The sequence below is a fragment of the Verrucomicrobiia bacterium genome (genome assembly GCA_026414565.1).
In the GTDB taxonomy this organism is placed as follows: domain Bacteria; phylum Verrucomicrobiota; class Verrucomicrobiia; order Limisphaerales; family Fontisphaeraceae; genus Fontisphaera.
Genome location: JAOAIT010000057.1, coordinates 1 through 47,522 on the forward strand (window position 1 = coordinate 1; position 47,522 = coordinate 47,522).

The window sequence follows — 47,522 nt, forward strand, 5'->3', positions numbered from 1 at the left end:
AGATGTGTATAAGAGACAGGCCTTTACCAACTGGGCGGGGGCGCAGGTGCTGTGGCAGTGGCTGGGCCTGCGGCCGGGCAGTCCGGCCCGGGGCAAGGGGGCGACGGGCCGCTGGGGGGTGACGGTGGCGGGGGCGCCGGCGGGGGGGACGCCCGAGCGCGGGGCCACCTTGCGGGGGGGCTTCAATGTGACGGGCAACGGGATGCCCGCCGGGGCCTATCCGGCGGGGGCGGGTTACACGCATTACCGCTGGCGGCTGGACGGCGGCCCCTGGAGCGCCGAGACGCCCATTGGCACGCCCATTGTCCTGAGCGGCCTGCCGGACGGCCAGCATGTGGTGGAGGTGGCGGGCAAAAACGATGTCGGCTGGTACCAGGACGACCCGGTGTTCGGCGAAGACGCCGTCGTCACCCGCGTCACTTGGGTGGTGGATGGACGCTCCTCACCGGTGCGCCTCAGTGAGGTGCTCGCCGCCAATCGCAACGTGACCAACCACTTCGGCACCACGCCGGATGCCGTGGAGCTGTATAATGCCAGTGATGCGGAGATCCGCCTGGACGGCCTGCGGTTGACCGATGATCCCACCGTGCCCGACAAGTTCACCTTCCCGGCCAACACGATCCTCGGTCCGCGCCAGTATCTCGTGCTGTGGGCCAACGAACCGGATGGCACGCCGGGGTATCACCTGGGCTTCAACCTGAGCCAGACGGGCGAGGGCGTCTATCTCTACCATGCGGTGGCCTACGGCGGCGAGTTGTTGGACAAGGTGGAATTCGGCCTGCAATTAACCGATTATTCCATCGCCCGTTTCGAAGACGGCCAATGGCGGCTGGCCCAGCCCACCCTCGGCGGGCCCAATGTGGGCGCCCCCACGGGCGACATCTTTGCCCTGCGCCTCAATGAATGGCTGGCCCTCGCGCGCACGCCCTATGAGTGTGATTTCGTGGAAATCTTCAATCCCCAGCCGCTGCCGGTGCCCCTGGGCGGCCTCTACCTGAGCGATGAAATGGTGAGCTGGCGCAACCGGCACGCCTTGCCGCCATTGTCCTTCATTGCCGGCGGCGGTTATCAACTGCTGCTGGCCGATGGCAATGAACAGGCCGGCGCAGACCACCTGAGTTTCCGGCTGGAAGATACGCACGGCGGCCTGGGTCTGTATGCGCCCGATTTGACCCCCATTGACATCGTGGTGTACGACCGCCAAAACCCCAACGCCTCCATGGGCCGCTCGCCCAATGGCAGCACCAACGTGGTGATCTTTGCCACCCCCACCCCCGGCGCCCCCAACCCCACCGTGGGCACGGCCGCCCCCTTCGGCGGCGCGCTGGTCATCAACGAAGTCCTCGCCCAAAACACCTTGACCGTGGTGGACGGCCGCACCCCGGACTGGCTGGAACTCTACAATGGCTCCACCAACACGGCGGATTTGAGTGATTGCAGCCTCACCGATAATGCCGCCAATCCGCGAAAATATGTCTTTGCCCCCGGCACCACCCTGCCCCCGGGCGGGTATCTGCGCCTCTACTGCGACAGTGTCCTGCCCGTCTCCACCAACAACACCGGCTTCGGCCTCAGCGTGAACGGCGGCGGCGTGTATCTGTATGACAAGCCCGCCAATGGCGGCGGCCTGATCAGCGCGGTGAATTATGGCTGGCAGGTGGCCAACCTCTCCATCGGCCGCGTCCCCAACGGCAGCACCAACTGGGGGCTTTGCCTCCCCACCCCCGCCGCCGGCAACATGGCCGTCGCCTCCCTCGGCGATCCCGCCCTGGTCCGCATCAACGAATGGATGGCCAACCCCAAGAACGGTGATGACTGGTTCGAGTTGTACAACCCCAGCTTCCAGCCCGTGGCCCTCGGCGGGTACTTCCTCACCGATACCCTCGGCAACCCCCTCAAGCATCCCATCCCGCCGCTCTCCTTCATCGGCAGCGGCACCAACGGCTTCGTCCGTTTGATCGCCGACAGCAACCCCGGCGCAGGCCCAGACCACGTCAACTTCTCCCTGCGCGCCGCCGGCGAGGCCCTCGGCCTGTTCACCCCGGCCGGCAGCCCGGTGGACACCGTGGAATTTGGCGCGCAGGACGAGGGCGTTTCCGAGGGACGCCTGCCCGACGGCGCGGCGGCCATCCGCCGTTTCCCCAACACCGCCACCCCGGGCGAGGCAAACTACGCCCTCATGAGCCATATCGTGATCAACGAGGCCCTCACCCACACCGATCCGCCTCTCGAAGACGCCATCGAAATCCTCAACCTCGGCACCCAGGCGGTGGACCTCGCCGGCTGGTGGCTGAGCGATGATCCGTCCTTCCCGCAGAAATATCAGATCACCGGCCCCGCCGTCCTGCCCCCCGGCGGCTTCCTGGTGGTTTATGAGCAGCAGTTCACCAATCGCGACCTGGCCGCCGTGCCCTTCGCCCTCAGCTCACGCGGCGATGAAATCGTCCTGGCCGAGGCGGTCAACAACCAGCTCACCGGCTACCGCGCCCAGGTCAGGTTTGGCGCGGCCGCCACCGGCGTTTCCTTTGGCCGTTACGTCAACAGCGTGGGCGAAGCCCACTTTGTTGCCCTGAGCGCCCGCACCTTTGGCGTGGATGACCCCGCCACCGTCGAGCAATTCCGCCAGGGCCGCGGCGCGCCCAACGCCCCGCCGCTGGTGGGGCCGGTGGTGATCAGTGAAATCATGTATCACCCGCCGGACCTGGGCACCAATGACAACGTGCTCCATGAATACCTCGAATTGCAGAACATCACCACCGCCCCCGTGGCGCTGTTTGATCCGGCCTATCCCACCAACACCTGGCGCCTGCGCGACGCCGTGGACTTCGAATTCCCGCCCAACACCACCCTCATGCCGGGCGAGGTCATCCTCGTGGTGAGCTTCGATCCCCAGGCCGACACCAACGCCCTGGCCGCCTTCCGCGCCCAATATCATCTGCCCTCCGCCGCCACAATTCTGGGACCCTACCGCGGCAAACTGGCCAACAACAACGATGCCATTGAGCTGGAACGCCCCGATACCCCCGACACCAACGGCGTGCCCTACATCCTGGTGGAGCGCGTCCGCTACACCGACCAGGCCCCCTGGCCGGTGGAAGCCGACGGCGCCGGCTACGCCTTGCAGCGGGTTGACCTCCGCGCCTACGGCAACGATCCCATCAACTGGCGCGCCGACATCCCCAGCCCCGGCCCGGCCGCCGCCCCGCTGGACATTGACAACGACGGCATCCCCAACGCCTGGGAGCTGGCCCACGGCCTGGACCCCTTCAACCCCCTGGACGCCCAGGTGGATTCCGATGGCGACGGTTTGAGCAATTATCAGGAGTACCTGGCCGGCACCAACCCCTTTGATGCCCGCAGCTCCCTCAAGCTCCTCCTCGCCCCGGCCTCGGGCGCCCCCGGCCAGTTGCGCCTGAACTTTGAAGCGGCTCCCGACCGCAGTTACCGGCTGGAGCAGGCCACCCGCCTGCTCCCGGCCGATTGGCAGGTGCTCACCAATATCAGCGCCGCCCCCACCAACCGGCAGTTCAGCCTGCCGGTGGCCCCGGCGGCCGGCCAGCGTTATTTCCGCCTGCGCGCACCGTGAGCAGGCCCGAAGGCGGCGGCCGCCGGCCTGGTATTGAAAGCCCCTCCGGCACGGCAGGGAGGCGGCCCGGCTGCCATCTCGTGCGGCTCGGGGCGGGATTTAACCGGCCTCCCCGGCCACCAAATCCCAGCGGGGGGAAATGTCCGCATCCCAATCCGTGGCGATCGGCGCCCGGCGCCATTTCTGCTCGGCCAGCACGCCAATCATGGCGGCGTTGTCCGCGCAGTACTCCGGCGCGGCCAGCCGCAACCCCAGCCCCGCCGCCGCGCAGGCGCGCGCCAGCTCCCGGCGCAGGCTGCGGTTGCAGGTCACCCCGCCCGAGGCCGTGACCCACTTCACCCGGCACCGGCGCGCCGCCCGCACCGTCTTGCCCACCAGCGTCTCGACGATGGCCGCCTGCACGCTCGCGCAGAGGTTGCGCAACTGCTGCGGGTCATCCGCCAGCCCCGGTTGTTTGTCCAGGAAATACCGCACCGAGGTTTTCAATCCACTGAAACTGAAATCGTCATGATCCTCGTTCAACATGGGGCGCGGAAAATCAAACGCCCGCGGATCCCCCTGCGCGGCCAGCCGGTCCATGAGCGGCCCGCCGGGATAGGGCAGGCCCAGCATCTTGGCCGTTTTATCAAAGCACTCCCCGGCGGCGTCGTCCACCGTGCTCCCCAGCACCTGATGCTGCAGGGGCCCCTGCACCCACACCAGCAGCGTGTGTCCCCCGCTCACAATGAGCGAGACATTGGGTTGCAGCTCCCCCCACTGCGCCACCGGCGGCTGGCCGCCAATCCAGGGGGAGTAGAGATGCGCCTCGTGATGATGCACCCCCACCAGCGGCTTGTTCAACGCAAAGGCCATGCCCTGCGCCAGCTTCAGGCCGGCCATCAAGGCGGTGGGCAGTCCCGGTCCGCGCGTGGCGGCGATCAGCTCCAACTCCCCGGGCGTCACCCCCGCCCGCTGGAGCGCCTCCCGCACCACCACCGGCAGGTTGCGCAGATGCTCCCGCACCGCCAGCTCCGGCACCACCCCGCCGTGCTCGGCGTGGATGTGCATCTGGGAGGAAACCACATTGGAACACACCCGCCCCTCGCACACCACCGCGGCGCTCGTCTCGTCGCAGGACGTTTCAATGGCCAAAACCGTTGGCATGGGAAATGCCCGCCGCCGGGGCGGCCGGAACCGCGCCTTATTTCATCGCGGTCTTGCCCGTGGTGGCCTCCTTGCGGGTGAACAACGTAATGCCGCGCAGCAGGTCCATGGCCCGCTCCAACTGCACATCGCGCGTCTGCCGCACGCGCTGGGCCTCCTCCTCGCTCAGATTCGCCAGCCCGCCCGGCGCGCGCAAAAGCTGCAAATCCCGCCACGCCTGATCGCCCATCGGCACCACAATGTCGGGCTTGATGCCGCGCTCGTGAATGACCTTGTGGCTGGGGGTGTAATACTTCGCGGTGGTCAGCCGCAGCGCGGAGCCGTCATTGAGTTGCACAATGCTCTGCACGGAGCCTTTGCCGAAAGTCTGCTCGCCCACGATGATGGCCCGCTGATAATCCTGCAGGCAGCCCGCCACAATCTCGGAGGCGCTGGCGCTGGCATCATTCACCAGCACCACCATGGGCAGCCGCGGATGCGTGTTCCGGCTGCCGGCGCGATACTCGCTCCGATGCGCCGGATTGCGCCCCTCGGTGGAAACCACCAGCGCGCGCGGCGGCAGGAACTTTTCCGCCACCTTCACCGCCTGATCCAGCAGCCCCCCGGGGTTGTCGCGCAAATCCAGCACCAGCGCCTGCATGCCCTGGCTCTCCAGTTTCCGCAACGCCTGCTCCAGATCCGCCGCCGTCTGCTCGCCAAACTGCAGCAGCCGGATGTAACCAATCTTGTCCGGCCCCAGCACAAACTCGCGCCGGTTGAGGAGATCTTTGACCGTGTGAATCTTGATTTCCGCCCGCTGCAGTTTGAAATCGCTCACCTGCCCGCTGGACGGCCGGTGAATGGTGAGCACCACTTCGCTGCCGGGCTTGCCCCGCAGCCGCTGCACCGCCTCCTGGAATCCCATCCGCTCGGTGCTTTGCCCGTCAATCTTCAGAATCTCATCCCCGGGCAGAATCCCGGCCCGCGCGCCGGGGGTGTCCTCCATCGGCTCCACCACCGTCAACCCCCCCTGGTTGGTGGTCACCACCAGCCCCACCCCGCCAAACGCCCCTTCGGTGTCCTTCTTCAAATCCTCAAACTTGGCCGGCTCCAAATATTCACTGTGCGGATCCAGGGTGTTCAACATGCCCTTGAGCGCCCCGCGGATGAGGGTCTGATAGCTCACCTTGTCCGCGTCCACATAGTCCATGCGCACCCGCTCCAGCACCGTGGTGAACAGCTTCAGGTTGGGATACGCCTCATCCTGCGGCGCCGCCGCCACCGAATAGAAATAAATCCGGGCGCCAATGATCAAATTAAGCACCACCAGCGTGGTGAGCACCCCAAAGTAAATGCGTCTCTTCATAAACGACACCAAGCCCCCTAACCTACCGCTCGGCGCCCGCCTTGGCAAGGGCGCCCCTCGCCAGGCCGGGCGCCAAAAGCCATGCTCAGGGAAATCCCTTAAATCTTGTCTCCCCGCTCAATATCCACGGAGGGGGGCGCGTTGGCCGGGGGCACCGCCCCCATGCTTTTCGCCGCCGCCTCAAACCGGCTCAGCCAGGAGTAATAACTCCACAGCGGCCCCACCGCCCCCCGCCGCCGCAGCCGCTCCACCAGGGCCAGAAACTCGGGGGGCGCCTCCCGCGTAATCCATCGCGGCGAGCGCCGGGCAAACTCCGCCAGCCGCCCGCTGATTCGCTCGGGGCTTAGCCCCGGCGCCACATAATACCGCGGCGCCAGCAGCGGCGTATCCCGCTCCACCAGCCCCTCCCGCACGGCCCGCTCATGCAGCGGCGTGCGCGGATAAATCCGCATCCCAATCACCGGCAGCACCACCCCCGCCGGCAGATGCTGCGAATTCGCAAAGCCTTCCTCCAGCGTCTCCTCCGTCTCCCCCGGCCCGCCGCAAATCAAAAAATGGCACGCATCCACGCCCGCCTCGTGCACCCGCCGGCTGGCCTCCAGCACCTCGCCAAAATCAAAGTGCTTGCCATATTCCGCCAGCACGGTGTCGCTGAAGCTGTCCGTGCCAAACTCCACATGGCGCAGCCCCGCCCGCGCCATCAGCCGGGTCAATTCCGCCGTCAGCCCCGCCGGCCGCAAAAAACAACCCCATGGCACCTGCAGCCGCCGGCGCACCAGCGCCTCGCACACGGCGGCGGCATGCTCCGGCGCTCCATTGAACACGCTGTCCACCACAAAAAAATAACGGGCGCCGGCCGCCTGCAGGGCGGCCACCTCCTCCGCCACCTCCTCGGCCGGCCGCCGCCGCAGCGCCCGGCCCTCAATCAGCGGATACGTGCAGTAACAGCAGCGAAAGGCGCAACCCCGCTGCGTCTGCACATTCAGCATCGAGCTGTGCTCCAAATACCACCGCACCTCCTCCGCCGGACGCACCGGCTGCGGCAGGCGCTCCAGCGCCGCCCCGTGCGCCGGGGGATTGCAAACCACTTCCGCGCCGCGCCGGTACACCAGCCCGGACAGATGCGCCACGTCCTGCCCCTCCAGCAGCAGCTCCAGCAGCCGCGGCAACGTTTCCTCCGCCTCGCCCTGCAACCCGTATTCCGCCCCGCTGAGGGACAGCAGCTCGACGGGAAAAATGGAAAAACCGCTGCCCCCCAGCACAATGCGGGCCGTCGAGTGCCGGCGGATCACCTGACAAATCCCGGCCAGCCCATCAAAAAAAGTTTCCTGCCGCTGGATGAGCACATCGTCTATGTTGCGCAACGAAATGCCCACAAAGTCAGGATTCCAGCCCGCCAGCCGCGACGCCAGCGCCTCGCCCTCAAATTGCCAGTCCAGCCATTGCGTGGCAAAACCGGCCTGCCGCAGCGCGGCATCCACATGCGCCAGCCCCAGCGGAAACACGGCGTAGGGATCCCGGCACGTATTGAGACTCATCAGCAGGCAGCGGGCGCGCTCCCCGGCAGCCCGCAGTCGGGCGGGCGTGGCGGCGGCTTCGCTCATGTTTCCGGCCTTGTCTGGGCGCCTTGCATCAGTGAACCGTCGCCTTCATAGCAAAAACCGCCGCCTTTGGCGAAGGGTTTTCGCCCCGCGGACAGGCCCCGGCCGCGGCTCCGCAATTTGACGATTTACGCGCGTCCCCATTTCTCGTACACTCAGCCCAAGGAATGTTAAACGCCCGGCAAAACCATCCCTTGTGAACGAACGCGTGTTACTCGCAGGCCCCGCCTTCGCCGGTGGCTTGGCGCTGGAAAGCGAAGACCTTGGCCCTTCAGAAGCCTGGCAGGTGCAGGTGGCCCCCTCCGGCACGGCCGCCCTGGCCGCCTTGGAGCAGGCGGCCTTTGATGCGGTGGTGGTGGATGGCGCCATCGCCGAGGTGGATCCCCGCCAGCTCCTGCGCATCGCGGCGGAGCGCCACCCGGGCAGCGAGATTTTCCTCTGCGCGGATGTCAGCCCCGACACTGCCGAAGCCCCCCCCGTGGGCGAACGCTGGCAGCTCCTGGCCAAGCCCATTTCCGCCCCCGTCCTGAGCCGGGCTTTGAAACGGGCCTTCTCCTTCCGGACCTGGCTGCCCAGCCGGGCCGCGCGGGAGCTGTTGCACAGTGTCAACATTCTCCCCAGCCCGCCGGCCACCTACCTGAAGGTGCTGCGCGCCCTGGAGTCACCGGACAGCTCGCTCGATACCATCGGCCAGATCATCGCCCAGGACCCCGCCATGACGGCCAAGCTTCTGCAACTGGCCAACAGCGCCGCCTTTGGCCTCCAGCAGCAGGTGGCCGATCCCACCACCGCCGTCATGTATCTGGGCCTCGAAACCACCAAGGCCCTCATCCTCCTGGCCCATACCTTCTCCTATTTCGAAAAATTGCGCCCCGCCGATTTCTCGCTCGAAGTGCTCTGGAATCACAGCCTCATGACCGCCCATGCCGCCCGCCAACTGGCCCGCGCCGAAAACCTCCGCGGCGAAGCCGCCGCCCCTTATTACACCAGCGGCCTGCTGCATGACCTGGGCAAATTGATTTACGCCGCCAATGTCCCCCTCAAGTTCAGCATGGCCATCCGCATGGCCCGCGATTACCAGCAACCCCTCTGGCAGATCGAAAAAAACCTCCTCGGCGCCTCCCATGCCGAAATGGGCGCGGCCCTGCTGGCCATTTGGGGGCTGCCCACCGAAATTGTCGAAAGCGTCGCTTTTCATCATGAACCCTCCCGCAGCGAGCGCCCCGGCTTCACCCCCGTCGCCGCCGTCCATGTGGCCAATGCCCTGGTGCACGAAGGCGGGGCCGACTCCCAAGGCCTCCCCCCGGCCGAATTAGACCTCGATTTCCTGAAGGCGCGCGGATGGGAAGCGCGGGTGGATCTCTGGCGGCGCGCCGTCACCTGACCCCCCGGGCCGCGGCTGACATCCGCATGAAGTGGTCCAGCTTCACCCCCGCCAATCTCAAGGAGAAAGCCCGCCAGGGCTGGCGCCGCTGGCTGGCCTGGCGTTACGCCCTGCCAGCCATTGAGCTGGCTGAGCTGGTGCCCCCCGACACCCCCGTTGCACCCCCCATCCTGGACCACATCTGCATGCCGCCCCATTATTACCGGCATGACCATGACGATTTCACTCCCCTGATGCAACTGGCCCGCGCCCGGCAGCCGGCCGTCATCGTCGAGCTGGGCACCGCCCACGGCAACACCACCGCCAACCTGTGCCGCAACTGTCCCCGGGCGCGCGTGCTCACCGTCAACGCGCCCGTCGAGGAAATGACCGGCACCGTCACCACCTTCGGCCTGCGCCGCGAGGAAATCGGCTGCGTTTATCGCCAGCACGGTTTTGCGCCGCAGGTGACGCAAATTTACGCCAACACCCTCCACCTGGACCTGGCGCCCCACCTGGGCGGCCAGCAGGTGGATTTGGCCATCGTGGATGCCTGCCATGACACCGAATACGTGCTCAACGACTTTCACAAACTGCGCCCGCATCTGGCGCCACACGGCCTGATTTTGCTGCACGACACCCACCCCAGCATGGAAGACCATCTGCTGGGCAGTTACGTCGCCTGCCTCAAACTGCGGCAGCAGGGCTTTGATGTGCGCTGGCTGCGGCACACCTGGTGGGCCCTCTGGCAACCTCACTGGCCCGTGCCCCCTCTCCGCTCATGAGCGACCCCGCCCCCGCCCCTGAGAATCCGGCCCCCGCGGAGTCATGGGTGGCCGTGACCGCCTATTTCCCGCCCATCGTCGGCGGCTCGTCCACCGTGGCCGCCAATTTGATCTCCACCTTCCGCCCCGAAACCGTGCGGGTCATCAGCGAACGGCCTGCCACGCTGGGCGGACGCCACAGCGCCGAGCCGCCCCCGGGGGTGGCCATCCGCCGTTTTGGCCTCCCCGCCGCCCTGCATCGCCTGCCGTTTGCCCGCTACTGGATTCGCTGGGGCCGCTACGGCCTGGTGCCCGCCGTGCGGCGCGCCGTGCTGGAGGCCGTCGCGGCGGGGGCCCAACGCATCGTGGCTTGGTATCCAAGCTGGCCTTTTCTCCTGGCCGCCGCCCAGGCAGCGCGCCTGACCCGTCGGCCCTGGTACACCTATCACATGGATGCTCCCGTGCCGTGGGAACAGGCCGTCTGGCCGGACCGCCATTTCCTGCGCCGCCGCCAACTGCCCCTCCTGCAGTCCGCCACCGGGCGCCTGGTAATCTCGGAGGCCCTCGCCGAGGATTTCACCCAACGCTTCGGCCTGTCCTCCACGGTCATCCGCCATGGTCTGGACCTGCGGCTTTATCCCCCCGCCGACCCGCCCCCCACGGCGGCCGACGGCCCGTTGCGCCTGGTCCACACCGGCGTGGTGGAGCATTTGCAATACGAAAGCCTGCGCCGCATCATTGACGCTGTGGCCCGCTGCCCCGAGCTGCGCGCCCAGGTCATCCTCAGCACGCCCAACCGCCGCGAAGATTTGGCCGCCTGCGGCCTGGCCCAGCCCCATGTGCAGATCGTGGCGCTGCCCACACCCGAGGTCCGCGCCTTGCAGCGCAGCGCCTCCGTGCTGCTCGCCGTGCTCCCCTTCTTCGGCACAGTGAAAGCGCTGGATTTAACGGCCTTCCCCACCAAATTGGTGGAATACATGGCCGCCGGCGTCCCCATCCTCGTGCACGCGCCGCCCGACAGCTTCCTGGCCCAACACGTGCGCCGCCATCATTATGCCTGGCTGGTGGACAAACCCGATGAAGCCGCCCTGCTGACGGCCTTGAAGGCCCTCCAGGCCGATGTGCCCCTCCGCCGCCGGCTGGCGCAGCGTGCCCGGCAGACGGCGGAGGAGCTTTACGCCCTCCCCCGCGTGGCGCAAGCCTTTGCACAGGCGTGCGGCCTGGCGCAAACCGCCCTGAAGCCCGACTTCCGTTGACGCCGCCCCCGCCCCGCGGCGGCCGCTTCCATCTTTCTCTTTATGGGCGCGGGCGGGCGGCGCATAATTCACTCCATGCGCGGCGAAGATGCGGCGGATCAATTCTGGCAACACGCAGCGCGCTGTCTGCGCGCAGGCACCCTGGTGCGCCTCCGGCTCTCCTCCCCCCGCCCCTCGCCGCCCCAGCCCGACACCTTGAAAGCCGTCCTCGCCCGCCCCGTGCAGCTCAAGGCAGGCCTGCGCCTTTCCGTAACCCGCCAGTATCCCACCCGCGACGAGGTGAAAAACTACGAGCCGGAGGAGGGGCTGCGCCAACTGCAGGCTTTGCTGCCCCAGTTTCAATCGGGTTATTTATCCTCCGCGCAGGGCGACTGGCAATGGCAGCACGGGGAACAGGGCGGCCGCCTCATCGCCCACCCTCCCCGCCTCACCGGCAACCTCTCCCTCCGGCATGACCACGAGAAATCCCACTGGCTCGACGCCACGGCGCAGGACTGGCTGCACGGGCTGGGCATCACGACCGCCGAGGGCCACGTGGCCGCCCGGCAGGCCGATAAACACCGCCAGGTGGCCCGGTACGTCGAAATCATGGCCCACCTGGCCCGCGCCGCCGGCTGGGGGCCGCCCGCAGCACCCATGCCGCTCACGTTGGCCGACATGGGCTGCGGCAAGGGCTATCTCACCTTCGGCATCTGGCACCTCTTCCGGCGCCGCTGGCAATGGCCCGTCACCGTCCTCGGCCTGGAGCAACGCCCGGAACTGGTGGAACACAACCGCCGCCTGGCCCGGCAAATCGGCGCCGAAGGGCTGGATTTTCGCGCCGGTACCATCGCGGCGACCCCCCTGCCCCGGCTGGATGTGCTGCTGGCCCTGCACGCCTGCGACACCGCCACCGATGACGCCCTGCTCCAGGGCATCCGGGCGGGCGCGCGCCTGGTGGTGGTGGCCCCCTGTTGCCATAAACAACTGCGGCCCCAGCTCGGCAAACCTGCGCCCCTGGCCCCCCTGCTGCGGCATGGGCTGCTGGCCGGGCGTTTTGCCGAATGGCTGACCGACGGCCTCCGCACCCTTTACCTCGAATGGGCCGGCTATCAAACCCGCGTGGTGGAGTTTGTGCCCTCCGAACACACTCCCCGCAACCTCATGCTCGCCGGCGTGCGGCGGCATCCCCCCTTCAGCCGACCGGCCCTCCGCGAGCAAATCGTGGCCTTGAAAACCTTTTGCGGCATCCAGCATCACGCCCTGGACGCCCTCCTGGATGGCCCGGCCGATTCCTCTCCCGCCTCGTGAGCCTCCAGCCGCCGCCGGGCCGGCCCCACTGCCCCTCGGCGAAGGCTTTGGATTACTATAAGAAAAAGTTGTGGGTAACTATAAGAAATAGCGTGACAAATAACCCCATTACATTAGATTTGTTGAACTCGCTAACATGATGACGCCGTTGGCGCGACAAATCCAGGCCGACTTCAAACGTAACGAAGCGACCTGCCAGAAGGCGCTGACCTTGTTGCACCTGCTCTCCAACAAGGCCCGTTTTCGCATCGTTTGTGTGCTGGCCCGCGGCGAGTTTTGCGTGCACGAAATCTGCGAGATCGTCGGCGGCTGCAACCTCTCCAACATCTCCCAGCAGCTCAAAATGCTCACCCTGGCCGGCATCATCAAAAAACGCCGGGACCAGCGCCGCATCCTTTATTCCCTGAAAGACCCGCGGATCGCGCAGCTCGTCGAATTCCTGCGCCAGATGCTCGAGGCCAAATAACGCCCCCGCCCCGCCGCGCCTCAGGCGCCGACGCCGCCCACCGGCCCCAGAAACTCCTCCACCACCTGCCGGAATTGATTGTCGCCGGGCTTGACAATGCCCATTTCCCGCCGGGCGTTCTCCGGGGAATCGCTGGCATGGGCCGCATTGACCATGATGGTGGAGCCAAACTCGCGCCGGATCGAACCGGGCGGCGCCTTGGAGGGATCCGTGGGGCCGAGCACGTCGCGAATCTTCGCCACCGCATTGATCCCCTCATACACCAGCGCAATGCACTTCTCCGTGCCCGGCTGATGCCGCAGGGTCACATCACACTCGCCCGGCGCGCGCCCCGCCATGAAACGAACAATCGCGTCAAACTGGCTGTCCCCGTACACCGGCCCCAGCAGCTCGCCCAACTGGGTGGTGACCTCGGGGGAAAGGTGGAATTCAAACTCCTTTTCCAGCACGGCCTTCGCCCGGCCGGCCACCATCCCCTTGAGCTTTTGGCGCAGCACCTCGCGCACCGGCCCGTAAAACTCGCACGCCTCGGCCACGCTCATCCGGTGCACCTTGATGGCCACAATGTAAAGGCCCGTGCGGCTGAAATAATCTATCATGTTCCCCGGCCGCCCCGTGGGGAAACGGAAGTTCTCCGGCTTGATGAGCACCAGCGTCTTCTCCGGCGTCTGCCCCGCCGGATATTCAATCACGTTCTCCAGCAACCCCCCGTCGCGATCCGAGTACTGGCCCCACAGGCGCAAATCCCGCACCGCAATCTCCGGCGTGGGCGCCGCCAGCACCGCCGGCTCAAAATATCGCAGCGTGCCGTCTTCGTTCAGCAGCACATCCCCATAGGTATCCCGGATGGTCTCGCCCATCGTCCGATTCGGATTGAGCGTCCCCACCACCTGATACACCTTGCGCACCGCGTCCTCGCCCCGGAACAGCAACATCATCACCCGGCGCCGCCGCCCGCGCGGATCCGGCCCCACATGCGTCAACAGGTAATCCCGAATCCACTCCTCCACCCGGCGATCCGCCGGATTGGAGGCGCAAACCACCGTCTGCGCATAAGCCTCCACCAGCTCGCGGCTGGGGGCAAACATCCGCGCCGCCGCCAGCTCCAGCCCGGTGCGGGCCAGCAGCCGGGCTAAAATGCCGCCCGTGCGCGATTTATACAGAGAATAAGGTGTTATGATAACATGAGCCAGTTGTTCAGCCATAAAATTGCCAGGTTAAATGTTCCAATAAAAAAATCAGGCCCCGCATCTTTGCCAGCCCGCTGAAATGTGCGAAATCTCTCAGGCAGAGGGGCTTGCCGGGGGCGACTCCGCGGCGGCGGCATCGGAAGCGATGGCGGACTTGCCGCCTAAAATCTTGAACATGACCACGCCGCACGTAGGGCATTTGCCTTTGATTGCCTTGCGCCCGTTCTTCATCGTCTCTTCCACCGCATTGGCAATCTCTTTCTTGGCCTTGCACTTTACGCAATATCCCTCGGGCATAGAAATCCTTTCCCGGCGCCGCCAGACGCCGTTCTCATCACACCCAATTATCCAAAATCAAAGCTGGGATTAGTCTAAAAGGGGGGATTTGGGCCGTCAACGGCGAAAAAACCGCCCCGCCGCTCCCGCCTTCGCCCTCAAAAGCGCTCCCGTCCCCCCGTCCCGGCAAAAAAACTTCCCCCCCCGGAAACCCGCCCTCTCATTCCCGCGACAAGGTGGACAGGACGGCGCACAGCAACAGAAACAAGAATAAAACAGAATGCACCTGCAACGGGAAATCATAAAAGGCATGCAGCAAACACCCCCCCACCGCGCAATACAACAGCCAGACAAAATACCGGTCCACCCGGATGCCGCCGGGCGCCTGCCAGCGCACCAGGCAAACCCCCAGCGCCCCCAGAATCAAGAAAAAGCCCGCCCACCCAAAGGTGATGCGCGTCTCCAGCCAGTCATTATGAAGCTGCGCCGGGTAGTATTCCTCATAGGACTTGCGGTAAAGTTGAAACAAATTCTTGAAGCTGCCCGGCCCGCTCCCAAACACCGGATGATCCGCCGCCATCCGCCGGGCCGTGTCAAACGTGGCCTCGCGCGTGTAATACCCCTCGCTGATGATCTCCATCCGCGGCCCCAGCTCCTCCCATCCCAGCAACAGCCCCCCGCCCAGCACCAGCGCAAACAGGCCAAAAATCCCCAGTTTCAATCCCCAACCGCGCTGCCACTGGGCCAGCCACAGGATCACCACCGCCAGCACGCTCAACGCCAGCATGACCAGCGCCCCGCCCCGGCTGGTGGAAACCACCGGGCAGATGCCCATCAACAGCACACAGGATAGCAGCAAATTGTGCCGCCGGGTTCGCGCCCCCAGCGGCGCCTGCAAATTCACCCGATGATAGCTCCACCACAAGGCCAGCGCCGCCGGCCACGCCAGATTGAAGTATTGCGCGGCGTTGCTCCGATACGCATACGGGCCAAAAAAGGTTTCAATGTCCTTGTTCACCGTCGGCTCCACCAGCCAGAGCAGCTTGGGCGTGCCATCCACCCGCTGCACAATGCTGACCAGCGCCAGCACCGCGCCGTTGAGGCTCACCACCCACAACAACCGCCGCAACCGGGGCGGCAGCAACCCCGCCGACGGCGCGCCGGCGCTTAGAAAACGCTCGGACGCAAAGCCCTCCTCCTGCCCGTTGAGCAGCCAGCGCCGCGCCGCCCAAAAGGCCAGCGCCAGCCCCAGATACATGCGAAAATAGGCCCAACTGGCCTCAGCATCATAACTATGCGGCAGCCACGGGATGATGCGATGGTAATCAAACGTCCAGTCCGCCGGCCGGTAGGTGGCCCGGGCATTCCAGGCGCTGACCCAGCAATACAGCAGGATCAAGACGGTCAATATCCCCAACGCCCAATCCAGAATCTTGCCGGCATCCCAGCCCGGCCGCGGCATGTACTCCCCCAAAGCCCGGCTCAACAACCACCGCAGCCCCGTCAGCCCGCCCAGCGTATAGCCGGTCACGGTCATGACTTGAATGGACCATTCCTGGGTGGTGCCAAAAGCCCACGGCCCGAAAACAATCATGAAATAAAGCCCCACCTCGATCAGGGCATCGAGCCAGTAGAGGACACTCATCCGTTGGTCGCCCGGCATGGACGCGGCGCACTCTAGCCGGAAATGCGGCAGATGAAAATAAAAAACCCCTGCACCCCCGCCTTCCCCCCGCTACGCCGGGGTCTCCACCGGTTGCAGCACCAGCTCCAACCCTTCCTGCGCCGCGTTGACCTCCACGTTTTCCCCCAGCAGTTGCACAAAGTTGCGCCCCCATTCCACCATGCGATCCACATGCTCATCCGTATGCCGTGGATCATGGTGAAAGAGAAACACCCGCTTGACCTTGGCGCTGACGGCCAGGGCCACCACGTCATCCACGCAGCCATGCCCCCAGCCAATCCGGCTCTGGTACTCGGTGGCATCGTACTGCGAGTCAATGATCAGCACGGCCGCCCCCTGCACAAAGTCAATGATCCGCTGATCCTGCCGCCGCGCATAATCTATGGCCTCCTGCGTCACCGGCGGGCCGCTTTCCTTCACCGTGGCGTGGTACTTGAACCGCTGATACGGCTCGTTGTCCGGCAGATACGCCACCGCCCCCGCCGGCGTGTGAAGCCGGTATCCCATGCACAAACCAGGATGATTGAGGTAGGTGGCCTCGACACGCACACTGCCCACTTGAAACGTCAGGTCCCGCATCTCTTCGATGCTGATGTTGCCCGGCAGCTCCGCCAGCGAAATGGGGAAATAGGGGCTTTCCATCTGGCTGCTCAGGGTGGACTCCAGCCCCTCGCGGGCGCCCTTGTAGCCAATGATGCGCACCTGATTGCGGGAATGGTAGGCCGGCTCGAAAAAGGGAAAACCCTGAATGTGATCCCAGTGCGTGTGCGAAATTAAAATCGTCACCGCAAACGGTTTCTCCCCAAATTCCTGCATCAGGCTTGCCCCCAGCGGCGCAATGCCCGTCCCGGCATCGAGGATGATGATCTGCCCCCCGGTGCGCACCTCCACGCAGGCCGTGTTGCCGCCGTAACGCAAGGTGGACCGCCCCGGCGTGGGGATGGAGCCGCGCACCCCCCAGAACCGCACCCGCGGCGGCGCGTCCTCCGGCAGGGCGGGCGGCGGCGGCCGGGCGCTGGGCGCGCGGGGCCGGCGGGTGGCTTCGCGGCGCAAAAAGGTGGTGTCGCCTTCGCCCATCAGCTCCTTGAGGAGATTGAGGAATTCGTGGCGCTGGAGCGGTTTGACCAGGCAGGCGTCGGCCCCGGCCTGGAGCGCATTGACGCGGTCGGTGGGATAGCCCCCGCCGGTGGTGAGCACCACCCGCGTGTAATTCCGCAGCACCGCCTCCTGCCGCACCATGCGGCAAAGTTGAAAACCGTTGCAGCGGGGCATGAGCAGATCGCACACCACCAGCTCCGCGCGATTCTTGAGGGCCAGCTCCAGCCCCGTCTCGCCATCCTCGGCCACCAGCACCCGCCAACCGTTCTCCGCCAGCCAGCCGGAAAGGGCCGCTCGCTGGCTCTGGTCTTCGTCCACTAGAACAACGGTTTTCATGCCACGGGTTGCGCGTGGGGAAATATAGCCTCCCCGGGCGCTCTGCCAACCCTTCAACCGGCACGGGCCAGGGCCCGGCGGCGCGCCGCCGGGCGCAGCACCACTTCCACCCGCTCGCGGGCGCCGGCCACTTCCAGGCCGCCGCCGGCGGCCATGGCCAGCTTGCGGGCATGCCGCACCATGGCATCCACCTTGCGGTCATCGTGGCTGGGATCATGATGGAAAAGAAAAAGCTTCTTCACCCCGGCGCGCACCGCCAGGTTCACCGAGTCATCCACGCAGCTATGGCCCCACCCCACGTGCCGCTCGTACTCCTCCGCGTCATATTGCGAATCCACAATCAACACGTCCGAGCCGCGAATGAATTCCACCAGTTTCTGGTCCTGTTGCTCGGCAAAGGCCTGCGCCTCGGCGCTGACCGGCTGCGCCCCCGCGGAGTGCGACTTCAGCCGCACGTAGTTCTCGTTGTCCGGGATGAACGTGATCGAGCCTTCCGGCGTGTACAACCGGTATCCCACGCAAACGCCGGGATGGTTGACATAAGTGGCCCGCACCTGAATGGGGCCGACGGAAAATTGCAGATCGCGCAGCTCGGTGAATTGCAGATTGCCCGGCATCTCCTTCAGGCCGATGGGAAAATAGGGGCTTTCCATCTGGCCGGACAGCGTGTCCTGCAAACCGCGCGTCGCCCCCTCATACCCCAGCACCCGCACGGTGTTGCGCGGATTGTAGGCCGGCACAAAAAAGGGAAAGCCCTGGATGTGATCCCAGTGGGTGTGCGTGATGAGCAACGTCAGCTCCAGCGGGCGGTCCTTGAACTCCCGCGCCAGCGCCACGCCCAGCGGGCGAATCCCCGAGCCGGCATCCAGAATGATGATCTGGCCGGCCGCGCGAATCTCCACGCAACTGGTGTTCCCCCCATATCGCACCGTCTCCGGCCCCGGCGAGGGGATGCTGCCCCGCACCCCCCAAAACCGCAGCCGCGTGGGGGCGTCCTCCGGGATCATATTGGCGCAGGGCTTCATCAGCATCACCGTGTCCCCCTGGGCGATGTTCTCCAGCAGCCGCTTCAGGGCCACCGGATCATACGGTTTCACCAAAAAATGCCGCGCCCCCGCCTCGCTGGCATTCTGACGGTCGGCCGGAAAATCCCGCGCACTGGTGGCCACCAACACCGTCCCATCAAAGGCCGGCGTCTGCCGCAACCGCCGGCAAAGCTGGATGCCCGCCCCTTCCGGCAACAAATAATCAAACACCACCACCCGCGGATGATGCTGCTGCGCCAGCGCCCACGCCTGCTCGGGATCCTGCGCCTCCCAAACCGTCCAACCCTCCGACGCCAGAAAATTTTTCAAGCCACGACGTGCGCTGGCGTCTTCGTCAATGAGCAGGACGGTCTTCATGAAGTTGAATTAGCCTAGGCCAATCGCCATACTTTTTCAAGCCTTTCACATCAGGGCCTGGCGGCCCGGCGCCGGGGGCATCCCCAGGCCACCCTTGGCCACAGCCGGCACCGCCGCCGGTGATGCGGGCCGCGAGCTTTACCCAGCCCGCCGACAATTTACATTATGAGAAGCCTCCTGTGTAGGATTTTTTCTGACAAGCCTTTCAGGCGCGCATGGACTTGGTGCTGTTTCCCCTCTGCCGTTATAGTCACGGGTGACTGTTCACCCAGAGCAAAACGTAAGCAGTACCAGCCATGGGTCCTATGGGCACTGGATTGAAAGAAGCTGCACCCGCGCGGGCCGCAGCCAATGAAGAATCCCAGACGCTGCGCGATTTGTACCTGCAACAAGCCGGCAGCTCCCCCCAGAACTTTGAGCGGGATCTCCTGTTTGCCTGTGCTTATGCGCCGGCCCTGGTGCGCCTGGCGTGGCGGTTGGACCCGGATTTCTTTCTGCACGACCTGCAGCTCATCCGCGCCGTGAGCCTGTGCCGCAACTTCGGGGACTGCCGCCATGAAGTCGAGGCCTTCCGCCGCGCCAACCCCCCGCGCGGATTCCTCCGCAAAACGCTGCGCGTCCGCCTTTCCGGGCAAAAGCTATTACGAATGGCCTCCCGGCTGTATCTGACCAAGACCCTGCCCTCCCGCAACGCCAATGCGGGACGATAAATCGGACCAGCGATTCTTCCTGCGTCCTCCCTGCGCGCCAGCAAACGATGAATACCGCGCCTTGAGCCGGCCTGGCTGCGGCGCCTTGTTCGCTCCTTAACGCGCCCCCGTCCCCTGCAGGACGGCGGGGATCGTGCGCAGCAGAATCTTCAAGTCCAGCCACAAGGACCAATGATCTATATACTCCAGGTCCAGCCGCACCCATTCCCGGAAATCGCTGACGTTGTTGCGCCCGCTGATCTGCCACAGGCACGTCAGGCCGGGTTTCACGCTGAGACGCCGGCGGTGGGACACATCATCAAACCGCGCCACTTCATTGACCGGCAGGGGGCGCGGCCCCACCAGACTCATCTCGCCGCGCAGCACATTGATAAGCTGCGGCAGCTCATCGAGGCTGTACTTGCGGAGGAACCGCCCCACGGGCGTCACCCGCGGATCGTGGCTGAGCTTGAACACCGGCCCCTGCATTTCATTGAGTGTCTCCAGCTCGTGCCGCAACTGCTCGGCATTGGTGACCATCGTGCGGAACTTCAGCATCACAAACGGCTTGCCATGCAAACCGCAACGCTCCTGGCGGAACAACACCGGCCCCGGGCTGGTGAGGCGGATGAGCAGGGCAATCAACAGCAGCAGCGGCGCCAGCACCAGCAGCCCCACCAGCGCGCCCGTATAATCCATGACCTGCTTGGCCAGCGCCTGCCAACTGGCCTCCGGCGCGCTCCGAAACACCAGCACCGGCAAATCCAGAAATTCATCCAGCGACGTGCGGTAGGTGTGCGTCTTGAAGAAACTGGCCACCAGCCATGCCTCCACCCCCTCCAGCTCACAGGTGCGCAGGATGTGCTCCGCTTCCCGGAAGTTGGAATGCCCGCAGTGCACCAGCACCGCCCCGGCGGAATGTTCATGCAGCAGACCGGCCAGCTCGGTGACCTGATTGCGCTCCAGATTCAATTCCGCCACCACCGTGGCCGAGCCGGGGCCCAGCGCGCGCAACTTCTCGCGCAGCATTTGCAAATCCCCTTCATTGCCGCCCACCAGAATGACGCGCTTCTCAAGCTGGTCCCGCCCGTGCCCGGTGTGGTACAGCCCGCTGAGCAGCAGCTCCTTGGCCATCAGCAGCACAAAACTGATGCCCCCATAAAGCACGAGCACGCCACGCGCCAGTTGCTCGCGAAACAGGAACATCATCAAAATCGCGGCCACCGTCGTCACCGCGCTGGCCTTCAACAGCATCACCGCCGTGCGGCGCCGCGAGAAAAAGAGCGGCCGCTGATAAAAGCCCAGCCAGCTCAGGCTGATCCACGCCGTCGGCGCAATCACCAGCCACAGCCACATGAATTCGTCAAAGGAGGCGATCGGCTCGCGGCCCAGCAGGTTTTTGGCGCGGATCTCATGCGCCAGCCACAACGCCAGCAAATGCAGCCCCGTGTCCATCACCTGATGAACCCGCGTGCGCAGGATGCTGGAGCGTCGCAGCATGATTGATTTTTACAATATCTGTTGTCCGGCCTTCATTTAAGCCCTCAAGCGGGCGCCGGCGTCAAGTCCCCCCCAGGCCTACGGAACGGCCTGGGCGTGACGGGTGTCCACCCCGGCGGGCGGCACCTGGAATTGCGGCGCCGCCTCCTGAATCCACTGGGTCATCCAGTGCACCGTGGCGTCTTCCTGGCCGGGGGCGCAGGTGGTGAAAAGGGAAATGTAGGCCCACCGCTGCAGCTCGCCCGTCCGCAACATGTGCCAGGTTTGCGACCACACCCGCCGGGTGTGTAGGGCGGACATTTCACGATCCGTGACAAACCAGTACAGGTACATCCCCCGCAACGTCACCGAGCCGCGCGGCGTTTCCATCACCTTGGTGGACTGCACTTTCATCACCGGCAGCCGGTATTCCACCGGCCGGCGCATGGGCACCTCGATCACCGCGGTGTCGCTGGCCTTGTATTCCCAGCCCTGCCCGTTCAGGCAATATTCCGGCTTGTGGATGCTGGTCCGGTCACTGCCCATCAACACCACGCTGACCAGCAGCCGCCGCCCGTCCGGCCAGGCATACAACCGCCGCCCGTAGGTGGTATCGGCCGGCAGCCATTCCAGCTCCAGCTTGCTGACCGGCACCGAGGTGGAGGTTGCCCCCATGACCTCCGGCGGCAAAAAGATGCTCTGCGGCATCACCACCCGCCCATCCTCCGCATACGTCGGTTCCGGAATCAGCTTCACCCCCGGCGCGCCCAAATGCTGGCGCGTCTGCGCCCGCTGCAACAACATGCCCGTCCCCGCCATCAGGACGAGGGCCGCCACAAACACCTGCCATGCGCGCTGTTTCATGCCGTCTCGGGAACTCCGGCCGCCGGCGCCCGCCGCCGCGGCGTCAACAACCGCCCGGTCACATACACCATCGCAAAACCCACCACGTACGGCAGCAGGCTCAACCAAGCGCTGTCATGCACGTAATTCCCCCCCGCCTGCCCAAACAATTCCGCCGCCACGACGATCATCACCAGCCGCAGGACGTTGCTGACAATGGCCGCGGGAATGGCCACCAGCAAAATGACCGCCCGCTGCCAGAACGATTGGAAAAACATGAACCCATAAATCATCGTCAGCACGGTCAGCGCCGTCAGGCTCTTGATGCCGCTGCAGGCGGCGGCAATCTCATATTGAAACCGCCCGGCCGGATCAAATATCTGCACCCCGTTCTGAATCACCGGCACCCCCAAAACATGGTGCGAAATCCAAACCGTGATCTGCGTGGCCACCAGCCGCAGCGGAAAGGTCAGGCTTTCCGCTTGCGAGGCCACCGGCACGCAAAAAATGAACAAACAAAACGGAAAGGCCGTGGCCTTCAACCAGCGCCAGCCCCACAACATACCGGTGATGGCATAGATGCCCAGATAGAAGCCCACAATGGAAATCCGCGCCTGCTGCGCCAGATATCCCAGCAGGTGCAGCCCCGCTGCCAGCCCCAGCAGCCCCAGCCCCGGCCACCACGGCGCCTTGGGCAGCGGCAGCAATTCCTCGCGCTTCCACCACAGCAGCACCAGCACCAGCAGGGGAATGAAAAAACCATGCTGATCCTCCGGATTCCACTCATACGCATGCACCATCCACCCCAGCAGGCTGCCCGTCTTGATGTAACCCAGCGTGCTGTTGCCCCACAGGTGAAACAGCAGAATCCACACCCCCAACAACCCCCAGAACAATTCCCGATGCGGAAATTGCGCCCACGCCGCCAGAATTTCCGCCCCCAACTGGCGCAATTCGGCGCCCAGGCTTTTCCGTTCCTGGACGGGATTGGTTGTCGTTGCTTCCACGCTCATGCGCGTTCTTTCGAGACCCCATCTTATGACACCTGCCGGGCGAAATTCACTCAAAAACACACGGCAATGGCCCGGCCACACGCAGGCCCGCCCATGGCACGGAAACGGGAGGCGGTGAGGACCGGCCTAGGGCGCGGCCGGCGCCTTCCACCGCTCGCGATCGGTCAGAAACAACTGCTCCGGGAATAAATCCGCGTAGGCATGTTTCAACGGAAAACCCGTGGGCACTTCCTGCCGAAGCAGACATTGGGCGATGAACATGCCCCAACCCTGGTTCTCACCCTGCACCCATTGCGTCAAAAACCGGTTGTCCAGCGTTTGCGGCGTCAAATACAGCGCCTTCACCGGATGCTGCCGGTGGATGGCCTGAAAGTCCGCCTCCGAGTTCAACGGCAGCCAGCAGCACGTCCGCTGGCCGTACCAGGCCACCGCCCACGGTATGTCGCTCATCATCAATTCCTCCGGCTGCATCCAGGCGGACACCGCCTGGATCACCCGCGGCGCATAAGGCGGATACGCCATCATCGGCGAGCGGGGCGGCAGCAATTTGACCACCAGCGGCGCCACCGCGATGAGAATGAAGCCCCCCACAAACAGCGGCCGCGCCTCCCACACCGCCGCTCGCGCCTGATCCAGCACCGTGTAAAACAGCGCCACCCCAAACATCACCACCAGCGGCGTCAGCCACACCAGCACGTTCTCCGGCGACACCTCGCGGCCGGTGGTCCGCGGCGAGGCAATCAGGGCCTGCACCGCCGCCAGAAAGAGCAGCGACAGCAGCGTAAAAAGCCGCAGACGGGACAACACCGGGCGCCGGAACGGCACCAACAGCCCCACCAGAAAGAACGCGCTCACCCACGTGCCGCCCATCTGCGGCATATCCTGAGGCACCACCTGCCGCAGCCCCTGCACCAGCTTGAGCGGCAAATCCAGCGCCTCCACATGCGTGAAGTCCGGCTGCAGGGAACGCGGCAGCGTGGTGGCCGGAAAACTGGGCGTGCCCTCATAAACCACATAACTGGCGGCGCCAAAAAAGGCCCCCGTCAGTTGGTAGTTGCGCCACAGCCACGGCGCCACCACCGCGGCGGCCACCAGCAGCGTGACCCCCAGCGCCAGCCAGCGGCGCACGCCCAGATGCGCCACCAAAAAAACCACCACCGGTGCCGCCAGCCACGCAAACGCATACCGCGTCAACACCCCGGCCCCCAACACCAGGCCGGTCAGCGCCGCCAGCCCCGCCATGCGCCAGCCCCCGCAAAACTCCTCCGCGCCGCGCTCCATCCAGACCAGGCACCACACCAGCGCCAGCACCCACACCATCACCAGCAGGGTGGAGCCGCCGCTCATGCTGAATCGCCACAGCAACTCCGTCCCCATCAACACCACCGCCGTCAGCCAGGCCACGTTTTCATCCAACAACCGCCGCGCCAGTGTGTACGCCAGCCACACCAGCACGAAAAACAGCGCCTGATTCAGCAGCACAATCGCCAGCTCCGGCAGATGCCGCGTGGGCCGCCCCTCGCCGCTGATCACCTCGTCCAGCGGCCACAGCTTCATCAGCCCCGCCAGCAACGCGGGATAAACCGGCGGATGCCGCACCTCCGGCATCGGCCCGCCCAGTCGCGCCGGCGCCAGCACGGCCTCGAATGCCTGCCGTTGCTCGGCGGTCCATTGCGATTCATCCGCCGGCAGCTTGCGCCGCGCCGCCTCGGCCTGCACCACGGCCTGTTTCTGCAGCAAATACACGCACAACGGATGTATCGAGCGGGTGACGTAACCCTCCCCCCGGGCCAGATTTCGCCCCAACTGGGCCAGCTCCATCGTGTCCGGCTGTTCAAAGTTGCGCCACACCCGCACATCATAAACCGCCGCCAGCCCCACCACGCTGAGCAGCAACAACACAAACTTGAGCGACCGGTTCCCGGCGCCTTCCGTCCAATGATAAATCCATTCCTGGATGCCCGACATAACGCACTGCCTTCCGCGGCCCGCGCCTCCACTCGCGCAAGCTTGCCAGCCAACATGGAGGCTGGCCCGGCCCGGCGCAAGATAATTATCCACACCGCCCGCCCCCGCTTCGCGATTGGTCCCGCCGCCCCGCCCTTCCTGCATTACCCCTTGCCCCCGCGCCGTCCCATCTTCATCATTTCAGCTATGCGCACCACCTGCTTTGCCTGCCTGACCGGCCTGCTCCTGCTGGCCGCCAACCTTCCAGCCGCCGCCCCGCTGCCCGCCGCCCCATCCCTGCCGCCGCATCCGCGCCTGCTGTTCACCGCCCGGGATTTGCCGGTGATTCAGGAGCGCATCGCGCAGCAACCATGGGCCCAATCTTTTTTCCACCAGTTGCAGGCGCGGGCCGACGGCTGGCTCCCGCGCGCCATCGAGCTCCCACCGCGCGGCGGCCAGTGGTATCATTATTACTCCTGCCCCAAACACGGCGCCCGCCTGCGCCAGGAAGGCCCCTCCCGCCATGTCTGCCCGGTGGATGGCGAGGTGCTCACCGGTTATCCCTATGACGATGTAGTCTTGATGACCGAGCACAACCGCCTGGCCACGGCCGCCCGCGAGCTGGGCATCGTTTATCAAATCACCCGCAAACCCGCCTATGCCGCCAAGGCCCGGGAAATCCTGCTCGCCTACGCCGCCAAATATGAAAGCTATCCGCTGCACGACATCCGCGGCGAAGCCAAAATTGGCGGCGGCAAGGTGGGCCCCCAAACGCTGGATGAATCCACCTGGCTGATCACGCTCCTGGGCGGCGCCGATACCGTCTGGAGCACCCTCACCGACGCCGAGCGCCAGCAGCTCACCACCGGACTGCTCCTCCCCGCCACCCGCCTCATCCGTGAACACAAGATGGGCATCCACAACATTCAATGCTGGAAAAACTCCGCCGTGGGCATGACCGGCCTCTTGTTGGGCGACATGGCGCTGGTGGACGAGGCCCTCCACGGCCCCAGCGGCTTTCACGCGCAAATGGCCCGGGGCGTCAGCGCCGACGGCCCCTGGTATGAAAATGCCTGGGGCTACCATTTCTACACCATGGCCGCCCTGGCGCCGCTGGCCGAGGCGGCCTTTCATTGCGGCATCCCTCTCTACGGCCCCGAGTTCAAACGCATGTTTGACGCGCCGTTGCGCCTCTGCATGCCGGACTTCCAACTGCCCGCCTTCAATGACTCGCACACCGTCTCCGTCCTCCAGGCCGCCCACCTCTACGAGCTGGCCTGGGCGCGCTACCAGGACCCGGCCTACGCCGTGATCTTGAGCCGCTACCCCCGCCAATCCGAGCACGCCCTGCTGGCCGGACGCACTGAACTCGGTCCCCCCCGCGACTTCGCGCCCCGCAGCGGCAACCACCCCGCCACCGGCAACGCCGTGCTCTGCGCCGGCACCGGCACCAACGCCCTCTGGCTCTGCCTCGACTACGGCCCCCACGGCGGCGGACACGGGCACCCGGACAAACTGGCCTTTGTGAGCTGGACCCTGGGCCGCATTCAAGCCCCCGACCCCGGCACCGCCAACTACGGCGTGCCCATCCAGGCCGGCTGGTACCGCACCACCATCGCCCACAACACCCTCACCGTGGATGAAACCTCCCAGCGCCCCGCCGAAGGCAAATGCGAGGCGTTCTTCGCCACCAACGACCTCGCCGCCGTGACGGCCGTCGCGGGCGACATCTACGACGGCGTGACCTTTCGCCGCACCATCGCCCTCCTCGGCCGCCAACATCTGCTGTTTCTGGATCAGGTCTCCGCGGCCCGCGAGCACACCCTCGACTTCGCCTATTACAACCACGGCCAACTGGAGCCGCCGCCCGGGGCGCAACCGTTCTCGCCCCCGCAGAAACCGGGCTACAGCTATTGGCGGGACACCCGCAGCCTCACCCGCGACCAGGGCCTCCGCCTCCGTTGGACGGTGGGCCCCGGCCAGACCCTGCACTGGGTCTCCGCCCCGGCCGGCCGTCCCCTCACCTACCTCACCGGCACCGGCGTGGGGGCGCACACCGAAGACCGCGTGCCCATGGTGGTCACCCGGCTCCAAGCCCGCGAGGCCGCGCTCGCCTGGGCGGTGGCCGTCAACACCCCGGAGCCGCCCCAGGTGGAACTGCTGCCCGTCTCCAACGCCGCCGGCCAGGCCGTGCCAGGAAACCTGGCCCTCGCCGCGCGGCTGCGGGACGGCCCGCGCACCTGGCTCGTGGTGGTCAATGCCACAGGGACGCCGCTCCGCGTCCTCGGACAGGAGCTCCCCGCCCGCCTGACCCTCCTGACGGAAGCCCCCGGACAACCGCTGCGCCGACAGGCTGAAGCCAACGGCCCGTAAGCCGGCGCCCTGGCCCCAAACCGGCCCCACGCCCAGGGCACGCCCCCTTGCGCCTGTTCTTTGTGCGTGATTTGCCCCCCTTTTCTGGCTTAAGCTGCGGCCATGAGCAGTTGGCGTAGATGTTTGACCTTGTGGCTGGGCGTGCTGCTGGCGGCCAGCCTTCTGGCCAGCCCGGAGGAGCAGTACGTCCGGGTTTATGATCTCATTCAACAGGGCGATCAACTCATGGAAAGCGGCCGGGGCGCCGAAGCCCTGCCCAAGTACCGCCTGGCCCTGCAGGAATTGCAGCGCCTGCAGGCCAATTTCCCCGGCTGGAATGACAAGGTGGTCACCTACCGCCTGAATTACTTGAACGGCAAAATCAAGGCCCTCGCCGAGCAAACCCCGGCCGCGCCCGCGCCGCCCGCTGCGCCGCCGTCTCCCACCCCCGCCCCGGCACCCGCCGCTCCCGCCCCTTCTCCTGCGCCCATCCCGCCGGCCACCGCTGAAGAATTGGAAACCCTGCGCGCCCAGGTCAAACAACTGCAGAGTGACCGGCTGCTGCTGGAGGCCAAATTGCGCGAAGCCCTCTCCGCCCAGCCGGCCGGCGCGGACCCCCGCGAACTGGCCCGCGCCGAGGAGCGCATCCGCAACCTGGAAAAAGAACGGGATCTCCTGCAGGTCACCTTGCAACAGGAAAAAGACCGTGCCGCCCGGGCCGTGCCGCCCGAAAAACTCAACGAGCTGCAGCGCGCCCTCAAAGAAACCCAGCAACGCCTCGACAAACAACAGGAGCAGACCGCCGCCCTCCAAAAGGAGCGCGAACAACTGCGCGCCCAATTGCAGGAACAACAATCCCGCGGCAAAGGCCAGGCCGAAGCCTCCCGCACCGCCCTGGCCGAGGCCGAGCAGAAACTGGCCCGCGCCCAGGAGGCCATGGACAACCTCCGCCGCGAAAAAACCGCCGTCGAACAACAACTGGTGGAGGCCCGGGCGCAACTGGCCGCCGCCCCCACCGCCGAAGACCTCCGCAAATCCCAGGACGCCCTGGCCGAAGTCCGCCGCCTGCTGCAAACCGCCGAAGCCGACGCCGCCACCGCCCGGGCCGAGCGCCAGGCCGAGGCGGAAAACGCCCGGCAACTGGCCCGGCAGCTCGAGACGTTCAAAGAACAGCTTGCCCGCCAAAGCGCCGCCGCCGAACAACTGGCGCGGGAAAAGGAGGCCCTGCAAAAACAAGTGGCCGAAGAACAGGCCAAAGCCGGCAACAAGGTGGATCCCGCCGAGTTGAAAAAGGCCCAGGAGGCCCTCGCCGCCACCCAGAAGAAACTGGAGGAAACCACCACGCAAATGGCGGCGCTGCAGAAGGAAAAAGAGGCCCTGCAGGAAAGTTTGAAAAAGCAAACCCCGGAGAACGCGCTGGCCCGCTCCTACGAAGCCGAAAACCTCAGCCTGAAAAAACAGTTGTTTGAGCTTCAGCAGCGGCTCCAGGCCCTCCTCCCGCAGGTGGAACAGGGCGGCGCCGAACTGGAACGCGCCCGCCAGCAGCAGGCCGCCCTGCAGTCCGCCCTCGAAGCATTGAAGCAGGAAAAGGAGCTGCTCGCCCGCCAGCTTCAGCAGGCCACCAACGCCCCGCCGCCCCAGGACCCGCGGCTGGCGGAGGCCGAAAAACAACTGGCCGCCCTCCAACAAAAGGCCGCCGCGCTGCAGGAGCAGACCGCCACCCTCCAGCGCGAGCGCGAGGTCCTGCAATCCGCCCGGCAGGATTTGGAAAAGCGGCTCAAAGCCACCCAGACCGAATACGAGCGCCTGCGCGCTCAGGATATGGAACGCCTCCGCCGCCTCGAACAGGAACTGCTGGCCGCCCAACAAACCCAGCAGGAGCGCGAGCAGCAACTGGCCGCCCTGAAAAAGGAACAGCAAATCCTGGAAACCCGCCTCGCCGCCCTCCTCTCCGAAAAAGAGCGCGCCTCCAGCAGCAAAAGCCGTGACAACCGCCGGCTCAAGGAGCTGGAAAATGAGCGCGAGCAGCTCCAGAAAAAACTCAATGAAACCCAGCGCGATTTGTACGCCCTCCGCCAGCGCGCCACCGCCGCCGACGATTTGAACCGGCAGATGCTCTCCCTGCGCGCCCGCCTGGAGGCCTATGAAATCAAACGTGTCCCCCTCAGCCCCGAAGAGCTGGCCCTGTTAAAAGCCCCGCCCACCCGCCCCCAGCCGCCCGCCAAGCCCACCAAGGCCGACGCCGCCCTGACCCAGGTCTTCCTCGAAGCCCGCCGGCACGCCGAGGCGGGCCGCCTCCCCGAAGCGGAGCAGAAACTGGCCGGCGCCGCCCGCCAGCCCAACCCCAGCCTGCAGGCCCTGCATCAACTGGCGGCCGTCCAGCTTGACCAGAAAAAGCTGGCGGAAGCCGAGCAGACCATTCAACAAGGCCTCGCCGCCGACGCCCAGCACGCCGGCCTGCTTTATCAGTTGGGCATTCTGCGTTTTGAGCAGGGGCGCCTCGACGACGCCATCGCCGCCCTCGGCCAGTCGCTCAAGAGCGATCCCCAGCGCGCCGACGTGTACAATTACCTCGGCTTCGTGCTGGGCAAAAAGGGCCTGGTGCGCGAATCCGAAAGCGCCTTTCGCAAGGCCCTGCAACTCGACGCCTCCCTCGCCTCCGCCCACCTGAATCTCGCGTGGGTCTATGCCCATCAACAACCCCCCTCCCCCGCCCTGGCCCAGTGGCATTACCAAAAAGCCCTCGCCGGCGGCGCGGCCCCGCACCCGGAACTGGAGGCCAAACTCAAAGCCTTGACCGCGCAACCTTGATCCCCCCATGCTGCGCCAGGAATTGCATGAACTGACCGTGCCCACCCGCGGCCGCGGCTTTTATGAGTTCACCGACGAAGTGGCCGCGCTGGTGCGGCGCAGCGGCCTCACCACCGGCCTGGCCACCCTGCATCTGCAGCACACCTCCGCCTCGCTGCTCATCCAGGAAAATGCCGACCCCGAAGTGCGCCGCGACCTGGAGCGCTTCATGGCCCGGCTCGCCCCCGATGGCGATCCCCTTTTCCGCCACACCTGCGAAGGGGATGACGACATGCCCGCCCACGTCCGCACCGCGCTCACGGCGGTCAACCTGAGCATTCCCATCGTGGCGGGGCGGCTCGCCCTGGGCACCTGGCAGGGCATTTACCTCTGGGAGCACCGTTACGCCTCGCACCGCCGCCGCGTAGTGGTGCATCTGCTCGGCGAGTAACGCGGCCCACGCCCATAATTCCAGCAGGCCCATCTGCCCCGCCCCAACCGCCCATCCCGCACCGGCTGCATTCCCCCATTGCCTAAAGCCCCGCTTCGACCTATGCTGCCCGCATGAAACCTGCATTGTCCCTCCCTGCCCTGGGTCTGGTCCTCCTGACGGCCCTGGCCCTGAATGCCGCCGAAAGCAAAATCATCGCCCCCGGCGCCAAGCTGGAGCTGCTGGCAGATGGTTTCAAATTCACCGAAGGCCCCGCCGCCGATGCCGAAGGCAACGTGTATTTCACCGATCAACCCAACGACCGCATCATGAAATGGAGCGTGGACGGCCGGCTTTCCACCTTCCTGCAGCCCTGCGGCCGCGCCAATGGCCTTTATTTTGACCTGAACGGCCATTTGCTGGCCTGCGCTGATGAAAAAAACGAGCTGTGGTCCATTGACAAAAACGGCCAGCACACCGTGCTGGTCAAGGATTACCAGGGCAAGCTCCTCAACGGCCCCAATGACCTCTGGGTTCATCCCAAGGGCTGGATTTATTTCACCGACCCCCTCTACAAGCGCCCCTACTGGAAGCGGGGCGACATGGAGCAGGACGGCCAGCACGTTTATCGGGTCAGCGCCGACCGCAAAACCGTCACGCGCGTGATTAATGATCTCCGCCAGCCCAATGGCATCATCGGCACCCCCGACGGCCGGACGCTCTACGTCGCCGACATCGGCGCCCGCCGCACCTATGTCTATGACCTGGATGCCAACGGCCAGCCCACCAACAAACGCCTCTTTTGCGAGCTGGGCTCCGATGGCATGACCCTCGACAACGAAGGCAATGTCTATCTCACCGGCCGCGGCGTCAGTGTCTTCGACAAAAACGGCCAGAAAATTGAACAGATTGACGTGCCCAAAGGCTGGACCGCCAATGTCACCTTCGGCGGCCGGGAGCGCAACCTCCTCTTCATCACCGCCAGCGATGCCGTTTATGGCCTGAAAATGCGCGTCAAGGGCGCCCAGTAACCGCTCGCAGGCCCCGCCAAAGCCGCGAGCGCCCCCCAGGCGCCTTTTATTCCACCGGCAGCACCCGGTAAAACCGCCGGGGCTGGCCCACGCCGGAAGCATCCATCAACACCTGCGGCGTGGTGCTCAGCGTCAGGTTGGTCAACACCTGCCAGCGCGCGTTGGACTGCAAATCCGTCGTGAACTCGACCTGATACCTTCGCCCCACCACGCCCTGGATGGCCAAACTGGGCACCATGGCCACGGAGACCCCGACCGGCGACGGCGGCGGCTCCTGAAACAGCCGGAGGTTGTCCAGCCGGTAAGTCACCCTGGCCGCGCCCAACCCCCAGCCGTCGGTGCCGGCCAGGTGGGCCCGGCTGATGCCCAACCGCTTCATCCCGGGGGGGAAAGCCTCCACCTGCATATCCAAAAAGCCCACCAACGTGCCCGTGTCACGTTCCAGCACGTGCAGCGCCAGCCGGTCATGCGGGGCATCGTAAAACAGGCGGCAGCGATACCACAATCCCTCCTGCCATGACGGCGCACATTGATTGCGGCCCACCCCGCCCCCGTACAACAAAAAACCGCGCCCGCAATCCATGTGGCCCATCTCCATCGCCGCCGAGCCGGGCATCACGATGTTCATCGCCTCATCCCAAAAACCAAACGTCAGTCCCGCGCCGTACTCGCACGATTCCACCATCAGCTCCCATTCCAAATGCCAGGAACGATTCGGATTGAATTCCGGCAGAGGCACAAAGGCCGTCGTCCCCTGCTGGTTGGTCAAGGTGCCCCGCAGGACGCCCACGGCCCCATCCCAGACGACACTGCCCGGATGCGATGTCGTCCAGCCCGGGGCCGCCGCGAAGTCCTGGGCGTGTTGCACCGTCCCCCCGGTTTCCGGCAGGATGATGTCCATGGCAATGAGGTAGCGCCAGCAGAGGTACAACCGGCGGCCGTCGGCGCTGATTTCCAGATCGCCGGTCTCTTCCCCGTGGCGCTCGGAGCGCCCCACCTCCCGCAGAGTCTCGGCATCCAGCACAATCACGCTCTGCGCCGAGGGCGAATGCACAAACAAATATCGGCCGTTGGGATGCAGGACCATGTCCGCCGCCACAAAATCCACGTCATGCTCGGTCAGCGTCCAGGTCTCGCGGTTGACCTCCCAGATTTTACGGTTGAAATTATCGCCAAAAATCACCCGGTTTCCGTGGCACACCACCCCGGAAAAATTGCACGCGATATTGACCGGCAGGGACATCTGCCGCACCACCCCGCATGGCGGCTCCACCCGCACCTCATATAACTGCATGGCGGACGACTGGCGCGGGCGGGCCAGCAAATAGAGAAAGCGCCCATCGGGCGAGCAGCCATGCTCCAGCGAATGGGGCTCGTCGTTCAGCGGAACCCACCCCACCAGATCAAAGGCCCCATCCCGAATGTCATAGACCGCCAGCCCGTCATTGCCCATGTCATAATTCCGGCCATCCACGCCTACCGACAAAATGACCCGGGACCGATCCGGCGTGATGGTAATGCGGCCTGGCCAACTGCCGGGCGGCGGGTTGATCTGGGAAAGCACCCGGTTGGTGTTCCGCAAATCCACCATGCTGATGTTGTCATAATAATAATCTGGTGTGAACAGCCGCTGGCCATCGCTGGCGACCACCACATCGCCGTGGCACGTGCCAAACCGCGCCACCACCCGGGAATCCAGGGTCACCGGATCAAATTCCAAAATGCGCGCCCCTTCCATCGGCATTTCCCACTTCGCGCCAAACACGCGGGAATCCACCGGCGAAACGCCCAGGAAACAGGCCGGCCCCACATACGTCCGGGCGGTGATGGCCAGTTGCACCTCGGAAACCGCGGGCGGGATGGTATTGGTCAAGTTGCCGGAGAACCGGAGGGTCCACTGCTGCCCGGCCACCAAATCCGGCTCGCCCTCCCGCCAGAGCTGCACCAGCGCCATGTTGTCCACCACCTCCACCGGGCGCCCGGCATTGTCCTCCACCGTGGGTTGATAGATGCGCCTCGGCAGCAGGGCGATCACCGGCCGCGCCACATTGACCGCCCGGTTGAGCCGGATGTTCAGCGTATATTCCATCCGCCCCCCATTGGTGAAACCGGTTAAGGTTTGTTGGTAGTCCGGCAGGGTGACCGCCCGCACCCGCGCCACGTAGGCCGGATCGCCGTACAGCACAAACACATCCCGATCATACGCCAGCCCCGCCGGATCCAAGCCGGGGGTTTGCTGCGCCGCATCAAACAGCAACGCCTGGTTGATCAGGTAGCAGCTCTCGGCAAAGGTGAAGCGGCCTTGCGCTTTGATGAAATACTCCGCCACCCCCCATCCCATATAACCAAACCAAGTGTCCGCCACATACGCCGCCATCTGCGCCGCGCCTCCGCTCCCCAGCCACGCCAGGGCCATGGAATAATCGCGGTTGCTGCCCTCGGGGATCAACCCGATCAAACAATTGCCCGGCGCGTAATAGATCTTGGCATTGGTGCTCACAATGGGGTGCAGGCCCCCCTGCGCGTCCTGCGCCATCAACTGCCCCTGATAAGCCGTAAAATAGCCTTCCGGATACGCCTCCGGATAATGCAACTGCCAATGGTATTCGTTGGCATGGCCGGAGGAGACCAGCAAATCCACCCCCTGGGCATTGAGCTTTTGCGCAAACCACGGCGTGTCATCCGTCCGCGCGTCCAGCCCTCGGACAATCGGGCCGCCGGCAGTGCGGGTCCACAAGGCATGCGGCTCCATTTCGGCGTGGTACTCGCCGGCATACAGGTACTCCAGCCAGTCGCCTGCGGTTTTCAGCAGCGCATTTTGCACCTCCAACGGCCCCCGGTGCGAGGCCAGCCGCAGGGCGTAGGCGGCATCGTACCCCGTCACAATGCCCCAGATCGCATCCGTGTACCGGTCCCCGTCCAGATCCCGCAACATCCGGTGACTGTTTTCCACCAGGCTGCGCGTCACCTCCGCCGGCTGCGCCACCACACAGACATAATCCGGCGCCATCGCGCTGAGGGCGCGGCGGGTGGCCTCGGGATACGGCGCGCCGCCATAACGCAACACACTGGCCGAGTGCTTGGTTTGCAACTGCGCCACCACCGCCTGCCAGGCCGGATCACTCCACGTCGTCTCGGAGACCAGGACCACGTAACCGGCCGCGCCGGCAGAAAGAGTCAGGCCCGGCAACAGCACACCCAAAACCAGGGCAAGCCATGATGTTGGCACCGGCCGCAAGTAACTCCTCGGCCGATTTGCCTGATTCCCTGGAAGCAATTGAAACGTTGAGACTCCCCAAACAACAAACGAGGCGAGGCGCTTCATACGAAAAAAATTTATAAAGTTTTGGGTTCACAATTTGTGTAATCAAAATTGGGGAGGGCCGCAAAGCAAAAAAGCGAAAAAACCTCCAAGAAAAGGCTGTTCGCCGGGAAAAGCCCAAAAAGCACTATCTCCCTCCGGCGGCACCCCGCCAACTCCATCCGCCCCCGGCTGTGGCAGGTCAGTTCCGGGACGGGGCCGCCGCTCCCTCTCTTGCCGCGGCTCCATCTCTTACCGTGCGCACCTGGATGCCCAGCCGCCCGTCTTTTTCCACCGTCAACAACATCCAGCCACGCGGCGGATTCTTCTTGGGATCCCCCACGCCAATGGTGGTGGTGGTCAGGAGCGTGATGCCCTCGTGGTGATTGGTCAGGTTGCGATGCAGATGCCCGCTCAAAATGGTTTTCACCCCCCCCTGCCGGGCCAGCCCCAGCAAACGGGCGCGCGGGTAGGGCTCCAAATTCCAGTAACCCCCCCCGGGCTCGCTGTTGGAGCTTTGAAAAGGCGGAAAATGCACCAGCACCAGCGTGGGCACCGCGGAGGTCCGGGCCAGGGCCTGCTCCAAATCCGCCCACATCCGGGGCTCCTCGGGCAGGCCGCTGCCCAGCAGGGGGCCGTTCACGCCCACCACGCGCACCCCGGCATGTTCCCGCACCCACCAGGAGGGACCGAGCAGGGACTCATACCGCTGCAACCGCGTCGAGGTCACCGATTCTTTTTTGCCCTCGAGGCGTTTGTTGCCAATGTCATGGTTGCCGGGCACATACCACACCGGCGCCTGAAACCCCCGCGCCAGCCGTTGAAAATCCCGCAGCTCGGCCGCCGTGCCGTCCTCGGTCAAATCCCCGCCCAGCAACACCAAATCCACCTTCTCCGCGTTGACGGCGGCGATGGCCTCCTGCAACCGCCGCTCGCGCACCGGCTGATCCTCCTTCAGCCGGTGGGTGATGTGGACATCGGACAGCAGGGCGATCCGCACCGGATAACGCGCCTCCGCCACCGGCGAAGCCGCTTGCTGCGGCGTGCGGCACCCCAGCCAGCCCAGCGCCAGGCCGGCGGCCAGCCCCCGCAGCAGGAAGGAGCGCAGTTTCATGCGCCGAATACTTTTTTGGCCCAGGCCAGGCTGAGCCGGTGATTCTCCACCGCCGAGCGGGTGACCTCCGTTTTGCCCTCCAGCGCCAGCTCGACGGTGAAACGCCGGGCCAGTTGATGCTCCCGGGCGTAGCGGGCCACCGCCTCGTAATCAATGTCGCCCTTATCCAGCACCTCATGCCACACCCCGTTGCGGCTCTGCCGCAGATGCCACGTCACGATGCGCCGCCCATATTCGGGCAGCACCTCCATGGGTTGGAGGCCCCCCTTCCACACCCAATGCACATCGTAACACAGCCCCACCGTCTCGGGCGGCGTCTGGCGCAGGACATAATGAAACTCGCGCCCCTGATTCTGCATCTCCGGCAGATGATGATGGATGCCCAGCTTCAGCCCCAGCTCCTTCAAGCCCTGGCCCAAATCCTTCAGGGCGGAAACGGTGTTCTTCAATTCCTCCTCGGTTTTCTCGCGGCCAAGGGGATCCGGGTTGCAGCTTAACGCCTCAAAACCCGCCTCCTTGCATACCGCCGCGCATTTGAGCAGCCGCGCCACCACCTCCCGCGCGCGGGCGGCCTCATGCAGCGCCGCGCCGGTGTACAGACTCACCGGTCGCATGCCCCGGGCGCGCAGTTTTTCCGCAAAACGCGCGGCGGACTCCGGATTATTGGCGTCGAGAAAATTCTCCAGGTAGTCGTAGCCGCAATCGGCCAGCGCCGCGATCACCTCATCCAGATTGAAAGGCTTTTTCTCCCGCTGGTAATACTGGGTCCAGCCGTACACATTGGAGCCAAACAAGGTCTTGGGCGCCGCCCCGGCGGCCCCCAACTGGCCCGCCACCGCGCCCGCGGCCAGCCAGCCGGTGGCCCGCAGAAATTCACGGCGATTCATCTGCCACGCCAGGCTATGCGCCGAATAGGGGTCTTGCATGGCGTGAATGTAGCGGGGAAAAGGCCGGATTGGCCACAAGAAAAAAGATTGCCGGCCGCGCCCGCCCCCACCCCGGGAAGGGGGACAACCCCGGCCCGGCCGGCGCCGCCGGCCGAATAAAAAACCCGGCCGGGAATCCCGGCCGGGCTGGGCGCGGAGGAACACCCTGGGAATCAAGCCAGTTGCGACGGCACAAAACTGCGCAGCGTGCGCATGTATTGGGCGCGCTCGAAGGCGCTGGGATCGGCGCAGTTCTTCTGGCTCACACTGCCAATCATCTGCTGCACCGACTCATACTCGTTCTCCTCCATCCACCGGGCCATGTCGGCCTCGACGATTTTGAGGTGCGGGATGCCGTGCTTCATCAGGGCGGAGCAGAGCATGGTCACCCGGGCGCCGGCCATCAGGGTCTTGAGCACATCCTGCGCGGTGTGGATGCCGCTGGTGGCCGCCAGGTCCGCCTTGACCTTGCCGTACAGAATGGCGATCCACCGCAACGGCAGCCGCCGCGCCTGCGGCGTGCTCAGCAGCACGGTGTTCTCCACCTCCAGCGTGGCCAGGTTGATGTCCGGCTGGTAAAACCGGTTGAACAACACCAGCCCGTTGACCCCCAGTTTGTCAATCCGCGCCGCCATGTTGGCCAGGCTGCTGAAATACGGGCTGAGCTTGACCGCCAGCGGAATGCTCACCACCGCGCGCACCGCCTTGATGATGTCCAGATACCGCTGCTCCACCTCCGCCCCCGTCTGGTGGGGATCGGTGGGAATGTAGTAGATGTTCAACTCCAGCGCGTCGGCGCCGGCCTGCTGAATCTGCCGGGCATACTCAATCCAGCCGCCCACCGAGGAGCCGTTGAGGCTGGCAATGACGGGAATTTTCACCGCCGCCTTGGCCTTGGCGATGTGCTCCAGATACTCCTCCGGCCCCAGTTTGAAGTCCTTGGGCTCGGGGAAATAACTCAGCGCCTCGGCAAAGCTCTCCGTGCCCTGGGTCAGGGCCTCCTCCAAATCGCCGGCCTCCTGCCGCAACTGCTCCTCAAACAGCGAGTGCAGCACCACCGCGCTGGCGCCGGAGTCCTCCATCAGCTTCAGGTTGTCAATCTTCTCGCTCAACACCGAGGCCGAGGGCACCAGCGGCGTGCGCAGTTTCAATCCGAGATATGTGGTTGAGAGATCCATACAGGTTTCGGTTCTGGGTTGTCGCTTAAGGTTGCCCCCGGCGGGACCCCCCGGCCACGCAGGCCGGGGAATCCGACGCCGGGTTAATTGCTCAGGAAGCCGCCGGCGCAGCCGGTTGGGCCGGCCCATATTTCCGCGCCGCCAGGTAGGCATACAACTGCCACCGCGCCTCGGCATCTTTTTGCGCCTGCTCGAAGTACCGCCGCGCGTCCTCCGGCTTGCTCTTCATCAGCATCTTGAAGCGGTTTTCGCTCATCAGATAATCCTGCACCTTGAGCTTCGCCGCAGGCGAGTCCAACTGCAGCGGATTCTCGCCCTTCTCGGCGCGGCGCGGATCATACCGGTACAACAGCCACTGCCCGGATTCCACCGCCAGCTTCTGCTGCCGGGCGCCAATCCCGCGGTCCAGATCAATGCCGTGCGCAATGCAATGGCTGTAGGCAATGATGATGGACGGCCCGGGGTACGACTCGGCCTCAATCATGGCGCGCAGCGTGTGCTCGTCCTTGGCGCCCATCGCCACCGACGCCACATACACCGACCCGTAGCTCATGGCAATCAGGCCCAGGTCCTTCTTGCTCACCGGCTTGCCGCCCGCGGCAAACTTCGCCACCGCGCCCCGCGGCGTGGATTTGGACGCCTGGCCGCCGGTGTTGGAGTACACCTCGGTGTCGAGCACGATCAGATTCACATCGCGGCCGCTGGCCAGCACGTGATCCAGGCCACCGTAACCAATGTCATACGCCCAGCCGTCCCCGCCCACCGCCCACACGCTGCGGCGCACCAGGCTGTCGGCCACGCCCAGCAGCATGCGCGCCTCGCTGGTGTTCTGCCCGCGCAGCTTCTCCTTCAGCGCCGCCACCCGCTGGCGCTGCTCGTAAATGCCGGCTTCGTCGGATTGATCGGCCGTGATCAGCCCGCGCACCAGCTCGTCGCCCAGCAACGGCGCCAGCTTCTGCGCCAGCTCCCGCGCCAGCTCCGCCTGCTTGTCCAGCGACACCCGGAAGCCCAGCGCAAACTCCGCCGTGTCCTCAAACAACGAGTTGTTCCACGCCGGCCCGCGCCCTTCATGGTTCTTGGACCAGGGCGTGGTGGGCAGGTTGCCGCCGTAAATGGAGGAGCAGCCCGTGGCGTTGGCCACCACCATCCGATCCCCGAACAACTGCGTCAGCATCTTCAAATACGGCGTCTCCCCGCAGCCGGCGCAGGCGCCGGAAAACTCAAACAGCGGCTGCAACAACTGCTGCTGCCGGAGTTGCGACACCTTGACCTTCCGGCGGTCCACCTCCGGAATGGTCAGGAAGAAGTTCCAGTTCTCGCGCTCGGTCAGGCGCAGCGGCATCTGCGGCCGCATGTTGATGGCCTTGAGCTTCGAGTCGCTCTTGTTTTTCACCGGACACACGTCCACGCACAGCACGCAGCCGGTGCAGTCCTCCGCCGCCACCTGCAGGGTGTATTTCAACCCCTTGAACTCCGGCGCGCGCGCGTCCGTGCTCTTGAAGGTGGCCGGCGCCCCCGCCAGGTATTTGGCCTCGTACACCTTCGGCCGGATGGCCGCATGCGGGCAGATGGCCGCGCACTTGCCGCACTGGATGCAGATGGTTTCATCCCAAACCGGGATTTCCAGCGCCAGGTTGCGCTTCTCGTACTGCGCCGTGCCCGTGGGGAAGGTGCCGTCCGGCGTGAAGCAGCTCACCGGCAGCAAGTCGCCCTCGTTGCCGTAAATGCGGCCCAGCGTGTTGGCAATATCCTTGGGCGCATTGGCGGTGAAGGGCGGCGGCAGCTCGCGCGTGCTGGTCACCTTGTCCGGCACCTTGACTTCAAACAGATTCGCCAGCGTTTGATCCACCGCCGCAATGTTCTTGTTCACCACCTCATCCCCCTTGCGGCCGTAGGTCTTTTTGATGGCGTTTTTGATCTCCGCAATCGCCTCCTCGCGCGGCAGCACGCCCGCCAGCGCAAAGAAGCACGTCTGCATGATGGTGTTGATGCGCGAACCCATGCCCGTCTCCCGCGCCACCCGGATGGCGTCAATGACGTAGAATTTGGCCTTCTTCTCGATCAACGCCTTCTGCACCGGCCGGGGCAGCCGATCCCACACTTCGTCCTTCGAGAACGGCGTGTTCAGCAGGAACGTGCCACCCGGCACCAGCGGCTTCAGCATGTCATACCGCTCCAGAAACACCGGCTGATGGCAGGCCACAAAATTGGCCTTGCTGATCAGATAGGTCGAGCGGATCGGCCGCGGCCCAAATCGCAAATGCGAAATGGTCACCGCCCCGGCCTTCTTCGAGTCATACACAAAGTAGCCCTGGGCGTAGTTGTCGGTGTTCTCGCCAATGATCTTGATCGAATTCTTGTTCGCGCCCACCGTCCCATCCGAACCCAGCCCGTAAAACATCGCCCGCACCACATCATCCGGCTCGGTGGAAAATTCCGGATCATACGGCAGGCTGAAGTGCGTCACGTCATCCTCGATGCCCACCGTGAAGTGATTCCGCGGCTGCGCCGCCGCCAGATTGTCAAACACCGCCTTGACCATCGCCGGCGTAAATTCCTTCGAGGACAGCCCATACCGGCCGCCCACCACCTTGGGCAGGCTCTTGAGCTGGCCGTAACCGGCCCCCAGCCCCTCCACCAGCGCGTTCTGCACGTCCAGATGCAGCGGCTCGGCCGACGCCCCCGGCTCCTTGCAGCGATCCAGCACGGCGATGGCCTTGACCGTCGGCGGCAGCGCCTCCATGAACCGGCGGATGTCAAACGGCCGGAACAGCCGCACCTTCAGCACCCCCACCTTCTCCCCGCGGGCGGTCAGGTACTCCACCGTCTCATGCGCCGTCTCGGCGCCGGACCCCATGAGAACGATCACGCGCTCGGCATCCGGCGCGCCCACGTACTGGAACAGCTTGTACGTCCGGCCCGTCAACGCCGCAAACTTGTCCATCACCCGCTCCACCACGTCCGGACACGCCAGGTAGAACGGATTGCAGGCCTCGCGCGCCTGGAAAAACACGTCCGGGTTTTGCGCCGTCCCGCGCAACACCGGATTGTCCGGATTCAACGCCCGCTGGCGGTGGGCCAGAATCAACTTCTCGTCAATCATGGCCCGCATGTCGTCCTCCGTCACCAGTTCAATCTTCGACACCTCATGCGAGGTCCGGAAACCGTCGAAGAAATGCAGAAACGGCACCCGCGACTCCAGCGTCGAGGCCTGGGCAATCAACGCAAAATCCATCGCCTCCTGCACACTGGTCGAGCTGAGCAGCGCAAAGCCCGTCATGCGCGCCATCATCACGTCGCTGTGATCCCCGAAAATGGACAGCGCATGCGTCGCCACCGTGCGGGCCGAGATGTGAAACACCGTCGGCGTCAGCTCCCCGGCAATCTTGAGCATGTTGGGGATTTTGAGCAGCAACCCCTGCGCCGCCGTGAACGTGCAGGTCAGCGCCCCCGTCTGCAGCGCCCCGTGCACCGCGCCCGCCGCGCCGGCCTCGCTCTGCATCTCCACCACCTGGGGCACCGTGCCCCACAGGTTGGGAATGCCTTCCGAGGCCCACTGATCACACCATTCCCCCATGTTGGAGGAGGGGGTGATCGGATAAATGCTCATGACTTCATTGCAACGATACGCGACATACGCCACCGCCTCGTTGCCATCAATCGTTATGTATGGTCTGTTCATAAAAATGCTCCATCTTGCGCGGGCGCGGCTGCCGGCGGCCTGGCCTCACCCGCTCCGGCGGGCCAGCTTCCGTAGGTGGGCGCCTTAAAAGCTCGGATTCTACTCCGGCCTGCGTTGAATTAGCAATTCTTAAATCACGCCGCCGCCCATCGTACCATTTCCGCCTTCTAATCATGCACCCCCTCACCGCTTCTGCCCAACCTTGCTTTGTTCATTGTTTTGCATATTTTGCCTTGCCCGCCTTCAAAAAACAGCTCCTCCCTCCCGCGCCCCCGTTCCCCACCCGTCCCAGGCGGCCTCCCCGCCATTTTTCCAGCCACCCCGATTGCCCTTTTTGAACAGCCGCCGGTGTGTTAGGGTCTTTGCATTGATGCATCTGATGCCGCCTCCATCGCCGCCGCCCTCCCGCCACGGGCGGCCCTGGCCCCGGCGTCCCGGCTCCTGGATGATCCTGGCCGGGCTGGGCCTGCTGCTGGGATTTTGCGCCGCCGAGGGGCAGCCGGTTAAAACCAATACCCCGGCAATTTCCGCCACCAACCGCCCGCCCGCTTTCCAGCCGCCGCCCCGCCGGCCCCCCCAGCTCAAGCCCGGCGAAGAGTTGTTCACCACCAACCGCGGCGTCCTGCATCTGCGCCTCCAATTGGAGCCCTCCGCCCTGGAGTCCCTGCGCCGCGACCCGCGCCGTTATGTGCGCGCGCAGCTCTTCGACGGCGACATCCATTACCGCGATGTGGCCGTGCATCTGAAAGGCGCCGCCGGCAGCTTCCGCCACGTGGACGACAAACCCGCCCTCACCATCTCCTTGGACCGCTTCACCCGCAACCAATCCTTCTACGGCCTGAGCAAAATCCACCTCAACAACAGCGTCCAGGACCCCAGCTATATGGCCGAATATATTTGCGGCGTCATGTTCCGCGCCGCCGACGTGCCCGCCCCGCGCGTGGCGCATGCGGTGGTGGAAATGAACGGCCGCAAACTGGGCCTCTACGTGCTCAAGGAGGGTTTCACCAAGGAATTCCTCAGCCTGCATTTCCGCGATCCCTCCGGCAACCTCTACGACGGCGGCTTCGTCAAGGACATCACCGACCCCCTGGAAAAAGACTGCGGCAACGGCCCCGATGACCATTCCGACTTGAAGGCCCTGGCGGCCGCCGCCCAGGAAAAAGACCTGGACCGCCGCTGGGAGCGGCTGTGCAGGGTGCTCGATATGGAGCGCTTCATGAATTACATGGCCATCGAGAACATGACCTGGGACTGGGACGGCTACCCCATGAATCGCAACAACTACCGCATCTACAGCGACCCCACCTCCGGGCGCATGGTGTTCCTGCCCCACGGCACCGACCAGATGTTCAGCCAGCCCGAAGGTCCGCTGCTCAGTCCCCTGCAGGGCATGCTGGCCCTCGCCGTCATGCGCACCGGCGAAGGCCGCCGCCTTTACCGCCAACAATATTATGAGAAATACCAGCGGGTTTATCACGCCGCCGACCTGACCAATCAGTTATGGCACCTTGAGCAGCGCATCAAAAAGACTATCCCCAAGGATTACGCCCACCTCGCTCGCGACCTGGCCGGCCCTGCCCAGGACTTGCGCCGGCGCATCATGGAGCGCGCCCGCAGCATCGAGCGGCAACTTAAAGAACCCCCTTCCGCCACCTTGAAATTCACCCGCAACTCCGCCCCCCTCCGCACTTGGAGGCGGCAGGAGGACACCACCCCCGCCCGCCTGGAACAAGGCCCTGACTCCCAGGGCACCAACTCCCTCCTGATCGCCGCTGACCAACCGCTCACTGCCTCCTGGCGCGCCCGTGTCACCCTGCCCGCCGGCCAGTACCGCTTTTGCGCCGACGTCAAAATCTCCTCCCTCAAGCCTGCCCAGGCCAGCCCGCCCGTGGGCGTCGGCCTCCGGGCCAGTGGCGATCCCCGCCATCCCACCGCCTACACCACCCACGCCCCGCAGTGGACCACCCTGGTTTGCCCCGTGGAAATCGCCGCCCCTTTTGAAGAACTTGAACTCATCTGCGAGCTGCGCCAGGCCGCCGGTGAAGTGCGTTTCGCCCTGGACTCCCTGCGCGTCGAAAAAGTCCCGCCGCCCCCCAAATCATCCCCGCCCCAAACCGGCCCGTAATCACGGTTGGGCCCTTGAAAGGCGCAATCTGGCTACGACGCTTTTCCTGCCACCAGAAAAATCAGGCCTCCGGAACAGTGGGCTCTAAATCTTGATCAAATTCAGGTTGCTCACCCGGTCAAAGTCATCGTCGGAAGTAATCAATTTATCACCACGCGCCCTTGCGGTGGCCGCAATTGCCGCGTCATAAAATTTCAACGGTTTCCCCATGCGGCGCATTTCGGCGTTTAGCCGGGCAAGCTCCGCCGCTTCAGCCTCCCCAAACACATCCACCAAATCGCGCAAGTATTCTTGATAAAAGCGCCTGGTTCTTTCCTGCATTCTCGGGGTTGCGGGCGGGTATAACCCGGCTAAAAATTCGGCCGCCGCATGGGCCGGAATGTAAAAGGGCCCCTCTTCCCCCTGGGGGAGCAGAATGTCCAGATTCCCTGCATGTTCTGCGTGGATGAGAACGCTGGTATCAATCGCCGTGGGCATATGCGTCGTTGGCAGCCTCAATAATCCGGCGGAAACGTTCTGTCTCCTCTTTGGTGAAGGGGCAATGCTTGAGCCGCCTCGTCAATTCAGCCCGGCTCACACCGGGTTTCCGACGGAGCTCCGCCACAGGCCTGCCGTGGCGCTCAATAACGGCTGACATGCCCTTCTTGATCACCTCATCCAGCACGGCTTTGCTGTCGTGGGCCAATTTTGTGGCGGTTACTTTCACCAACCCAATATACGTCCTTTACCCCCGCTTTCAAGCTTCCCCCTGCCCTTGCCCGCCTCGAACCAGGCGCCTTCACACGGCGGCATCCCGCATTTCAATAAGCCGCTCCGCCATCGCCTCCACCGTCATCCCCTCCGGCCAGTCCACCCACACCACCGGCAACTGATGCCGCCAATACGTCATCTGCCGCCGCGCAAATTGCCACGTGCGCTGCTTGACCAGCCCCACCGTGGCCGCCAAGTCCCGCTCGCCGCGCAAATGCTCCACCACCTGCCGATAACCGATCGCCTGCAGCGCCGTCCGGTTCTCCGCCAGGCCCGCCGCCAGCAACCGGCGCGTCTCCTCCACCAGCCCCGCCGCAAACATCGCTTCCACCCGCGCCTCGATCCGCCGCCGCAAATCCTCCGCCCCTCGCCGCAGCGCATACACCTTCGCCCCCACTCCCGCCGCCCCGCCCCAATTCCTGGCGGCTTCGCTCACCGAGCGCCCCGACAACCGCAAAATCTCCACCGCCCGCACCACCCGCCGCGGATTCCGCCGATCCACCCGCGCCCACGTCACCGGATCCTTCTGTTGCAACTCCTTCAACAGCTCCTCCAACGGCGTGGCCTCCAGCTCCGCCCGCAACCCCGGCTCCGGCTCCGGCAACGGCGCCAGCCCCGCCAGCCACGCCTTGAAATACAATCCCGTGCCCCCGCAAAAAATCGGCACCCGCCCCCGCCGCTCCATCTCCGCCACGGCCTGGCCCGCCAGCGCCACAAACCGCGCCGCGTTAAAATCCTCCCGCAACTCGCAAACATCAATCAAGTGATGCCGCACACGCGCCCGCTCGGCGGGGGAAGGCTTGGCCGTCCCAATGTCCAGGCCGCGATACACCTGCATGGAATCCACCGAGAGGATCTCCCCCCCCAAACGCTCCGCCAACACCAGCGCCACCGCCGACTTCCCCACCGCCGTGGGGCCGGTAAGAAAAATGGGGGACGCCGCCGGCATGGCCAACTCACCCTTCCGCCCCCGGCCCCCCCCGCCGCGCCAGCACCCGCGGCAGCCGGTAATACAAACCTACGCCCACCCCCAACACCACCAGACTCGTCCAATGCCCCGGCGTCATCCACCCCCCCACCACGTTGGGATAATCCCCGCGGAAAAACTCCACCCCGGCCCGCAGCACGGCGTAGCCGATCAAATACGCCGCAAACACCTGCCCATCAAACTGCTTGCGCCGATACAGCGCCGCCAGCCCCAGATACAAACACAAATTCAGCCCCGCCTCGTACAACTGCGTGGGATGCACCGCCACCCCATGCGTCTCATGCTCCAGCGGAAACCGCACTGCCCACGCCACCGCCGTCGGCCTCCCATAACAACAACCATTCATCAAACACCCCATCCGCCCCAGCACATGCCCCGCCGCCAGACTCGGCGCCAGCGCATCGGCCAGCACCCACAACGGCAGCCGCCGCCGCCGCGCAAACCCCACCACCGCCACCGCCGCCCCGGCCAGGCCCCCGTGAAACACCAGCCCCCCCTCCCACACCGCCACCACATGCCACCACGGCCGCCCGCTGAAATTCTGCTCCCAATACGTGACCACAAACAACAACCGCGCCCCCGCCACCCCCCCCACAATTATCCACGGCAGCAAATCGTAAAACACCTCCGGCTCCACCCGCTCCCGCAACCCCCGCCGCGCCGCCAGATAAATCCCCAGCACCATCGCCAGCACGATAAACACCCCGTACCAGTGAACGGTCAGCGGGCCAAAACGGATGACAACAGGGTCCACAACCCAAGCCTCGGCAATCCACTCTCCAAATCAATTAAAACTGCACCGTCGGCGCCTTGCGCTCGGCCTCCGGCGCCTCGAAAAACGGCTCCTCCTGAAAACCCAGCATCCCCGCCACCAACACCGTGGGAAACATCTTCACCCGCGTGTTCAACTGCGTCACAGCGTCATTATACGCCTGCCGCGCAAAAGCTATCCGGTTCTCCGTGGACGTCAGCTCCTCCTGCAACGCCAGAAAATTCTGATTCGCCTTGAGATCCGGATACGCCTCGCTGATCGCCATCAACCGCGCCAGCGCGCTGCTCAACTCCCCCTCCGCCTTGATCCGCTCCGCCGGCAACGTGCAACTGGTGGCCTTGGCCCGCGCATTCACCACCGCCTCCAACGTGCCCTTCTCATGCGCCGCATACCCCTTCACCGTATTCACAATGTTCGGAATCAAATCGTGCCGCCGAATGAGCTGCACCTCAATCTGCGCCCATGCATTCTTCACCTTCTGCCGCAAGCCCACCAGCCCGTTGTAAGTGACCATGAGCCACAACCCCACCAACACCACCAGCCCAAGGACCACCCCCAGCACCACCAATAATACAATGCCTGTCATACCCCCACTTATGCCCTAAAAACCTGACCCGTGCAACCGCCAACTCAGACAATTTCACCCACCCAACCCCCCGGCCCTGGCCGCTGACGGATTTTACCGTCTCGGGGAGCGCACGCGTCCCGCGCGCCGCCTCCGGCCCCCGCCGAAGCCATACCAATCCAGCATGGATTAACCATTAGGACTGATCCTCACCCTCTTACACATTCGCCTGCGACAATTCTCCGGTTTTGCATTTTGCACTTTGCACTTTGCATTTTGCATTTCCCCCTCTGCCTTTCCCCTCGGTCTCGGGGAACGCACGCGTCTCGCGTGCCGCCTCCGGCCCCCCCCGAAGCCAAACCAATCCGACAAGGATTAACATTCAGAACTGATGCACACCATTTTGCACCTTCGCCTCCGCCCCCTCCGGCTTTGCATTTTGCACTTTGCACTTTGCACTTTGCATTTCCCTCTCCCCATGTATGGCCTTGAACGAAGAGAGGTTTTGGTGGATATTGGCTTCGGGTCAGCCGGAAACCATGCAAGCGTGGGGAACCATCGGCACGTATGAGGCCAGGGAGGAGACAAATCCCATCTCCCAAGATTCCTCTCCTCTGAACGATGCTTGCAACGTGGGCGGGTTGTTGGCGACGGTGATTCATCATGGCCCGGATGCGGGGGTGTATTTTCCGTTCTATGATGGGAATGGGAATGTGATGGGGTATGTGCGGGGGGCGGATGGT

33 protein-coding genes and 2 pseudogenes are annotated in these 47,522 nt (G+C 64.9%); 13 read left to right on the plus strand and 22 right to left on the minus strand.

Annotation, left to right across the window (positions count from 1 at the left end; genetic code table 11):
• The coding region (locus tag N3J91_13745; protein ID MCX8157486.1) for a lamin tail domain-containing protein at positions 1–3,586 on the plus strand (3,586 nt) is incomplete at its 5' end.
• A gap of 99 nt (positions 3,587–3,685) precedes the next feature.
• On the opposite strand, the gene tsaD is transcribed toward N3J91_13745, so the two are convergent.
• From tsaD to N3J91_13760, 3 genes are all read right to left on the minus strand, one after another.
• Complete coding sequence (tsaD, locus tag N3J91_13750) at positions 3,686–4,729, minus strand: tRNA (adenosine(37)-N6)-threonylcarbamoyltransferase complex transferase subunit TsaD (GenBank protein MCX8157487.1); 1,044 nt, start codon at positions 4,727–4,729, stop codon at positions 3,686–3,688.
• A gap of 37 nt (positions 4,730–4,766) precedes the next feature.
• The gene (locus N3J91_13755) at positions 4,767–6,074 is read right to left on the minus strand and encodes a S41 family peptidase (protein MCX8157488.1); all 1,308 of its coding nucleotides are present in this window, start codon (positions 6,072–6,074) and stop codon (positions 4,767–4,769) included.
• A gap of 98 nt (positions 6,075–6,172) precedes the next feature.
• On the minus strand, positions 6,173–7,678 hold the full coding sequence (locus N3J91_13760) for a radical SAM protein (protein MCX8157489.1): 1,506 nt from the start codon (positions 7,676–7,678) through the stop codon (positions 6,173–6,175).
• Positions 7,679–7,871: 193 nt separating this feature from the next.
• Here N3J91_13760 and N3J91_13765 point away from each other — a divergent pair, with 193 nt between their 5' ends.
• The 5 genes from N3J91_13765 (at position 7,872) to N3J91_13785 (ending at position 12,814) form a co-directional block, all read left to right on the plus strand.
• Positions 7,872–9,059 carry an HDOD domain-containing protein gene (locus N3J91_13765; protein MCX8157490.1) on the plus strand — a complete coding sequence of 396 codons (1,188 nt, stop codon included), beginning with the start codon at positions 7,872–7,874 and terminating at the stop codon, positions 9,057–9,059.
• A gap of 26 nt (positions 9,060–9,085) precedes the next feature.
• Entirely contained in the window at positions 9,086–9,823 is a 738-nt protein-coding gene (locus N3J91_13770; GenBank protein MCX8157491.1) for a class I SAM-dependent methyltransferase, read from the plus strand.
• Positions 9,820–11,058 carry a glycosyltransferase gene (locus tag N3J91_13775; GenBank protein ID MCX8157492.1) on the plus strand — a complete coding sequence of 413 codons (1,239 nt, stop codon included), beginning with the start codon at positions 9,820–9,822 and terminating at the stop codon, positions 11,056–11,058. Before N3J91_13770 ends, N3J91_13775 begins: the two co-directional genes overlap by 4 nt.
• 75 nt (positions 11,059–11,133) lie before the next feature.
• Positions 11,134–12,348 (plus strand): SAM-dependent methyltransferase, encoded by a 1,215-nt coding sequence (locus tag N3J91_13780; protein ID MCX8157493.1) that lies wholly within the window; start codon positions 11,134–11,136, stop codon positions 12,346–12,348.
• 136 nt (positions 12,349–12,484) lie between these two features.
• On the plus strand, positions 12,485–12,814 hold the full coding sequence (locus tag N3J91_13785) for a metalloregulator ArsR/SmtB family transcription factor (protein ID MCX8157494.1): 330 nt from the start codon (positions 12,485–12,487) through the stop codon (positions 12,812–12,814).
• Between the two features lie 20 nt (positions 12,815–12,834).
• On the opposite strand, the gene N3J91_13790 is transcribed toward N3J91_13785, so the two are convergent.
• The 5 genes and pseudogenes from N3J91_13790 to N3J91_13810 all read right to left on the minus strand — a co-directional run bounded on the left by N3J91_13790 (position 12,835) and on the right by N3J91_13810 (position 18,801).
• Positions 12,835–14,019: a nucleoside-diphosphate kinase gene (locus N3J91_13790; protein MCX8157495.1), complete on the minus strand. Its 1,185-nt coding sequence runs from the start codon at positions 14,017–14,019 to the stop codon at positions 12,835–12,837.
• A 141-nt stretch (positions 14,020–14,160) separates the two neighbouring features.
• Positions 14,161–14,301: pseudogene (locus N3J91_13795) on the minus strand (DUF5679 domain-containing protein).
• A 199-nt stretch (positions 14,302–14,500) separates the two neighbouring features.
• A complete protein-coding gene (locus N3J91_13800) occupies positions 14,501–15,943 on the minus strand; it encodes an O-antigen ligase family protein (protein MCX8157496.1) in 1,443 nt (480 codons plus the stop codon).
• A gap of 72 nt (positions 15,944–16,015) precedes the next feature.
• The gene (locus N3J91_13805) at positions 16,016–17,398 is read right to left on the minus strand and encodes a response regulator (GenBank protein ID MCX8157497.1); all 1,383 of its coding nucleotides are present in this window, start codon (positions 17,396–17,398) and stop codon (positions 16,016–16,018) included.
• 53 nt (positions 17,399–17,451) lie between these two features.
• The gene (locus N3J91_13810; GenBank protein MCX8157498.1) at positions 17,452–18,801 is read right to left on the minus strand and encodes a response regulator; all 1,350 of its coding nucleotides are present in this window, start codon (positions 18,799–18,801) and stop codon (positions 17,452–17,454) included.
• Positions 18,802–19,106: 305 nt separating this feature from the next.
• Between N3J91_13810 and N3J91_13815 the strand changes: the two genes are divergently transcribed.
• Positions 19,107–19,511 carry a hypothetical protein gene (locus tag N3J91_13815; protein MCX8157499.1) on the plus strand — a complete coding sequence of 135 codons (405 nt, stop codon included), beginning with the start codon at positions 19,107–19,109 and terminating at the stop codon, positions 19,509–19,511.
• 96 nt (positions 19,512–19,607) lie between these two features.
• On the opposite strand, the gene N3J91_13820 is transcribed toward N3J91_13815, so the two are convergent.
• The 4 genes and pseudogenes from N3J91_13820 to N3J91_13835 all read right to left on the minus strand — a co-directional run bounded on the left by N3J91_13820 (position 19,608) and on the right by N3J91_13835 (position 24,382).
• Complete coding sequence (locus N3J91_13820; protein MCX8157500.1) at positions 19,608–20,990, minus strand: sugar transferase; 1,383 nt, start codon at positions 20,988–20,990, stop codon at positions 19,608–19,610.
• A 78-nt stretch (positions 20,991–21,068) separates the two neighbouring features.
• A complete protein-coding gene (locus N3J91_13825) occupies positions 21,069–21,833 on the minus strand; it encodes an exosortase-associated EpsI family protein (protein ID MCX8157501.1) in 765 nt (254 codons plus the stop codon).
• Complete coding sequence (locus N3J91_13830) at positions 21,830–22,825, minus strand: exosortase/archaeosortase family protein (protein ID MCX8157502.1); 996 nt, start codon at positions 22,823–22,825, stop codon at positions 21,830–21,832. The genes N3J91_13825 and N3J91_13830 overlap by 4 nt, the downstream gene beginning before the upstream one ends.
• 1,119 nt (positions 22,826–23,944) lie before the next feature.
• Positions 23,945–24,382 (minus strand): annotated as a pseudogene (locus N3J91_13835) (glycosyltransferase family 39 protein).
• A 597-nt stretch (positions 24,383–24,979) separates the two neighbouring features.
• On the opposite strand from N3J91_13835, the gene N3J91_13840 reads away from it, so the two are divergent.
• The 4 genes from N3J91_13840 to N3J91_13855 all read left to right on the plus strand — a co-directional run bounded on the left by N3J91_13840 (position 24,980) and on the right by N3J91_13855 (position 31,375).
• Complete coding sequence (locus N3J91_13840) at positions 24,980–27,145, plus strand: heparinase II/III family protein (protein MCX8157503.1); 2,166 nt, start codon at positions 24,980–24,982, stop codon at positions 27,143–27,145.
• Positions 27,146–27,247: 102 nt separating this feature from the next.
• Positions 27,248–29,935: a tetratricopeptide repeat protein gene (locus tag N3J91_13845; protein MCX8157504.1), complete on the plus strand. Its 2,688-nt coding sequence runs from the start codon at positions 27,248–27,250 to the stop codon at positions 29,933–29,935.
• 7 nt (positions 29,936–29,942) lie between these two features.
• Positions 29,943–30,365 (plus strand): secondary thiamine-phosphate synthase enzyme YjbQ, encoded by a 423-nt coding sequence (locus tag N3J91_13850; GenBank protein MCX8157505.1) that lies wholly within the window; start codon positions 29,943–29,945, stop codon positions 30,363–30,365.
• A gap of 113 nt (positions 30,366–30,478) precedes the next feature.
• The gene (locus tag N3J91_13855; GenBank protein MCX8157506.1) at positions 30,479–31,375 is read left to right on the plus strand and encodes an SMP-30/gluconolactonase/LRE family protein; all 897 of its coding nucleotides are present in this window, start codon (positions 30,479–30,481) and stop codon (positions 31,373–31,375) included.
• Between the two features lie 46 nt (positions 31,376–31,421).
• On the opposite strand, the gene N3J91_13860 is transcribed toward N3J91_13855, so the two are convergent.
• From N3J91_13860 to nifJ, 5 genes are all read right to left on the minus strand, one after another.
• Positions 31,422–34,577, minus strand: coding sequence for a hypothetical protein (locus tag N3J91_13860; GenBank protein ID MCX8157507.1), 3,156 nt, complete (start codon positions 34,575–34,577; stop codon positions 31,422–31,424).
• A 301-nt stretch (positions 34,578–34,878) separates the two neighbouring features.
• Positions 34,879–35,790 (minus strand): metallophosphoesterase, encoded by a 912-nt coding sequence (locus N3J91_13865; protein MCX8157508.1) that lies wholly within the window; start codon positions 35,788–35,790, stop codon positions 34,879–34,881.
• Entirely contained in the window at positions 35,787–36,716 is a 930-nt protein-coding gene (locus N3J91_13870) for a sugar phosphate isomerase/epimerase (protein ID MCX8157509.1), read from the minus strand. Before N3J91_13870 ends, N3J91_13865 begins: the two co-directional genes overlap by 4 nt.
• Positions 36,717–36,889: 173 nt before the next feature.
• Positions 36,890–37,894, minus strand: coding sequence for a dihydroorotate dehydrogenase-like protein (locus N3J91_13875; protein ID MCX8157510.1), 1,005 nt, complete (start codon positions 37,892–37,894; stop codon positions 36,890–36,892).
• A gap of 91 nt (positions 37,895–37,985) precedes the next feature.
• Positions 37,986–41,576 (minus strand): pyruvate:ferredoxin (flavodoxin) oxidoreductase, encoded by a 3,591-nt coding sequence (gene nifJ / locus N3J91_13880; GenBank protein ID MCX8157511.1) that lies wholly within the window; start codon positions 41,574–41,576, stop codon positions 37,986–37,988.
• 379 nt (positions 41,577–41,955) lie between these two features.
• Here nifJ and N3J91_13885 point away from each other — a divergent pair, with 379 nt between their 5' ends.
• Entirely contained in the window at positions 41,956–43,704 is a 1,749-nt protein-coding gene (locus N3J91_13885) for a CotH kinase family protein (GenBank protein ID MCX8157512.1), read from the plus strand.
• Between the two features lie 84 nt (positions 43,705–43,788).
• On the opposite strand, the gene N3J91_13890 is transcribed toward N3J91_13885, so the two are convergent.
• From N3J91_13890 to N3J91_13910, 5 genes are all read right to left on the minus strand, one after another.
• Positions 43,789–44,181 (minus strand): PIN domain-containing protein, encoded by a 393-nt coding sequence (locus N3J91_13890; GenBank protein ID MCX8157513.1) that lies wholly within the window; start codon positions 44,179–44,181, stop codon positions 43,789–43,791.
• Complete coding sequence (locus tag N3J91_13895; GenBank protein MCX8157514.1) at positions 44,165–44,410, minus strand: hypothetical protein; 246 nt, start codon at positions 44,408–44,410, stop codon at positions 44,165–44,167. Before N3J91_13895 ends, N3J91_13890 begins: the two co-directional genes overlap by 17 nt.
• Before the next feature lie 72 nt (positions 44,411–44,482).
• Positions 44,483–45,403: a tRNA (adenosine(37)-N6)-dimethylallyltransferase MiaA gene (gene miaA / locus N3J91_13900; GenBank protein MCX8157515.1), complete on the minus strand. Its 921-nt coding sequence runs from the start codon at positions 45,401–45,403 to the stop codon at positions 44,483–44,485.
• Positions 45,404–45,410: 7 nt separating this feature from the next.
• Positions 45,411–46,196: a prolipoprotein diacylglyceryl transferase gene (gene lgt, locus N3J91_13905; GenBank protein MCX8157516.1), complete on the minus strand. Its 786-nt coding sequence runs from the start codon at positions 46,194–46,196 to the stop codon at positions 45,411–45,413.
• A 34-nt stretch (positions 46,197–46,230) separates the two neighbouring features.
• Positions 46,231–46,800, minus strand: coding sequence for a LemA family protein (locus N3J91_13910; protein MCX8157517.1), 570 nt, complete (start codon positions 46,798–46,800; stop codon positions 46,231–46,233).
• A 518-nt stretch (positions 46,801–47,318) separates the two neighbouring features.
• On the opposite strand from N3J91_13910, the gene N3J91_13915 reads away from it, so the two are divergent.
• Positions 47,319–47,522: hypothetical protein (locus tag N3J91_13915; GenBank protein MCX8157518.1), on the plus strand; the 204-nt coding region annotated here is incomplete at its 3' end.

Bases quoted from the DNA above. Each gene is read 5' to 3' on its own strand.
- tsaD (MCX8157487.1), bottom strand. From the start codon at position 4,729: ATGCCAACGGTTTTGGCCATTGAAACGTCCTGCGACGAGACGAGCGCC.
- N3J91_13755 (MCX8157488.1), bottom strand. From the start codon at position 6,074: ATGAAGAGACGCATTTACTTTGGGGTGCTCACCACGCTGGTGGTGCTT.
- N3J91_13760 (MCX8157489.1), bottom strand. From the start codon at position 7,678: ATGAGCGAAGCCGCCGCCACGCCCGCCCGACTGCGGGCTGCCGGGGAG.
- N3J91_13770 (MCX8157491.1), top strand. From the start codon at position 9,086: ATGAAGTGGTCCAGCTTCACCCCCGCCAATCTCAAGGAGAAAGCCCGC.
- N3J91_13775 (MCX8157492.1), top strand. From the start codon at position 9,820: ATGAGCGACCCCGCCCCCGCCCCTGAGAATCCGGCCCCCGCGGAGTCA.
- N3J91_13780 (MCX8157493.1), top strand. From the start codon at position 11,134: ATGCGCGGCGAAGATGCGGCGGATCAATTCTGGCAACACGCAGCGCGC.
- N3J91_13785 (MCX8157494.1), top strand. From the start codon at position 12,485: ATGATGACGCCGTTGGCGCGACAAATCCAGGCCGACTTCAAACGTAAC.
- N3J91_13790 (MCX8157495.1), bottom strand. From the start codon at position 14,019: ATGGCTGAACAACTGGCTCATGTTATCATAACACCTTATTCTCTGTAT.
- N3J91_13800 (MCX8157496.1), bottom strand. From the start codon at position 15,943: ATGCCGGGCGACCAACGGATGAGTGTCCTCTACTGGCTCGATGCCCTG.
- N3J91_13805 (MCX8157497.1), bottom strand. From the start codon at position 17,398: ATGAAAACCGTTGTTCTAGTGGACGAAGACCAGAGCCAGCGAGCGGCC.
- N3J91_13810 (MCX8157498.1), bottom strand. From the start codon at position 18,801: ATGAAGACCGTCCTGCTCATTGACGAAGACGCCAGCGCACGTCGTGGC.
- N3J91_13815 (MCX8157499.1), top strand. From the start codon at position 19,107: ATGGGCACTGGATTGAAAGAAGCTGCACCCGCGCGGGCCGCAGCCAAT.
- N3J91_13820 (MCX8157500.1), bottom strand. From the start codon at position 20,990: ATGCTGCGACGCTCCAGCATCCTGCGCACGCGGGTTCATCAGGTGATG.
- N3J91_13825 (MCX8157501.1), bottom strand. From the start codon at position 21,833: ATGAAACAGCGCGCATGGCAGGTGTTTGTGGCGGCCCTCGTCCTGATG.
- N3J91_13830 (MCX8157502.1), bottom strand. From the start codon at position 22,825: ATGAGCGTGGAAGCAACGACAACCAATCCCGTCCAGGAACGGAAAAGC.
- N3J91_13840 (MCX8157503.1), top strand. From the start codon at position 24,980: ATGCGCACCACCTGCTTTGCCTGCCTGACCGGCCTGCTCCTGCTGGCC.
- N3J91_13845 (MCX8157504.1), top strand. From the start codon at position 27,248: ATGAGCAGTTGGCGTAGATGTTTGACCTTGTGGCTGGGCGTGCTGCTG.
- N3J91_13850 (MCX8157505.1), top strand. From the start codon at position 29,943: ATGCTGCGCCAGGAATTGCATGAACTGACCGTGCCCACCCGCGGCCGC.
- N3J91_13855 (MCX8157506.1), top strand. From the start codon at position 30,479: ATGAAACCTGCATTGTCCCTCCCTGCCCTGGGTCTGGTCCTCCTGACG.
- N3J91_13865 (MCX8157508.1), bottom strand. From the start codon at position 35,790: ATGAAACTGCGCTCCTTCCTGCTGCGGGGGCTGGCCGCCGGCCTGGCG.
- N3J91_13870 (MCX8157509.1), bottom strand. From the start codon at position 36,716: ATGCAAGACCCCTATTCGGCGCATAGCCTGGCGTGGCAGATGAATCGC.
- N3J91_13875 (MCX8157510.1), bottom strand. From the start codon at position 37,894: ATGGATCTCTCAACCACATATCTCGGATTGAAACTGCGCACGCCGCTG.
- nifJ (MCX8157511.1), bottom strand. From the start codon at position 41,576: ATGAACAGACCATACATAACGATTGATGGCAACGAGGCGGTGGCGTAT.
- N3J91_13885 (MCX8157512.1), top strand. From the start codon at position 41,956: ATGCCGCCTCCATCGCCGCCGCCCTCCCGCCACGGGCGGCCCTGGCCC.
- N3J91_13890 (MCX8157513.1), bottom strand. From the start codon at position 44,181: ATGCCCACGGCGATTGATACCAGCGTTCTCATCCACGCAGAACATGCA.
- miaA (MCX8157515.1), bottom strand. From the start codon at position 45,403: ATGCCGGCGGCGTCCCCCATTTTTCTTACCGGCCCCACGGCGGTGGGG.
- N3J91_13910 (MCX8157517.1), bottom strand. From the start codon at position 46,800: ATGACAGGCATTGTATTATTGGTGGTGCTGGGGGTGGTCCTTGGGCTG.